Below are 43867 nucleotides of genomic sequence, written 5' to 3' on the forward strand. Positions count from 1 at the left end.
CGCCGCCACCCCGCCGCAGCGACCTCGTTCACCGCGCTCCCGCGAACGTGTCCTGCCAGTGCGGGGTGGCTGCGCCTGGTCGGCGGTGCCGGGCGCCCTCAAGGCACAGGACCCGCGGCCCGGCGTCGCACCTGCCCCTTTAGAAGGGCTCGAAGTCGTCGTACGCCTGGTCGAGTTCGTCGCGTTCGGCCTGGCGGTCGCGGCGGCGCTGAACGGCGGGGCGGGCCTCGTCCAAGCGGTGGTCCTCGCCCCGGCGGCCGAGCATCTCCGCGCCGGCCATGACGGTCGGCTCCCAGTCGAAGACGACCGCGTTGTCCTCGGGGCCGATGGCGACGCCGTCGCCGGAGCGGGCGCCCGCCTTCATCAGCTCGTCCTCGACGCCGAGCCGGTTCAGACGGTCGGCGAGGTAGCCCACCGCCTCGTCGTTGTTGAAGTCGGTCTGCCGCACCCAGCGCTCCGGCTTCTCGCCGCGCACCCGGAAGAGGCCGTCCTCCTCGCGCGTGACGGTGAAGCCCGCGTCGTCGACCGCCTTCGGGCGGATGACGATCCGGGTCGCCTCCTCCTTCGGCTTGGCGGCCCGCGCCGTGCCGACGAGGTCCGCGAGGGCGAAGGAGAGCTCCTTCAGACCGATGTGGGCGACCGCGGACACCTCGAAGACCCGGTAACCACGGGCCTCCAGGTCCGGCCGCACCATCTCGGCGAGATCCTTGCCGTCGGGCACGTCGATCTTGTTGAGGACGACGATGCGCGGCCGGTTGTCGAGGCCGCCGTACTCCTTCAGCTCCTCCTCGATGATGTCGAGGTCGGAGACGGGATCGCGGTCGGACTCCAGCGTCGCCGTGTCCAGGACATGCACGAGGACGCTGCAACGCTCCACGTGCCGGAGGAACTCCAGACCGAGGCCCTTGCCCTGGCTGGCGCCGGGGATCAGGCCCGGCACGTCGGCGATCGTGTAGACAGTCGAGCCGGCCGTCACCACGCCGAGGTTGGGGACGAGGGTCGTGAACGGATAGTCCGCGATCTTCGGCTTGGCGGCGCTCAGCACCGAGATCAGCGAGGACTTGCCCGCGCTCGGGTAACCGACCAGCGCCACATCGGCGACGGTCTTCAGCTCCAGGACGATGTCCCCCAGGTCCCCCGGCTCGCCGAGCAGCGCGAAGCCGGGCGCCTTGCGGCGGGCGGAGGCGAGGGCCGCGTTGCCGAGGCCGCCCCGGCCGCCCTGCGCGGCGACGAAGGAGGTGCCGTGGCCGACGAGGTCGGCGAGGACGTTCCCCTGCTTGTCGAGGACCACCGTGCCGTCCGGTACGGACAGGACGAGGTCCTGGCCGTCCTTGCCGGAGCGATTGCCGCCCTCGCCCGGCTTGCCGTTGGTGGCCTTGCGGTGCGGGGAGTGGTGGTACTCGAGCAGCGTGGTGACGGACTGGTCCACGGTCAGGATCACATCGCCGCCGCGACCGCCGTTGCCCCCGTCGGGGCCGCCCAGCGGCTTGAACTTCTCACGGTGGACGGAGGCACAGCCGTGGCCTCCGTTACCCGCGGCGACATGCAGCTCGACGCGGTCCACGAAGGTGGTCATGGTGGGTGCCTCCAGTTACGCGCAATGCGTGGTGTACGGAATTGTCTTAGCTGTAACACGTCAAAGGCGGACCCGCTTCCCGTACGGGAAGTGAGGTCCGCCTCGACGAAATCGCTCTACGGAAGCCCTGGTCGGAAGACTCAGGCAACCGGAACGATGTTCACGACCTTGCGGCCACGGCTGGTGCCGAACTGCACCGCACCGGCGTTCAGCGCGAACAGCGTGTCGTCGCCACCACGGCCGACGCCCGCGCCGGGGTGGAAGTGAGTGCCACGCTGGCGGACCAGGATCTCACCCGCGCTCACGACCTGACCGCCGAAGCGCTTCACGCCGAGCCGCTGGGCATTCGAGTCGCGACCGTTCCGGGTGGACGATGCGCCCTTCTTGTGTGCCATGTCTCCTCAGTCCCTTACTTCGCAGCCGCGGGGATCTCAGTGACCTTGATCGCCGTGTACTGCTGGCGGTGGCCCTGACGACGGCGGTAGCCGGTCTTGTTCTTGTAGCGCAGAATGTCGATCTTCTGCCCCTTGTGGTGGTCCACGACCTCGGCCTGGACCTTGATGCCGGCCAGCACCCACGGGTCGCTGGTCACAGCGTCGCCGTCGACAACGAGCAGGGTCGAGAGCTCGACCGTGTCGCCAACCTTGGCGGTGGAAATCTTGTCAACCTCAACGATGTCGCCGACAGCAACCTTGTGCTGGCGACCACCGCTGCGCACGATGGCGTACACGCGGATCTCACTCTCTCGCTCGGGAACGGCACCCCCGCAGTCCAGCCACCCGACATGCGTGCGGCCTCTCCCGAGGCGCCCGGCGCCCGGAAGGATGAGGTTTACGGGGATGTGACGCATCTACTTACGGACACGCCGACGGCCAAGGTTACGGGGCGACGCTCTAACGGGTCAAACCGAGCCCCGCCCCACGCCCGTGAGTCTCACCGGGTCGGCTTCTCGCCGTCCGCCGGCAGCGGCTTCACTCCCTTGCAGAGGTCCGTGGTGTCGGACTTGCCCGGGTAGGCGACCTTGATCACCTGGTTGAAGTGGGCCTTGTACATGTCGTGCACGGCGTCGTCGTCGACCTTGACGATCGACTCGTCGTTCTCACGCAGCGCGGGACCGGTGTAGTTCCCGGACCCCGTGAAGCTGATCTTGTTGCGCACCCCGTCGTACATGCCGTCCACCAGGATGTACTTGGAGTGGATGATGTAGGGCGTGGTCAGCTTCTGCCCCGGGTTCAACGGGTCCCGGTCGTCGTTGTAGCAGCGCACGGTCGGCCCGCCGGAGGTGTGCATCTTCTCCCAGGTGCCCGGCGTGCCGCCCGAGCTCTTGGCGCTGTCCGACTCCGCGTACACGATGCTCACGTCGCAGCCGGCCTTCTTCAGCGCGACCAGCTTCTCCGCGATCGCCATCCGCGTGATCTTGAAGATCGCCACCCGCACCCAGGTCTTCCGGGTGACCCCGCCGCTGTCCTTGTAGGAGCACTGCACGTTGTTGAGCACCGAGTACACGCTGTCGGTGGCCCGCGTGCTCCCCGCCCTGGGGAAGAAGTACGCCTTGTACAGGCCGTTGCTGACGGTCCGGTACTCCCAGCCCGCCCAGTCCCGGCCCACCATCGTGTCGAAGTAGTCCGCGTACGCGTCGTACATCGTCGGGTTGTTCGGCAGCAGCAGCGCGTCGTTGAAGAACTTGGTGTGCGCGGAGGGCGTCGAGTTCGAGGTCGTCTGCACGACGACGTTGGTGGCGCCCTCGACCGCCGAGAACAGCCAGAACTTGTTGTGCATGATCGACTGCCCGTACTTCGGGTCGCCGAGGCAGGACTTGTCGACGGGGCAGGTCGCTATGTACGAGCCCTTCGTACGGTCGGTGCCGAGCGCGGCGACAAGGCTGCCGTACGCGGTGTTGGCGGGGCGATCACTGACGCTCGACTCGTCCAGCAGGACCTGGACGTTGACACCCCGGTTCTCTGCGGCGACGAGCGCGTCGACGACGGGAGCCTCCCACACGTGGTAGACGGCGACCTTGATGGTGGAGCCGGGCAGTGCGGCCGCCGTCAGGTCGATCAGGCGCGTGCGTATCGCGAGTTGCTCGCTCTCCTCGCCCAACGGGTCGTTGAACACGGGCCCTTCGGTCCAGGTGGGGGCGGCCTGCGCGGTCCCGGCGGAGACCGCCGTCTGCACCCCGGCCGCCGACAGGACGGTGGCCAGCGCCAGCGCCTTCCGCGCGGCCCCGGCCGGCCCCCCAGGGCGGTGCCGCCTCGTGCTCGTCAGGCGCGTACGCGCCATGCGATCCCCTCCCCGTTCCCCGCTCACGGCCCCGGGTGCTCGCCCCCGCAGGCGGACCGTGCGTCGAGGTAGTGCTTCAACGCTCTTGCTCGTACGACTACGTGAGTTTTGCAGGCGTCTGCGGGTGATCCAAGAGGCAGGGGGTGCTTACGCGTCAAAAGTGCCGCCCAAACCGCCCCAAACGTCGTCGCGTTGTGTGAGCTTTCTCGCCCTGTCCGGGCAACGCGAAGGCCCCCGCCCGGCAGTTGATCCGCCGGACGGGGGCCTCGGTGCGGGGCGGGCCGTGGCCCGCCCCACGGGGCTCAGCTCTCGTCGGTCGAAGCGGTGACCGTGTTCGACGCCTGCTCGGCGGCGACCGTGGTCTTCTTCGAGGCCGACTTCTTCGTCGCCGCCTTCTTGGCGGTGACCTTCTTGGCGACCGTCTTCTTGGCCGCCGTCTTCTTCGTGGCGGCCTTCTTCGCCGTCGCCTTCTTGGCCGTCTTCCGCGCCGCCGCCTTCTTGGCGGGCGCCTCGGACTCCTCCGCGACCGCGGCGGCGTCCTCGGCCGGAGCCTGCGCCGTCTCCTCCGCGGCGGAGGGCACGACCACGACGGCGGTCTCCTCCGACGCGGTGGGCGCCGTCGCCTTGCGCACGGCACGCCGCCTCGGGCGGGCCGGAGCCGCGCTCTCGGCGACGACCGCCTCGGGCTGCTCCGCCGCCGCTTCCACGACCGGCTCGGCCACGGCCTCGACGACCGGCTCCGCGACGGACTCGGCCACCGTCACCACGGCGTCGTCCGCGGCCGTCCCGGCGGGGGCACCCGCGGGCGCGGACACCTTCCGGGTCGCCCTGCGACGCGTACGGCCCTTGGGCGCGGCCTCCTCGGTGCTCACCGCGGCCGGCGTCTCGACGACCGGGTCCTCCACCGCGACCGGCTCGGCCTCGGCGGCCTCACGCGACTTGGGAGCCCGCTCCTCGGTGTCCTCGGACGGGGCGTCCGCGACGGTCTCCCGGCGCTTCGGCGCACCCGAGGGCGCGGAGGCCCGACGGGTCACCCGGCGCCGCGAACGACCGCGCGTGACCGCGGCCTCCGCCTCGGCGACGCTGCTGTACAGCTCCTCGTCCGGCTCGAACTCGGGCGAGGGCAGCGCCACGGGCTCGGCGACCTCGGCGGCCACCTCCGCGACCTCGGCCGGCTCCTCCGTCTCGGCGGCCTCCGGCTCGACGGTCTCGGGCGCGGCCACGTGCTCGTGGTCGTGCTCCGCGCCGCCACGCCCGCGCTTGCGGCGCTTGCCACCGCCACCGGCGGCCGTCGGCTGGTCCATGTGCACGATCACGCCACGCCCGTTGCAGTGGACGCAGGTCTCGGAGAAGGACTCCAGCAGACCCTGCCCGACCCGCTTGCGGGTCATCTGCACCAGGCCCAGCGAGGTGACCTCGGCGACCTGGTGCTTGGTGCGGTCGCGGCCCAGGCACTCCAGCAGGCGCCGCAGCACGAGGTCCCGGTTGGACTCCAGCACCATGTCGATGAAGTCGATGACGACGATGCCGCCGAGGTCGCGCAGCCGCAGCTGACGCACGATCTCCTCGGCCGCCTCCAGGTTGTTCCTGGTGACCGTCTCCTCCAGGTTGCCGCCCTGGCCGGTGAACTTGCCGGTGTTGACGTCGACCACGATCATGGCCTCGGTCTTGTCGATCACCAGCGAACCACCGCTGGGCAGCCACACCTTGCGGTCCAGCGCCTTCATCAGCTGCTCGTCGATGCGGTACGTCGCGAAGACGTCGACCTCGGAGGTCCACTTCTGCAGCCGGTCCGCGAGGTCGGGCGCGACGTGGGAGACGTATCCGTGGATGGTCTCCCAGGCGTCCTCGCCGCTGACGATGACCTTGGAGAAGTCCTCGTTGAAGATGTCGCGCACGACGCGGACGGTCATGTCCGGCTCGCCGTACAGCAGCGTCGGGGCGTTGCCGCTCTTCGCCTTCTTCTGGATGTCCTCCCACTGCGCCTGGAGCCGCTCGACGTCGCGGCGCAGCTCGTCCTCGCTCGCGCCCTCGGCGGCGGTGCGCACGATGACGCCCGCGTCCTCGGGGACGATCTTCTTGAGGATGGTCTTCAGCCGGGCCCGCTCGGTGTCGGGCAGCTTGCGGCTGATGCCGGTCATCGACCCCTCGGGGACGTACACCAGGTAACGGCCGGGCAGCGAGACCTGGCTGGTCAGGCGGGCGCCCTTGTGTCCGATCGGGTCCTTGGTGACCTGGACGAGGACCGACTGACCGGACTTCAGCGCACTCTCGATACGGCGCGGCCCGTTGGCCATGCCGAGTGCCTCGAAGTTGACCTCACCGGCGTACAGGACGGCGTTGCGGCCCTTGCCGATGTCGATGAAGGCGGCCTCCATCGACGGCAGCACGTTCTGCACCTTGCCGAGGTACACATTGCCGACGTACGAGGTGGCCTGCTCCTTGTTGACGTAGTGCTCGACGAGCACGTTGTCCTCGAGGACGCCGATCTGGGTGCGCTCGCCGCTCTGGCGGACGACCATGACGCGCTCGACGGCCTCGCGGCGGGCGAGGAACTCGGCCTCGGTGATGATCGGGACACGACGGCGCCCCTGCTCACGGCCTTCCCGGCGGCGCTGCTTCTTCGCCTCCAGACGGGTCGAGCCCTTGATGGACTGCACCTCGTCCGACGGCTCGGTCTCCTTGGCGCGGCGCTCGCGCGGCTCGCGGACCTTGACGACGGTGCGCTCGGGGTCGTCCGTCACGGCGTCGGCCTCGCCGGAGGAGTCCCCGGCGCGACGGCGGCGGCGGCGGCGACGCCGGCTGCTGCTGGAGCCGGAGGCCTCGTCGCGCTCGTCGGAGTCGCCGTCGTCCTCGGCGTCCTCGTCGACCTGCTCGGCGGTGTCCTCGGCGTCCTGCGCGGCCTGCTCGGCGCCGAGCTCGTCGCCCTCGCCCTCGGCGGACTCGCCACGGCGACGGCGACGGCCGCCACGGCGGCGGCGACGCCGCGACCCGGTGGCCTCCTCCTCGCCGAACTCGTCGTCGGCACCGTCCTCGGACGCCCCCTCGGGCTCCTCGGACTCGTCCGGCTCCTCGGCGTCGTCGGCTTCGGCGGGCTCGGGGGTCTCGTCGGCCGTCACGGGCTCCGCCTCGGCGGGCTCGCCGCGGCGGCGGCGCCGACGACGCGACCCGCCGGTGGTCTCCTCCGCGGCCTGCCCGCCGGGCTCGGTGGTGTCGTCGCTCTCGGCGACCTCCGCCTCGGCCTCGGCGGCGGCCTGTGCGGCGGCCCGCTCCGGCGTCTGGAACATCGGCTCGGTGAACACCGGGGCCTGGAACACGGCCACGGCGGGCCGGGCGGGGCGTGCGGGCGCGTCGTCGGACGCGGACGCGGTCGGCTCGGAGAACCCGACGGCCGCCTTCCGGGCGACCCGACGCCGGGCGCGGCGCGTCCCGCCGTCCTCGCCCTCGGCGGACGCCTTCGCGGCCGGGGCGGCGGGCTCCTGGGCGGGCACGGGCTCGGCGGCGGCCTGACCGGTGGCGGCGGTCGGGGTCTCGGCAGTGGCCTCGGCCGACGGGGTGCCGGTGGAGGTCTCGCTCTCGGGGGCGCCCGTGGGGGCGGTCACCCGGCGCGTGGCACGACGGCGCGTCCGACGCGGCGCGGCCTCCTCGGCCGCCTCGACGGGCGCGGCGTCCTGAGCGGGCTCGGCGGCGGCCTGGTCCGCGACGGCGGCAGGCGTGGCCTCCACGGAGGCCGCGGTCTCCGGGGCCTGCGGGGTCTCGGCGGGTGCCGTCACGGCCTCGGCCGCCTTCGGCTCACCGGCGGGCGCGGAGGCGCGGCGCGTGGCGCGACGGCGCGTACGCCCGGCGGGCGCGGCCTCGGCGACCTCTGCGGCCTCGGCGGCGGGCTCGGCGGTCCTGCCGTCGGCTGCCCCGGCGGAGGCGTCGGCGGCGGTCCCGGGCGCGGCTGAGCCGGTGCTCTCGGCGCCGACCACGGTCTCGGCGGCCTGGGGCGCGCCGACGGGGGCCGTCGCACGGCGGGTGGCGCGGCGACGCGGACGAGCGGCGGGCGCGGCCTCCTCGGGGGCGAACACCTCGGCGGCAGCGGGCGCCTCGGTGACGGCGGCGGCGCTCTCCTCGGCGGCGGCCGGAACGACGGTCTCGGCGGCCTCGGCACCCGTGGGGGCGCCGGCGGGCGCGGAGGCGCGGCGGGTGGCACGACGGCGCGTGCGCCCGGCGGGCGCGGCCTCGGCGGCCTTGTCGGCCTCCCCGTCAATGGTGACCTCGACCTCGGTAGCCTCCTCGGCCTCCTCCGCCTCATCGGTCACAGCAGCCACATCGCTCTCGGCGGCCACGACGTTCTCTTCCGTCACAGCGGCCTCACCGGGCTCGATGCTCGCGAGGTCCGCGGCCTCCGCCACCGACACGGTCGGCTCGACGGTCTCGGCGGACGCCTCGTTCGCCGCGGACGGCGGTCCCGCCGGGCGTGACGCGGCACGGCGGCGCCGGCGCGGCGGCAGGGTGTCGCTGGGCGTGTTGCGGTCGGAGCCCTGCGCGGACTCCGTGTTCTCGATCTCTTCGGGCATGCGGGCGTTTCTCCCGTCAGGCTCCCGGGCGCCGCACCCGGGTCCGGCGTGGCCGGTGACGTCCGCGGCTCGCGTGGTACGCGTCTGCCGCCGTCCGGGGCGCGGGCGCCGCTCGGGAGCTCTCTGTGTCCTGTCTCGCCGGTTCCGTACGCCGTGTTGCGTACGGCCTGGCGAAAGTCTTGTGGTCGGTGCGCTGCCCGACCCAGGTGGCTCCCGGATACGAGGGCGGCGCTACGACGTCCGTCCCTACGCGGGGCCGACCGGCTCCGACGCCTTCGCGGCGGCAGTGGGGGCGGCCGTTGTGAGGGCCGCCGCTGCCTCGCGGTCGGGCGCGAGCGGGTCGGTCACCGTGCCGGTCTCTTCATCGAACAGCCCCTGCGCCAGCCTGGTCACCGCTGCGGGGACCGGCGGCGCCAGGTCGGCCACGGCGCGGAGACCGGACAGGACGTCGTCGGGTCGTACGGCAGGCGTCACGTGCCGAACAACCAGCCGCAGTATCGCACAGGGCTGGTCGGTCGGCCTATCAGCCTCGGGACTCGGCGTCTCGGCGCCGTCGACCCGGTCGAGTTCGACCACGGCGGCGCGGGCGTCGAACGTCCGTACGCCGTTCTTGGTCATGCGCTGGACCTCGACGGCGTCGGCCGCGTTGAAGGCCGCTACCGCGCGGGCGGCGTCCGCCGGGTCCACGCCGTCCAGCCGCAGCTCCCAGACGGAGGCCGTGAGCCGGTCGGCGAGGCCGGAAATGCGGGCCTCGACCGCGTCGACGATGTCGAGCCCGGTGGGCAGCGACTCGTCGAGGAGGATCCGGAGCTTCTCCGGGTCGCGCGCGTCGGTGAGCGCGATCTCCAGGTACTCCGCCTCGCTGCCCGTGCCGGTGGGTGCGGCATTGGCGTACGACACCTTCGGATGCGGCGTGAACCCCGCCGAGTACGCCATGGGCACCTCGGCGCGGCGCAGCGCACGCTCGAAGGCGCGCTGGAAGTCACGGTGGCTGGTGAACCGGAGGCGGCCGCGCTTGGTGTAGCGCAGTCGGATGCGCTGCACCGCGGGTGCGGGCGGCGGGCCTTCGGGCTGTCGCTTGCCCAGTGTCGTTCATTCCTTCGTGAGAGCGGTCGTACTGCTACCAAGAGTACGTGCCTCGGCGGCTCGCGGTTCCCGCCGGGCGACCGGCACCGGTTCCGCCGGCCGCCCGAGGAGCGCCTGGCGCACACCGGCGCGGGCCTGCCGGAGGGATGCGCGGGCGGTGTCCAGGGTCTGGCGGGCGGTGCGGCCGACTGCGCGGGCGGCCACGGCGGCGGGCCTCCAGATCACGTCCCGTACGACATGGCCGACGGGGGTCAGGACAGTCCGGTACACCCAGCGCGTCGGCTCGACGACGAGCCGGCGGAACAGGGTGGCCAGGGCCCGACCGACGGCGAGCGAGAGATGTCCGGCGATCCGCCAGGCATGGCCGAGCGCGTCCAGGACCTCGCGTCCGACGACGGCGAGGGCGCGCCCGACCGGGGTGAGCACCCACCGCCACAGCACGAGGACGGGCAGCACGAGCAGGACGCGCAGGGTCCAGTGGAGACCGAGCCCGAGCCCGGTGAAGATCATCCGGATGAGCCACAGGACTCCCCCGGCGGTCCACGCGAGGGCGTGGCCCACGGGCGTCAGCACCCACCGGTACAGCCACCCGGCCGGTACGACGACGAGGTACCGCACCAGCCAGGCCACGACCGCGAACACCCCGAGCCCGACGGCGGCGACCCCGCGCCAGAGCCCCCTGGCAAGCCAGGCGAGGCCCCGCCCCAGCGGCACCAGCGTCCACCCGTACAGCCACACGAGCCCGGCCCACACGCCGGTGGCGGCCCACACCACCCCGGTCCAGACACCGGCCGCCGCCCACGCGACGGCGCGGCCGATCGGGGACAGGACGTACCGATGGAGCCAGACCAGGGGGAGGACGAGCAGCCAGTACCCGAGCCGACCGAGCCCGTGGGCCACCGGCACGACCACATAGCGCCACAGCGCCACCCACGGCCACACCAGCACGGCCTTGGCGAGCCACAGCAGGGCCCGCCCCGTCGGCCGAAGCACGGTGTCGTGGAGAAACCTGCCCGCGACGACGAGCGCGTCCCACGCCATCCGCACCGGAAGGACCAGCACGAGCACCACGATCCGTACGGGAATCCGGATCGCCGCGGTGAGGCACCCCTCGGGCGCCTGTGGTGCGGGCGTCGGCCGCGTGGGCGTCCGGCGCGCCGGCTCGGCGGGCTGCGGTGCGGGCCGTTTCTCCAGGTCCATGACGACGTAGACGCGTCGGCGACCTGTCCGGATGCAGTCCCGCCCCCTCGACTTCCCCACCGGCCGGGACGGTCGGCCGCCCACGTCGGTGGGAGTTGCTCAGCGTTTCCGCCCCGAAGACCTCGCGACCTTGCCGGCCTTGGACTTCGGGCGGCGTGTCGCGATGGCGAGCCGGGGCAGCGCGACGGCGTGTTGCGCGGAGAACTGCCGGTTGAACTCGACCTGGTGGCGGATGAGTTCGGGCATGTCCCGCATCGTCGGCAGCCGGTCCCCCGCATCAGATGCTTGAAGCGGTGCTGCGTGGCGGTGTCGTAGCTCAGCATGTACGCCCCCGCCGTCAGCCGGGGCGGGGGCGTCCTGGCGCATCACGTGGTCGCCGTCGAGGGTGAACAGGTAGTCGGCTCTGCCACGAGCCTGCTGGATGGCGTACGGAGCCCAGGCACCGTTCGATCACCTGTGCCTCGCCTTGACGCTCATGCAGAGCAGAGGGTCTGTCGGCGCTCCGGTCTCGCACCCGGTGACTTCATTGTCGACAAACGGGAGCGTTCGGCCTCGCTGCGCCCACGGATCCGCCGGACTCCCATGAGGCTCTCTGCCCCCGCCAGATCCGGGCGGGGCCTCGCGCGCGACGTCGACCGGGCTCGCTCACCCGGCCGGGACGGACTTCTTCACGGTCAGCGGCAGCAGCTTCTTGCCGGTGGGGCCGATCTGGATGTGGGTGTCCATCTGCGGCCATAAACCAACAGGACCAAATCTGAGCTAGCCTGGCTGCATGGTGAAGCAGGCGGCACGCGCAGCAGGACAGCGGCAGTACGACGTGGAGACGGAGTGGACGGAGACTGACCTTGCCCTTCTAGAGGAGCTGAAGCACGCGGAGGCGCTGTTACCCGACGACGCCCCGCGCGCACTCCTCTCCGTTCGCCTGTCCGTGCTCACCGAGGACACGACGTCGCCAGTGCGGCAGGAACTCGATCTGCGCATGCTGGCCAGGGAGCGCGGGTGTCGAGTGGTCGGCGTCGCCAGCGACCTGAACGTGTCGGCGACGAAGGTCCCACCGTGGAAGCGCAAGTCCCTCGGGGAATGGCTCAACAACCGGGCACCGGAGTTCGACGAGATCCTCTTCTGGAAGCTTGACCGCTTCGTACGACGGCTCTCCGATCTCAGCGTCATGATCGACTGGTGCCTGAAGTACGGGAAGAATCTCGTCTCCAAGCACGACTCGATCGACCTGACCACGACGGCCGGAAAGATCATGGTCACGGTCATCGGCGGCATCGCCGAGATCGAGGCGACCAACACGAGCACGCGTGTCACGAGCCTCTGGGACTACACGAAGACGCAGAGCGAATGGCTTGTGGGCAAGCCGGCGTACGGCTACACGACGAGCAAGAACAAGGACGACAAGACCGTTCTCGTCATCGACCGCGACGCTTACAGGGCACTGCACTGGTGCCGCGAGGCCACGATGCGAGAGCGCCCCGCTTCCGCCCGGCGCATGGTCAAGGTCCTCGTGCGAGCAGGCCTCTGCGGGCCGGGGCTCACAGCGTCGACCTTGCTGCGCCGCCTCAGGAACGCCGCCCTCCTGGGATACCGCGTGGAGGAGAACAAGAGCGGAGGCGTACGCCGGTCCAAGGTCATCCTGGGCAACGACGGGAAGCCCATCCGCGTAGCAGACCCCGTGTTCACCGAGGCAGAGTTCGAGAGCCTGCAAAAGGCCTTGGACAGGCGCGGGAAGAACCAGCCGACGCGCAACCCCGATGGAGCGACGAAGTTCCTCGGAGTCCTGCTCTGCGAGGACTGCGGCACCAACATGACCGTGCAGAAGACCAGCAACAAGGGCAGGTCGTACGAGTATCTGCGGTGCGGCAAGTGCCGAAGCGGAGGCCAGGGCGCGCCCAACCCGGAGGAGATCTACGGTCAGCTCGTCGACGACGTGCTGAGGGTCCTCGGAGACGAGCCGGTCATGGTTCGCGAGTACCACCAGGGCGCCGAGGCCCGCAGGGAACTGAAGCAGCTCGAAGAGTCCATCAGCTATTACATGGCTGGCCTGGAGCCCGGAGGACGCTTCACGAAGACCAGGTTCACCAAGGAGAGGGCCGAGAAGACTCTCGACGACCTCATCAAGAAGTTGGAGGCCATTGACCCCGAGTCCACCACAGACCGATGGGTTGCCGTCCACAACGGCAAGTCGTTCCGGGCCCACTGGGAGGAAGGCGGCATGGAGGCCATGGCTGCCGACCTTCTTCGCGTCGGTGTGAAGTGCAGAATCAAGCGGACCAAGGTCAAGGGCGTACGCGCCCCGCGCATCCACATGAAGCTCATGATCCCGAAGGATGTGAGAGACCGCCTGGTGCTCAAGGAAGACGACTTCGCGGAAGCCTTCTGAAGCCGCCCAGCCAGTACGCATACGGAGCCGCCTCCCGAGAGTCAATGGGAGGCGGCGGCTTCTCGTCTCACGCAGACCAGGATGCGGAGTCAAACGGTTCCTCCGTACCATCGTCGTCGACGATCACGATCTCGCTCTCGATGTGGCTCGCGCCCCTGCGGACGCCCGACCGCGATAGCCGCGACCACCAAGGCTCTTGCAGTTCACGTTCAGGCGGAGCAGTTATCGAACCCACTCCCCTCTTTCAGCATCTCCGCGCCGAGCCGCCTGGACGTCGCAAGGTCGTCGGCGACCCCGGCAGCGATGAGCGCGGCGCCGGGCGTATGACCGGAGCCGATGTAGCGCCACTGGTCATCCGTGACTGTGCCGGGGACTTCGGCATTGCCGACGTGGTGGGCGCGTTCGGCGCGCAGCGCGGCGTACGTCGTCGAGTAGGCACGGGACTTGGTGAGGATGTGGCCGCGGTAGCCGACGGTGTGGGCCCAGGCGCGTAGGTGCAGGGGTGCGTACTCGGGGAGGCCGCCGAGGTGCCAGCACGTACGCATGAGGGTGCGGATGTGGCTGCTCACGGGTGCCATGTCGATGTCGTCGCAGGTGGAGAGCTTGTGGTCGGTGCCGGCGCCCGTCTCGCTCGCTCCTTTGGTGACGTACTTGGCGACATACGCGGCTACAGCATCGTCTGCGGGCGCGTCGCCATCGGCGTGCAGGGGACGTACGTCGATCTGGGTGCCCCAGCGGAGAGCGAGTTCGCCGACGGCGGGACTGTAGGGAGTGCGCACGAGGACCCTCTTCGCGGAGGCCCGTACAGCGTCGGCGATGTGGTCGGCGGTGCCCCAGCCCGGAGGTTCGTCGCTGGGTCCGGCGGGGCCGTCGAGGCGGACGACGGCGTGCACGTGGACGGCCGCCCGCCTCTGGTACTCGGCGACGCGGGCGAAGGACAGCCGGGCGTGGTCGGCAAAGCGGGACTGTACGAGGCCCGCCGAGGTGGCGAGGTGTCGCCGCACGCCGATGACGAAGCGATCCCACAATTTGCCCGCGTGCGCGTGCCACAGGACATGGGCTGCGTAGTCGTAGCAGTCGGTGCAGAGCGGTTGACCGACGGCAGGAGAGTCCGGGGCGTGGACGGCAGCACAGCCCGAGGGACGCCCGTGTTCGCAGGTGCCGCGGTCGCGGCGGGGGCGGCATCGGTCGTCTCCCGCGCGGTGGACCGGGCCGAAGGAGGGAGCGGTGAGGGTGATGAAGAGCCGGGGGCGGTGGCGGACTGTGGCCGGGACGTTCTTGCCGCCGGTAAGACCCGCGCGGACGAGGTGGAAGGTGTCGCCTGCGTGGAGTCGGGAGCACGGGGCGCAGACGGTTGCGCGTCTGTTGCGGCAGCGGACGAGGAGGCGTTCGCCGGGTTCGTTGCGAGTGTCGTAGTGGTGCAGGATCTCGCCGGTCGTGCCGTCCAGGGTGGTGGTTGAGCCAGAGAGGTGGACAGGGTGGGCGCAGCCACCGGTTGCGGTGATCTGGTCGAGCCAGCGGGCGAACTGGGGATCTTGGGCGAGGCGGATTGCGTCGCGGTCTGTTTCGGGGAGCTGACGCAGGCGCGCCGCGCGGTCGAGGACGGCGCGCCTATCAGCCGGGGTGTCTGCCGGGGTGATGGTGGGGCCCTTTCGGGGTGGGCCGCCGAAGCGGCACGGGTGAGGGATGGTCGTGCGTGGTTGGGCATGGGGATCACCTCCGTTGAGCGGGTGGGGTAGGTGGGTTCAGCGGATGGTTCCGGTCCCCCGGCAGACGCGGCAGCGGTGTCGGCGGCCGGTCCAGGTCCTACGGGCCCCGTCGCCCTTGCAGAAGGGGCACCTCACGCGCGGCATGGGCATGTCTCGCTCCGTTCTGTCAGGTGTGGGAGAAGCCGGTGATCAGCCAGGTGACGAAGCCGTGCACGGTGTAGATCACGGGCGTCTGGCCGAGGTAGAGGCCGAAGAGGCCGACGCAGACCGCTTCCCAGGCGCGGACGTCACGGGAGCGGACGAGGAGGACCGTGATGATCCCGAAGATCACCGCGAAGGTGAACGCAGTTCCTACGCTGATCACTTGTCGTCTCCTTCCAGCGCCGCCAGGGCGCGGCCGAGGGTGGGCAGTTCCGGGACCATTTCCGCGTGCTTCCGCGCGGTCGACACGGCTTGTTCGGTCGTCGTGAGGTGGGAGCGGGCGCGACTCCAGCCGCCGTCAGGGCCGGTGCAGACGGCCACGCCCTGTTCCTCCGCAGTGATCGACTGAGCGACGGCCACGGCGTCCTTGTTCAGGTCGCCCAAGGTCATCTCGGCCGTGCCGGGGTCGTTGACCCGGTGGCAGATACGGCCGCCGAGCTGCGCCCGCAGGGCAGTGACACCGGGCCCGAGGTCGGAGCCGACGCGTTGCCCGGCGACGACCAGATGCAGGCCGAGCGCGGCCCCGAGCTGAGCCAGGCGTAACAGGAGCGTGGAGCACTGTTCGGCTTCCGCCTTGCTCTCGCGGGTGCCGTCCGAGAGGTACAGCTCTGCGATCTCGTCGACGATGACCACGACCGGGACGGGCCGGAGCTTGTCGGGCAGTTCCCAGATGGAGCGGACGCCGGCCGACCGGCAGGCTGCCATGCGGTCCTGCATGTCGACGACGAGTGTGCTGAGGACGGCGACCGCTTCGCGACGGCAGGTCGCGAGGGCGCTCAACCGTCCAGCGAACAGGCCGAGTTCCATACCGCCCTTGCAGTCGATGCCGACCAGGGCGACGGGTTGCGGTGCGAGTTGAGCGATGAGCCGGGCCAGCAGGGTGGACTTGCCCGACCGGGTTGCGCCCGTGATGAGCCAGTGCGGGACGAGCCGCAGGTCCATCACCCAGGCACCACCGCTTTCCAGTGCACCGATGAGGGCCGACAGCAGGGCAGCGGGCGCGGTTGCCAAGCCGGGCCGCGCCAGCGGATCGGATGCGGTCGCTGCCAGGAGCACGAGGCCGCGTTCCGGCGAGGTGACCCGGACCGCGTGCACCCGCCAGGCGTGCACGAGCGCGTCCGCCGTCTTCAGATACGTCGCCGGGGTCTGACCCGCGTGCAGCCGTACAAGGACGGTCAGGCCCATGCGGGTGGCACGCGGGAAGGAGATCCTCGGAGCGATCGGCCGCAGTGGATCACCCTTGACCACCACGTCCCCGAGCAGCCCGCGCGGCGGACGCTTGGAGACGGTGAGGTCGTTGAGCATGGCGACCTTGCGCCAGGTGAACATCACCCGGCAGGCGGTCACCGGATAGCCGGCCAGGTACCAGTGCCAGAGGGGACGGTGCCGACGCACCAGGTCACCCACGACAAGCACCCACGCCAGTACGGCGAGCCCGAAGGCGAGCACGATGGAAGCGCTCATCACGCGCCACCGCCCTTGGCCGGTGCCGGAGCCGCGTGCACGGGCGTGACGGCGTCGGCGCGGAAACTGATCCCGTGCCGGTCGCCCATCGCCCAGGCGAACGCCGTCAGCCCGGTGACCTTGACGATCTGCCCTTCCTCGATCCCCTTCGGCTCACCGCTCACGGCGATCTCGATCACGGAGATCCGCCGCCTGTCCTGCCGCACGGTGACGGCCACGGTGTAGACGGGGTTGCCCTCTCGGTCCCTCTTGACCTCCTGCGTTTCGGAGTTACTGATCTTCGCCTCGGGCGCGATGGCGCACCGCAGTACGCCCAGTCGCGCCGTGTCCACGGGAATGGACTGCATGTTGTTCGGCCTCCTTGGCCAGTTCGGACGCCCGTCTCATCCGGACGTCACTTGTCCTTACGAGTTACGACTATGGAGTGCTGTACGGCAAGAGAGCAACTACTTATGCTGACGAGTGACGTCGAGCGTGCGACGTGCCTATGACCTCAACCCGAAGGTGTCGAGATGACAGAGATCCAGCGCCCCGGAGCCCTGTACCAACAGGTCGCCGCCGCCATCCGCGAAGCGATCCTGTCCGGAGAGTTCGCGCCCGCTTCTCTGCTGCCATCCGAGGCACAGCTCATGGCCCGCTATCAGGTCTCGCGCCCGACTGTCCGCAACGCGATCGCGGCTCTGCGCGCGGAAGGCCTGATCGACGTCCGGCACGGCAAGGGCAGTTTCGTACGCTCCGAGCCCCAACCCGTCGTCAGCCTCTTGGGGCATGTAGGACGAACGCCCGAGGCGCATTTCGTGCTGCACGGTGTGGCCACGTGGGAGCAGGCCGAAGAACCAAGCACCTACCGCACGCACGCCACCGAAGCCACAGCACACCTGCTGGAACTCGAAGCCGAGGAAGCACTCTTCGGCTGTGACCGGCTTCTGACCGACCCCGCCACCGGAACCCGAGCCATGCACCGCACCCTGATCCCATTCGCCACAGCGGATGCAGTCCCCGACCTCGCGGAAGCACCGGAGACCAAACCCGCGACCGTGTACGCGATGCTGGCGAAGGCCGGACACGAGCTGTGGTGGTCCGAGACGGTCCGCGCCCGCATGCCACTTCCCGACGAGCGCACCGCGTTGCGGCTGCCCGACGCGACCCCGGTCCTGCATCTGTCGCGAGTCACGTGCGGCACCGACGACACCCCGCTGATCCTCGAAGAACTCCGCATCGGCGCAGACCGTGCCGAACTTGCCTACCGGATTACCGCCGACAAACAGCCCGCCCGGCGCACCCGCAGCTGAGCACCGACACCGATCGGTCGAATCTGTCTTCACTTCCTCAAGGGCGCGCCTGCGGCGCGCCGGGACGCCCGGCCGCCCCGGCCGGGCGTGCGGCGTGACCGCCGGTCCCGTCCGGACGCCGGTCGCCCCCGACCTCAGCCCGCCCGAGGAGGTAGAGCGTCGACCGGCCGTCACGAGCCGGGGTCTGCGCGGCCGGGGGTCGACGGCCACCGAGACTTTAGGCAGCTCCCATGGGGCGAGCCTCGAAGAACAGGGGGCCCATCGGGCACAACCGCGGGCAGGGCAGGTGCCTGCCCGATTCGCCGGGCGAGCGTAAGGCCCCCTGTTCACTCGCCCCATGGCAGCTACCGCCCAAAGTCTCTGCGGCCGGCGACGTGCCCACGCGCACCGCTCATCAGCGAAAACGCCACTCATGGGGAACCGCCGTCGCCGTCCGCGACTGCCTCCAAGATCCCGGCGAGGCGGTCCACGGCATCGGGCCATGCCACCAGCCGCACGACTCCGCGCCCCTCCTCGTCGGTCGCTGCAATCGCCCGTGACTCCGATAACTCAAAACCGGCGGCCAACAACGCGCGGTTCACGCGGTCGGCGGACTCCCGAGCTACGCGCCAGCCCGCCAGGTAGTCGACGCCCGGAACCCACAGACCGGGCTCCACTCCCCGCACGTCGTCGAGCCCATCTCTCAGCCAGTCCTCACCCGCACCCGTCACTGCATCCACCTCAGCCCAATCTCACGTGATGGTTCGTCAACTCCCGTGATCCAAGGGCCAGTAGCGACGCAACGCGACGGCCCCGGTACCATCAGGCACCGGGGACCGTCGCGTCCCCTGCCGGGCCACCCTTCGCTTTCCACGGCTGACGGGGTGGCCCGGTCTCGGTATGTGGTTGTGAGGCACGGCCCCCTTCTCGGGTGGGGAACCCGGATATCTGAAGGGAGCCGCGCCTCTGGGCCAGGGAAGGTCAGTCCCGGCCCGACTCCGGGTCACCGTCCGCTCCCGATCGCGTAGGAGCAGACCGGCACGGCGACCCGGCGTTTGTCAGCCCCACCGTTCGGACCAGAGCCGCTCAAGGTCCAGGCGGGCCCACACGTGCTTGCCCCCGCCGCTGCGGGGCGACCACCACACCGCGTCAGCCAGGCGCTGAACGATCAGCAGCCCACGGCCCCGATCCGGGAGCAGCGCCTCGGAGAAGTCACCAGCCAACTCGGGCGAGATGAACTCACCCGCCGCCAGTTCAGGCGGAGTCGAATCCTCATCACCGACGCCGATGATCAACAGCTCCGGGTACGTCATCAGCGACACATCGATACGCCGTGCAGCACCCGGCAGCGTGAGCCGTTGATCCGGCACCGCGTGATGGACGACGTTGCCGACCAGCTCCGACACGATGAGTACCGAGTCGTCGACCGCGTGCGGCAACTTCCAGGTCTCCAGGTAGGAGCGGACCAGGTCCCGCGTGGCCTTGACGCAGTCCGGTGACTCGGCGAAGAGCGTCAGCGCCCGGAAGTGACCAGTGGACGGGTCATGTGCCGAGCGGCGGCGCGGGGGAGGCACCTCCGAGGCATTCGCCAGGCGTTTGCTCTGCTGCGTTTCCACCGCATTCCCTCCCGAGCATTGACGAGCCCTGTAGCCCGCCGAACTGTGCCGACCAGTGAACGACGCAGAGGCTGTGACCGGGAGCGTTCACCAGGGGGTTCACGTGAACACCGGCAAACGTGAAGGGGGTTCATCAATGAACCCCTAAGAAGGTGCGGCTGTGACACGATGAACACTCGCTGTCATTCTCGGGTTGGCAGGGGAGCATGAGCCGAGAGCCGAACGCGCAGTTGATCGCCCTCATGGAAGCGGCTGGAGTCTCGAACAAGGGTCTCGCCAAGCGGATGCGCGATGCCGCAGCGCAACGGGGCATCCCTCTCGGGACGACTCATGTCGCCGTGCAGCGATGGCGAGACGGCGCAGGCATCCAGCCCCAGACGGCAGCGATCGCGGCGGACGTGCTCAGCGCCAAGTTAGGGCGTCTCATCACACCCGGCGATCTGGGATTCTTCGGCCCGTCCCGCACGGCTGCTGCCCAGCCCGTCAGCTACCCGAGCGATGTCAGCGACGTTCTCTCGGTACTGGGGGAACTTGCCGACGAGCGAGTCGAGGCACCGGCCGACGATGCCCTGCCCGTCGCGGATGCTGATCTCAGTTCAGCCGTCCTGTCGTGGATGATCGGGCGTCCCGACGGCGTCCAGGCCGACAGGCCAGGTCACCAGCGGGTCGGGATGCGCGACGTGCGCGCGATCAGAGACGCAGCCGACATGTTCATGCAGCTCGACTTCAAGTACGGCGGAGGCCACGGCCACAAGGCACTGCGCCACTACTTCCGCCACGAAGTCCTGCCCCTACTGGACGCCAGCTACAGCGAGAAGGTGGGCACCGCGCTGTTCGGTGCCGCCGCCGAGGTGTCCCAGTTGCTCGCATGGACCGCGTACGACACCGGAAACCACCGACTCGCCCACCGCTATCTCACATCCACGCTGCGCCTGTCGCAGGTCATCGACGACCGCATGTTCGGCTCCCGTATACTCGGCAACCTCAGCCACCAAGCCAACTATCTCGGCAACCACGCCCAAGCCATCCAGCTTGCCCGCGCAGCCGTCGAGGGCGCCAAGGGCCGGGCAACCCCACGAGCCATGGCGCTGAACTCAGCGATGGAGGCCCGCGCACTGTCGAATGCAGGCGACCCAGTCGCGGCCGGACGCGCGATGAACGAAGCAGAGCGCTACTTCGAGCGTGCCGACGGAGCCGAGGACCCGCTATGGCTCGGGTACTTCGACTCCGCCGAACTCATGGGCGAGATCTCCCACTGCTTCCGCGATCTCAAGATGCGCCGCGAGTCGGTCCAGGCCGCACAGCGCGCGGTCGACGACACCGACCCGAAGTACGCCCGCACCCTCGGGTTCTGCCGAATGGTGCTCGCCCAGAGCCACCTACTGAACGGCGAGCTGGAGGCCGCCGTCACAACCGCCAGCCTGGCCGTCGACGGCGGAGACAGCCTCCAGTCTTCCCGCTTCCAGCGCTACGTCACCGACTTCCAGGCCGAGGTGAGCATCCACGCGGCGAACCCGGTCGTGGCCGCCTTCAACGACCAGGTGCAAGACGCACTCGCCCGCCTGGAAGACGACGAGTAGCAACTACCAGGGCCGCCAGTCCCGAGGCGCATCGTCATTACGCAGACCAGCGATGCGCCGGCGATACTCAGCCGCCGTCTTCTCGTCCTCCTGCACGTTCTGCATGAGCCACGTCGTCATCCCGAACTCTTGCAGGCCACGCAGTGTCTCGTAGCCGTGCCAGTCGTACAGGTCTCGCCCGTACGCAGCCACGAAGTCGGCGTACTGCCCGTCCGTCTGCCATCCAAGACTGTGGTGCTCAACAGCCGTGACCATCAGATCCCACTCAGGGTGATCGAAGCAGAAGGCCTCGAAGTCGATCAGGATCACGTGCCCCTGGTCGTCCACCATGAGGTTCTGCACGTGAGCGTCCCCATGCACAGGGCCCTTGGGTGTCTCGAACCGCAGCTCGGCGTACTTGTCCCGCAGCTCCCGCCAACGCTTCCGCAGAAACACCTTGTCGTCCTGCGGAATCACGGCCCGATCCAACCGCAGCTCTTGCTTGTCAAAGGGGTCGAACGACGGCAGCTCAAGCCCCTTGGGCACCGTCAAGGCGTGCAGATCCCGAAGGATGCCCCCCAGCTCCCCGTAGGTCGCCTTCCGATCACCCTCGACGATCAAATGCCAGAAGGTCACAGGGTTACCATCGATCACGAGCGGCTGCTCAAGATCCTCGACGATGCGCGCCGCGGGGAACCCTTCCTCTGCCAGCCACCGCGAAACGGCCACCTCTGTACGTGCCTTGGGCAGCCACTCCCGCCCACGAGCCACGCGCACGATCACCGGCGCCGACGCCAGCCGGAACAACGCGTTCTCCCCGAGCCTGATCAACTCCGCTTCTCTGTCGTCGAGCCCAGCCGCCCGGCACGCGGCGACCATCACCCGCGTAGCCCCACCCGACGTGAACCCCTCTTCCGATCGAGCAGCGTCAACCGTCATGCCCGTACCAGCTCCCCTAGTCGCACGCGATCAACCAGCGCACGCCCACGGGTGACCAACCCGACGCACGCCAGACACGACGTCGACGGTACCGGGGAAGGCATACGACGAGGACGGCCGCTACCCGGCTATCTACGACTCAGCCACATCTGGAGTTACCCAATAGTGTGTAACGCTAGTCAACGACACTCGGATCAGGGCGGTTATGCCGATTCCGGCAAACTGACACTTCAATATCGAAGACCTGATCGCAAGCGATGCATGTCCATTGTGTAGCCGGGAATGAGAGAGCCTCAACTAGAGGCCCCTTGGCGCTTCCTGGAATCTCCTTCAGGAGTTCCGCCGCCTCTTCTCGGACAAGTAGACCTGGATCTTTCAATAGGCGTACTGCACCCTCCGGGAATTGCTGATTAGTAAGTCTTGCAGCAGTAACTCTGGCGAAGCCTGATCGCGTGGCCGCATCGGCAGGGGGAGAAGTAGCGGGCCACTGCTTAGCAATAACAATTCCCGCCAATCGTCGAAGGCTAGCCGGTAGGCTTGGGAGCAAGGACACGAGATCGTCCCTCCATTCTTCGGAAAGAAAATCTGCATCCCATGCAAGCTGCACTGCCAAGTCCGCCAGCCAGTCGTTGCCGGTCGAGAAAGCTTCCATTATCAGGGAAGAGGAACCAGCAGGTGAAGTCATGTTAGGTATCGGCCGTCGCAGGCAAGGGACCGCGAGTATCCACCAGTCGGGACGTTCTGGATTCTCACCTTTCAGGGAAATAATTTCTGCAACAACTGCCCCTACGTCAATCTTTCGTGCCAGCGCTATGGCATGGAAGAGTCTCAGTGTAACTGAGGAAGAGTCGGTGAATGCTTGCCCGATATTCCCAATACCCGCATAGTTGAGGTTCACAGCCTGTACAAGTGCTGCCGCCTCATCCAAATGCCACGCTTGCATAGGCGTGAGGGTGATCGGATTATCACTGAGGCGCGCCATTAGGTTGAAGGGAGTATCGCGGTCGAAGTCACCCAAGGAGCTTAGGACTTTCTTCGCGCTTTCTGGCAATTTAAAGTAGCTCTCAGGCCTTGCCCTCTTTATTGAATCCTCGTGTCCAAGTCTCGTTAGTGCATCCTCGGCGTAACTCGCGGTGCTCACACGGCACTTATAGGCTGCCGCGGCGACTTTCACCGCGGTTGAGGGGCGTGCTGGGACAAGCTCCCGGATCGCGAACTTCACTAGGTCATCCAACCCCGCTGGCTTGTTTTTGGAATCTTCCTCCTCATTCACCCCGAGTAGCGCTTCTTCCATAAGATCTAGTTCAGTGGTCGTCGGTCTCAATCCGTTACGTTCTGCTCTCCATGCTAGGGACAGGGATTCGACCACAGAAGTCTGCCAGCTTCCCAATCTGCTAGTCCGAGCGATCAGCTTATGTCTGCTATTCTCCTCCAATCTAGTGCGGGCCAGACGTACTGCGAGTTTTGCGGCAGCCGAATGGCCGGGGACTTTCAGGTTGCCTATCCTCGTATGCTGAGGAGTCAATGGGAGGCTGCCAACGCGTTCTATTTGCGCGTCCTTAATCGCGTTCTCTCTATCTAGATCAACCTCGGCACCATCTTCGATCGCCGAGAGGGCAAGGTCCAGTAGATCTTCACGTTGCGCAATCGCCAAGTCGCACAATAGCTGAATCACCGGCGAAGAAAGCCCTGCTGCCAGCCTCACGCTCTCTCTTAGCTCGGAATCTGAAACCGCACCCTTTAGCCATTCAGTTGCCCTACCTTCGTCTCTAATAACCCATCGCGCTTCCCCGATCTCCGCAAACAGCCTGGTGCGCGCAGTTAGCGTTCCGTATGGATAGTCGGTTAGAAATACTCCGGCTGTGGCGTCCCAGTGATTTAGGATCCCCTTGGCGGCTGCTCTCGCTTCTCCCGGAGGTCTTCCCCAGTAGTCTCTCAGACGTGCTTCTAGCGCTTCTAGGACAGTGCTCCATGATGCGCTTCCCTGTGTGACATGGTGGGCAATGTCGTCGTAACAATCCAGAAGCACCTGAGATGTTAGCGATTCCTGAATTCCAGGAATGCCAGTGGTAGCTCGGCGGGATTCCCAGCGATACACACTTGATTCAATAATCTCTACGAGAAGTCCAGCGCGTGACGCTGGCATGGAGTTAGGTGATCGCTCTGCTAGTAGAAATACCATCAGAGTCGACAGTAGGGGTACTTCCCAGAGGGGGCGATCAGATTTCCGAGATTTTTCAATGAAGGAGCGGCGCGCGTCGAGCCATTCTGAAGCTTGGGTCCCTCTTGCTTCTGCTAGTTTTTCCAACAAAAGATTAAGCGTTGCGTCGAGATTCTCTGGCTCATCCAGTTCAAGTGCCGGTAGGCCGAGTGCGGCTGCGGCGTCCGATGATGAATGGCGAGAACTAATAACTACATCAACTGAATCAGGAAATTCCTCTAGGGAGTTGGCGATCGCCTCAATTACGGCGTCTTGCTTCCCCTGTACCTCATCCAGGCCATCCAATAGCAAGAGTGCCTCGCCGCGTTGAATGTACCGAGCCAAGGCACTTTCGAGTGTCGGATCGCTTCCGTTCGTCGCGCTCATGCAGAATGCCTGCACCGGAAGGCGGTACGGGCCGCTACTAGGAAGTTGCTGTGCTAGATCAGCAAGTCGCGCTCGGATGGGGACAGGGGCATGGGAAGCTGCGGCCCACTCTGCAGCTATCAAATTCAAGGCAACTGATTTACCCGCTCCGGGCCGGCCAACCAACAAGATGCGCCCCTCCCGGCGCATCAGCTTGAGAAGGCCTTTCTCGTCTTGCCTTCCCTTGTCCTCCTTGGTTTCACTGTTGATGTACGTCGCTTTGAGTCCTTTTGCCAACCCCGGCACTGGAAGGGAGGTCACGCCGAAATTGAAGTCGGCTAGTGGGAGCACGTCAGAATATTTAGCCAATTCTTGACGGTATGAAGCAATAGCTTCATCTTCCGCCTGTAGGCGGGCTGCCAATATTCCATCCGTATCGGATACGAGTGGAATGGTGGCGCGCTTAAGCCAGTCTCGCCATTTATTCAGGTCTGAGGAAGATTCCCTGTATGCGGATGAGTCACGTACGGCGGCGCGCAGCGCTTTGAAAGCTGCCATGCCATACCCTGCTTGGACCACGGAGGCATCAAGCCATGCCCCGCCCTGTCCTTCATACGGGCCTAGATCGCGAGCGTCAATAAAACGAATATCTGCCAACTTCATCACTAGCTCAGTGGATGATTCTGAAAGCCCGTGTTTCGATATTTCAGTTCGCAGTTTCGCCAGGCTCGTAGATGCCGCATTGGTAGGGCATGCGCCATTCTGGAAGTCCCGCAGGTGGCGGGCTAGGTCTCTCAAAACTTGAGCAGGTTCGGCAACGACGAAAAGTAGCCGATCCTTGTCCGAGCACTGACCTTCCTGGATAGCCCTACACCACTGCTCCACTGCCGATTTAAATGGTGCGTCCAGGCCGCTCGCGTTCTTTGCCTGTATGAAGGCCTTTGAGTCGTCGGCAAGATGCACAACGACGTCGTCCACGGAAGTATCAGCCTCAAGCCGAATCCGAACGGGGCATGCAGCCGATGACAACCACGGCACCCCCTCGCCTCTCAACCCATGAACGACGAGAAGGGCAGCGACACCTGCTCGATGAACCGCACCAATCTCGTTTGAGGCTCCACCTGTAGCCCCTTTGGCGGCGGATCCCTTGCGTTGCGCAGGCGTGTGATTTTTCACACGGACCAGTGTGACGTGTCGGGCGGAATTTTGGGAGTCGATCAACACTCAGCGCGAGTAACGGCATGATCACCCGACACGCCCCTCACTGAGCCGATCCGAAGCTGGCCGAAGCGTCCACGCCACCCGGTAGCCCCTCGAACCGTATGATCGCATTCGCAGCGCCACCACAGGGACCAAGTCAGGCGCGACTGAGTCCCCTCCCAGACCACGAGGGGACTCGCAGGCACAGGAAGGCAGTCCTCAGGCGGCCGACAGGTTAGACCCACTCCACCTCGCACTGGACGCTCGTAGAGCCGCCAAGCGGCGGCAGCGGCGTCCTCGGGACATCCCGTACAGGCTGCTGCCGTCGCCCCGAAACCCCGAGCGCTCCCAGCACGGCCACAGCCTCTTCCTCACTGGCCTCCGCCAGAACATCGGCGATACGGCGTAAAGCGTCACTCACGTCAGTGGCCGTGTCCGCTGGTCGCAGCATCCTTCTTGACCGTCAGCGGCAGCAGCTTCTTACCCGTCGGGCCCGTTTGTGGCCATGTGTCGAACTGCGGACACACCCCGAGACACAACTCCGAGCGCAGCCCCAGAGGAAGGCTGAAGCCTTCAAGAGCAGGACAACAGATGGTCGTTCTACTCAGGGCACCACCAACCGCTTGCAGCGTGCCAGTCCTTCACCCAGTTCGCGAAGCCGTGTTCCGGCTGCCCAGTGAGAGAACCGGTGTAAGGCGTGGCGCAGCCGTCACGGAGCCACCACACGCGCCCTCGCTGCGGCCCGGCCACCACCAACGTCCAGTAATCACCAACTCCGTCGGCCCCCAGCAGCACTGAACCGTCCTGGTACGTCCCGTGCAGCAGGGACGAGTGGAGCGCGTGATCGTAGTAGTCGTATTCCCACTGCCACTCCTCCTCCAGGGGGAAGGGCCGGCCGGGCACGCGTTCGGCGGTGCCGTCGAACGGTTCCGGGCTCATCCAGCAGTCCGCCTCCCAGGACACCCAGCTGATCGGCTTCTCTCCCAGGGGCAACAAACCACCCGCATCGCATGGGCCTTCATCCGTCCCGTTCGCGATCTCGGCCACAAAGGTGCGATACGGCTCGGGCAACACCACGCCGTGCCTGCTCTCCCAGGCCCCGAGCGCTTCCCAGCCCAGAGGACGACAGCGACACTCCGCCGGAAAGGCTTCACTCAGCAGGGCCATCACACCGGAGATCGCGTCATCCATGCGCCAACAGTTACCACCAGGCACCGACACTCCGCCCTGGCCATCCGGCGGGCAACTGGTCAGCCAACAAAAGCAGACCCCGAATGCCATCAGACCCACTCCACCCTCGGAGTAGGGCCGCAGGCAGTCTCCAAGAGGCGGCAACGGCGCGTACACCAGGCCAGCGGCGCCGACGCCGCGCTCAAGGCGTGATGTAGTCTCCCCAGCCAAACGTCGCCACGTACGCGCGTCGCACGGCGTTCCATCCACGCCAATCGCGCAGACGCGCAACCAACAACGCCATGGAGTACCAGGCACCGAAACAGCCTGCGATTGTCCATGCCCATCCGAGGCTTCCCAGGGTGGCGACGACCACCACCGCCATGGCGGTCGCCACCAAGCCGATGTGAGCACCGCGCACATCCACACTCATGGCGCGGCGCACCGACCGGCGGTCCACAGGTGCATCCCGCACAGACCGATACTCGGCAACCGCACCGTCACCGTCGAAGTCAGCGCTGCCCGTCACGGGCACCTCCGAAGCGCTCGGTCACCCGCACCATGTCAGACCCACTCCACCTCTGACAGAACCCGCGAAGAGCCTCCAGGAGGCGGCAGCGGCGTCCTAGGCGCATCCCGTGAGGTCCGCTGCCGCCCGCCGCGAGCACCGAGCCCACGAAGCACGGCGGCAGCCTCCTCCTCCGTCACGTCCGCCAGCGCATCCGCGATGCGCCGCAGCGCCTCACTCACCTCAGTGCCCGTGCCCGTGTCCGCTGGTCGCAGCGTCCTTCTTGACCGTCAGCGGAAGCAACTTCTTGCCGGTCGGGCCCGTTTGTGGCCATGTGTCGAACTGCGGACACACCCCGCAGTCGAAGCACGGCGTCCAGCGGCAGTCCTCGACCTCCGTCTCGTCGAGGGCGTCCTGCCAGTCCTCCCACAGCCAGTCCTTGTCGAGACCGGAGTCGAGGTGGTCCCAGGGCAGGACCTCCTCGTAGGTGCGCTCGCGGGTGGTGTACCAGTCGACGTCCACGCCGAAGTCGGCGAGGGCCTTGTCGGCGCAGCTCATCCAGCGGTCGTAGGAGAAGTGCTCACGCCAGCCGTCGAAGCGGCCGCCGTCCTCGTAGACGGCGCGGATGACGGCGCCGATACGGCGGTCGCCCCGCGAGAGCAGGCCCTCGACGATGCCCGGCTTGCCGTCGTGGTAGCGGAAGCCGATGGAGCGGCCGTACTTCTTGTCGCCGCGGATCTTGTCGCGGAGCTTCTCCAGGCGCGCGTCCGTCTCCTCGGCGGAGAGCTGCGGCGCCCACTGGAAGGGGGTGTGGGGCTTCGGCACGAAGCCGCCGATCGACACCGTGCAGCGGATGTCGTTCGACCGCGAGACCTCACGGCCCTTCGCGATCACGTTCATCGCCATGTCGGCGATCTGGAGGACGTCGTCGTCGGTCTCCGTCGGCAGGCCGCACATGAAGTACAGCTTCACCTGGCGCCAGCCGTTGCCGTAGGCCGTGGCGACGGTCCTGATCAGGTCCTCTTCCGAGACCATCTTGTTGATGACCTTGCGCATGCGCTCGGAGCCGCCCTCGGGCGCGAACGTCAGACCGGACCGGCGACCGTTGCGCGTCAGCTCGTTCGCCAGGTCGACGTTGAAGGCGTCCACGCGGGTCGAGGGGAGCGACAGACCGATCTTGTCCTCCTCGTACCGGTCCGCCAGGCCCTTCGCGATGTCGCCGATCTCGCTGTGGTCCGCCGACGACAGGGACAGCAGACCGACCTCTTCGAAGCCCGTCGCCTTGAGGCCCTTCTCGACCATCTCGCCGATGCCCGTGATGGACCGCTCGCGCACCGGGCGGGTGATCATGCCGGCCTGGCAGAAGCGGCAGCCGCGGGTGCAGCCGCGGAAGATCTCCACCGACATGCGCTCATGGACCGTCTCGGCCAGCGGCACGAGCGGCTGCTTCGGGTAGGGCCACTCGTCCAGGTCCATGACCGTGTGCTTGGACACCCGCCACGGCACACCCGACCGGTTCGGCACCACACGGGCGATACGGCCGTCGGGGAGGTACTCGACGTCGTAGAACGCCGGGATGTACACCGAGCCCGTCTTCGCGAGGCGGAACAGGACCTCCTCGCGGCCACCGGGGCGGCCCTCGGCCTTCCAGGCGCGGATGATCTCGGTCATGTCGAGGACGGCCTGCTCACCGTCGCCGATGATCGCGGCGTCGATGAAGTCCGCGATCGGCTCAGGGTTGAAGGCCGCGTGGCCGCCGGCCAGGACGATCGGGTCGTCCAGCGTGCGGTCCTTGGACTCCAGCGGGATGCCGGCGAGGTCCAGGGCGGTCAGCATGTTCGTGTAGCCCAGCTCCGTGGAGAAGGACAGACCGAACACGTCGAACGCCTTCACGGGGCGGTGGCTGTCCACCGTGAACTGCGGCACCTCGTGGTCACGCATCAGCTGCTCGAGGTCGGGCCACACGCTGTAGGTGCGCTCGGCCAGGACGCCCTCGCGCTCGTTGAGGACCTCGTAAAGGATCATGACGCCCTGGTTGGGCAGACCGACCTCGTACGCGTCCGGGTACATGAGCGCCCAGCGCACGTCGCAGGCGTCCCACTCCTTGACGGTGGAGTTGAGCTCACCGCCCACGTACTGGATCGGCTTCTGCACATGCGGGAGCAGGGCCTCTAGCTGTGGGAAGACCGACTCGACAGACATCGCGGGGATTACCTTCGTGAGCTGACAGGGGTGACCATCTAGCGTAACGCCCCGGGAGCCACCCCTCGCACGCCGGCGTTCACCGCACCCGGCCTCCTCAGAAGGCGCTGTCGGCCGTGATCGTGCGCCACGCCTCCGGCAACGCCGCCTCCGCCAGCTCCGCCCTGCGCTCCTCCCTGCCGTACAGCACCCCGTACGTGAAGGAGCTCTCGCCCGCCTGTCCTGCCTGGAATGCCAGGTCCCGCAGGGCCTCGCGGGCCATCACGCTGTCCTGGTGGTCGCCGAGGAGGGACTGCAGGGACTTCATGTCCCGCACGAGCTGCTTGGCGGGGGCGCCGAGGAGCCCGGTCGCCGCCTCGGCCGCGTACCGGGCGCGCTTGCCCTTCTTGCGGGCCTCGTGCATGGCGAGGTCCCGCTCGGCGCCGGACGGCTGGGCCAGGCCCTCCTCCACCAGGTCCGACACCTTGCCGAAGGCCCGCGAGACCGCCTTACCGATCACCTTCTCCGGATCACCCCCTGCCCCCTTCAACAGCGGCGGCTCGGCGATCACGGCGTCCAGGGTCCGCAGGAGCGTCAGATACCGCTCGCCGTCCAGGGCGGCGATCAGGGCGTGCCGGGACCCGCTGCTCCCCGCCTCCACCCATGTCCGCACCCGGGTGCGGACCGAGCCGACGACCAGGCTCTCGGGCATCTGGGCGAGCGCCTCGGTCACCCGCTCGGCCAGCACCTCGTGGTCCCGGCCGACGCCCAGCTCCCCCGCCAGCCACTTCAGTTCCTCGCCGATGGGGTCGGTGACCGTCCGGTCCAGCACCTTCCCGTACGACTTGAAGGTGCTCCGCAGTCGGCGGGTGGCCACCCGCATGCTGTGCACGGAGTCGAAGAGGTCCCGGCGGACGGCCGGGTCGAGCTCGACGACGGCGTCCCGCTGGACGCGGATGTACGCGAGGACGTGCTCGGCGGCACCGCCGGGCTTCCCCGACCCACCCCCGCCCTTCTTGCCCTTCTTCCCCTGCTTGCCCTTCGTTCCCTTGCCCTTGGCGACCTTGTCCTTCGCGGCCTTGTCCTTCGCGGCCTTGCCCTTCGCGGCCTTGCTCTTCTTCGCCTTGTCCTTCTTGACGGCCGCCGTCTCCCGCAGGGCCCTCGCCAGCTTCGACGGTGACGCGGACGGGCGTACGCCCGCCTTGCGCAGCTTCTTCTCGACCTTGTCGAGGAACGCCGGGTCGCCGTCGTCCGCGAGCTCCACCTCGATCTCGGACCACTGGGCGGTGCGGCCGCCGTCGGTGAGTCGCTCGGCGTGCACCGCGTCCACGCTGACCTCGGCGAGGAGGGCGCCGTCCGCGTCGAGCAGGTCCCTGACGTCACGCGTGGACCGGAGGCGGACCAGCGGCACCAGCTCCGCCTCCCGGACCCGGGAACGCACGAGCCCCGCCAGATCGCGGGGCAGGGTCTCCGACAGCGGGGCGCGGATCTCGTCCCGCACTCCCGAGGAGACGGGAAACTTCAGATGCCAGCCGGCGTCGTCTCCCCCGGTACGGCGGCGCAGGGTGATCGAGGCGGCGGCGAGGCGTTCGTCGGGGGTGTCGTAGTAGACGGCGTCCAGCTCCGCCACGCCCTTGTCGATGACCGACGCGACCCCGGCCACACCGGTGAGATCGGGCAGGCCGCTCTCGTCGGACTCGTACTTCCGCTCGATCTCGCGCTTCGTGTCCGCCATGAACCGAATCTAGTCGGAGCCGCGGCAAAAGGGCAGCCCACGCGCACCCTGAGGGGGCACGTGGGCCGTCGTCCACTTAGGGCCTTCGCGGCGTGCGCGGCTACGCCGACATGGGCCGCTCCACTCTGATCGACTGCAGCAACCCCACCGCCACCCACACCGCGAACATCGACGATCCTCCGTACGACACGAACGGCAGGGGCAGACCGGCGACCGGCATGATGCCGAGGGTCATCCCGATGTTCTCGAAGGCCTGGAAGGCGAACCAGGCGATGATGCCGCCGGCGACGATCGTGCCGTACAGCTCGGTGGTCTCGCGGGCGATCCGGCAGGCACGCCACAGGACGACACCCAGCAGCAGGATGATCAGCCCGGCTCCGACGAAGCCCAGCTCCTCCCCCGCCACCGTGAAGACGAAGTCGGTCTGCTGCTCCGGCACGAACTGCCCGGTGGTCTGCGACCCCTTGAACAGGCCGGTGCCGAGCAGCCCGCCGGAGCCGATGGCGATCCGGGCCTGGTTGGTGTTGTAGCCCACGCCCGCCGGGTCCAGCTCGGGGTTGGCGAACGCCGCGAACCGGTTGATCTGGTACTCGTCGAGCACCCCGAGCTGCCAGACGGCGATCGCGCCGAGCGCGCCGGTGCCGATGAGACCGAAGATCCACCGGTTGGAGGCGCCGGAGGTGAGCAGCACCCCCAGCACGATGACCACCATGACCATGACCGAGCCGAGGTCGGGCATGAGCAGCACGATCAGTATCGGGGCGGCGGCGAGCCCGAGGGCCTGGACGACGGTGCGATGGTCCGGGTGCGGTTTGTCGCCGGCGTCGACCCGCGCCGCCAGCAGCATCGCCATCCCCAGGATGATCGTGATCTTCACGAACTCGGAGGGCTGGAGCGAGAAGCCGCCACCGATGACGATCCACGCGTGGGCGCCGTTGATGGTCGCGCCGAGCGGGGTCAGCACCAGCAGGATCAGTACGACCGAGATGCCGTAGAGGATCGGTACGGCGGTGCGCAGGGTGCGGTGGCCGAGCCAGACCGTGCCGATCATCAGGCCGAAGCCGATGCCGGTGTTGAGCAGGTGCCGGAGGAGGAAGTAGTACGGGTCGCCCTGGTTGAGCTCGGTGCGGTTGCGGGTCGCTGAGTAGACGAGGGCCGCGCCGATCAGGGAGAGCGCGATGGCCGAGAACAGTATCGGCCAGTCGAGCCTGCGGGCGAGCGAGTCACGGGCGAACAGCCGGGTCCAGCCGGAGCGTTCGGGCCCGTACCCGGAGACGGAGAAGCTGTTGCCGGCCATCAGGACATCCTCCCCGTGAACGCTCCGCCGGGGGTGGCGAGACGTGCCGTCGTCGGTCGGTTGGGGCACCGCCGTCGCCGGCCGCGCAGTTCTCCGCGCCCGTTCGGGGCGCTGCCGCACCGGCTACGCCGTCGCGCCGCGCGATTGCCCTGGCCGCCGCGTGTGCTGACGATCGCGGCCGGGGGGTCGGCGACCGCGGTGTCGTCGCCTCGCTGGGTGACGGTGGCCCATGCGCCCGGGGCGGCGATCACGGCCCCTGCACCCGGCTCGAAGGAGACCGGGAGGGCGCCCGGCCCCGCGGCCAGCGTCTGGGCGTCCTCGGCGGCCTGTTCCTCCTTGGTCTTCTTCGGCGGGTACGTGTCCACCTTCGGGGCGTCGATCGAACCGTCGGACTCGATCTTCGGCAGCTTCTTCTGCGGGGTCGGCAGCAGTGCCTTCCGCTTGTCGATCTTGCCGTCCTCGGAGACGCCGTAGAGCGCGTTGTAGAGCTTGCGCACGGCGGGTGCCGAGGCGCCGGAGCCCGTACCACCCTGGGAGATCGTCATGACGATCGCGTAGTCCTTGGTGTACGTCGTGAACCACGAGGTCGTCTGCTTGCCGTAGACCTCGGCGGTACCGGTCTTGGCGTGCATCGGGATCTCGTCCTGCGGCCAGCCCTGGAAACGCCAGGCTGCCGTACCGCGGGTGGCGACTCCCTCGAGGGCTTGGTCCATCTCGTCGCGGGTCTGCTTCGTCATGGGGAGCTTGCCGTGCGACTTCGGCGCGATCTCCTGTACGTGCTTGCCGTCGGCGCTGATGACGGCCTTGCCGACGGTGGGGTCGTACAGGGTGCCGCCGTTGGAGATGGCGGCGTAGATGGTGGCCATCTGGATGGGGGTGACGAGGGTGTCGCCCTGGCCGATGGAGTAGTTGACCGAGTCACCGGCGCGCATGCGGTTGCCTTCGAGGCAGTTCTCGTACGCGATCTGCTCGGCGTACGATCCGCCCTTCTTGCCGTACTTGCACCAGGCGTCCTTGTTGGCCTTCCAGTAGTCCTGCTTCCACTTGCGGTCCGGGATGCGGCCGGTGACCTCGTTGGGCAGGTCGATGCCGGTCTCGGCGCCGAGGCCGAACTGGTGGGCCGTCTTGTAGAACCAGTCCTTGGCGTTCTTCTTCGGCTTGGTGCCGCCGTCGCGCTTCCACTCCTCGTGGGAGAGACGGTAGAAGACGGTGTCGCAGGAGACCTCCAGGGCGCGGCCGAGGCTGATCGCGCCGTATCCCTTGGACTCGAAGTTCTTGAAGACCTGGCCGCCGATGGAGTACGAACTGGAGCACTCGTAGGGGCCGTTGAAGGAGTAGCCCGCGTTGACCGCGGCGGCGGTCGGGACGACCTTGAAGACGGAACCGGGGGCGGACTGGCCCTGGATCGCGCGGTTCAGCAGCGGGTAGTTGGACTTCTTGCCGGTGAGCTTGGCGTAGTCCTTGGCGGAGATGCCGCCGACCCAGGCGTTCGGGTCGTAGTCCGGGTTGGAGGCCATGGCGACGACACGGCCGGTCTTGGCCTCCATGACGACGACGGCTCCGGAGTCGGCCTTGTAGTGGGTGCCGGTGTTCCGGTCCATCTGCTTGCGGGCTTCCTTCATCGCCTCGTTGAGCTCGTACTCGGCGATGCGCTGCACGCGGGCGTCGATGCTGGTGACCAGGTTGGCGCCGGGCCGCGCGGGGTCGGCCTCGGCCTCACCGATGACGCGGCCGAGGTTGTCCACCTCGTAGCGGGTGACGCCGGCCTTGCCGCGCAGCTCCTTGTCGTACTGCCGCTCCAGTCCGGAGCGGCCGACCTGGTCGGAGCGCAGATACGGCGAGTCGGTGTCCTGCGCCTTGGTGATCTCCTCGTCGGTGACCGGCGAGAGATAGCCGAGGACCTGCGCGGTGTTGGAGCCGCCGGGGCTGGCGTACCGCCGGACGGCCTGGGGTTCGGCGGTGATGCCGGGGAAGTCCTCGGAGCGCTCGCGGATCTGGAGGGCCTGCTTGGCGGTGGCCTCGTCGGTGATGGGGATCGGCTGGTAGGGCGAGCCGTTCCAGCAGGGCTGGGGGGTCTCGGAGTCGCACAGCCGGACCTTGTCCATGACTTCCTGGGGCTTCATGCCCAGGACGCCGGCGAGCTTGGTGAGGACGCCCTTGCCGTCGTCGTCCATCTTCAGCAGCTCGGTGCGGGAGGCGGAGACGACGAGCCGTGTCTCGTTGTCCGCGATGGGCACTCCGCGCGCGTCCAGGATCGAGCCGCGCACGGCGGGCTGGACGACCTGCTGGACGTGGTTGCCGGAGGCCTCCTTGGCGTAGGCGTCGCCCTCGCGGATCTGGAGGTACCAGAGGCGGCCGCCGAGGGTACCGAGGAGGGAGAAGACGAGGATCTGGATGATGACGAGCCGGATCTGGACCCGTGGCGTCCGCCCGGTCTCCGGGATGTTGGTCACTGTCTCCCCCTCTCAGTGCGTGGACCGGTGATGCCGGTACATGGAGTACACCGCTCGCCGGTGATCGGTTCCCGACGGGTGCGCGAGACGGTGGCCGACCGGCGCGGCGGCGGTTCCGCGGGTTCTCTGACGTCCCCTCACAGTCGCTTGACCCCCTTGATGCGGCCCGCGCGGGCCACCCGTGAGCGGGCCGCCTTCATGCGCAGGCCGCCGCGCTGGCCGCCGATGCGCAGGCCGGTGCCGGAGGACAGCCAGCCGGCGGAGACGTCGGCGGCCTTGGCCGCGTTGTTGGTCTCGGCGAGCGGGTCGTTCTCGGCGCGCCGGGCGAGCGCCATGATGCCGGGGACGACGAACGGCGCGAGCAGCAGGTCGTAGAGCGCGGCCGTGAACAGCAGGCTGGGCAGGCCGACGTGGCGTGCGGCGTCGTCGCCGACGAGGGCGCCGACCCCGGCGTACAGCAGGGTGGCGCCGAGCGCGGCGACGACGACCACGACCATCGGCCCGGTGGCGGACTTCAGGCGACCCGTCTCGGGCTTGGCGAGGCCCGCGAGGTAGCCGATGACGCAGAGGACGAGGGCGTACCGTCCGGCGGCGTGGTCGGCGGGTGGGGCGAGGTCGGACAGCAGTCCGGCGCCGAATCCGATGAGGGCGCCGCCGACGTGGCCGTACACCAGGGCGAGGCCGAGGACGGTGAGGAGCACCAGGTCGGGTACGGCGCCCGGCAGATGGAGCCTGGCGAGGACGCTCACCTGGATCACCAGGGCGACGATCACCAGGGTGGTGGAGAGCAGCATCCGGTTGAAGCGCATGAAAAGGTCAGCTCCTACTGTCCTACGTCTACTGCTCTTGCTGCCCGTCGGCAACGTCGCCGGGCTGGTTCGCGCCCGGGGTGACGGTGACCGTCACGGTCGGCCGCGGGGTGGGCTTCGGCTTCTCCGGGAGCACCGTGTCGCGGGGGTCCTTGCGGGGCGGCTTGACGACGACGCCGACGATGTCGAGCTGGGTGAAGGCGACGTACGGCTTGACGTAGATGGTGCGGGTGAGGTCGCCGCCGGAGGGGTCGACGCGGGAGACGACGCCGACGGGGACGCCGGGCACGAACGGCTTGTCGGCCTGGGAGCCGAAGGTGACGAGGCGGTCGCCCGCCTTCACCTTGGCCTTGCCGTTGAGGAGTTCGACACGCAGCGGACGGTCGCCCTGGCCGGAGGCGAAGCCGAGTTCGTCGGTGGCCTCCATCCGGGTGCCGACGGTGAAGTCGGGGTCGTTGGCGAGGAGGACCGTCGCGGTGTTCGGGCCGACGGTGGTGACGCGGCCGACGAGTCCGTCGCCGTTGAGGACGGTCATGTCGCGGGTGATGCCGTCGTTGGTGCCGATGTCGATGGTGACGGTCCAGGAGAAGCCCTGGGCCGCCCCTATGGCGATGACCTCGGCGCCCTTGATGCCGTACTGGCCGCCCGCGGCGCTCTTGAGCATCTTGTCGAGCTGGCGCACCCTGCTGCGGTTGCGGTCGCCGCTGCCGAGCGACGCCTTCAGCTCCGCGTTCTCCTTCTCCAGGGCGGCGAGGCGGTCGTGGCGGGATCCGGATGCGCGGACCGCGCTTATGGCGTTGCCGATCGGGTCGACGGCGGTCGACACCCCGTCCTCGATCGGGCCGAAGACGGTGGCCGCGGCACGTCGGGCACCGTCGACCGGTGAGTCCTCCCCGCCGCGGATGTCCACCGTGATCAGCGCGAACGCTACGGCGATCAGCAGCACCAGGAGCAGCCGGCTCTCTCGTGTGTCCCTCACGTGCGGCGGCCGTGCCTTCCTCATAGGAATTCGACAGGAATTGGGGAATTCGGGTAGCCCCTGGGATTCCCTGGGACGGGAACCGGAGGGGCGCTTTGTGGAGCTTATGCCTCAATATCAACGATCCGCCGTACGAGAGGAGATCGTCTCGTACGGCGGAATCGAAGCGTTACGTCATCTGCGGGGCTGGGCGTCGAGCACCTGCTGCAACGCCTCGAACTCCTCGACGCACTTGCCGGAACCGAGCGCCACACTGTCCAGCGGGTCCTCGGCGATATGGATCGGCATACCGGTCTCACGGCGCAGCCGCTCGTCCAGTCCGCGGAGCAGAGCGCCACCGCCGGTGAGGACGATGCCGCGGTCCATGATGTCGCCGGAGAGTTCCGGCGGGCATTTGTCGAGGGTCGTCTTCACGGCATCCACGATGGCGTTGACGGGTTCTTCGATCGCCTTCCGCACTTCCGCGGCGGAGATGACGACGGTCTTGGGCAGCCCGGACACCAGGTCCCGGCCGCGGATTTCGGTGTGCTCGTCAGCGTCGAGGTCGTACGCCGAACCGATCGTGATCTTGATCTGTTCGGCTGTCCGCTCACCGAGGAGGAGGCTGTACTCCTTCTTGATGTGCTGGATGATCGCGTTGTCCAACTCGTCGCCCGCGACGCGGATGGACTGGGCGGTGACGATGCCGCCGAGGGAGATGACCGCGACCTCCGTGGTGCCGCCGCCGATGTCCACCACCATGTTGCCCGTGGCCTCGTGGACCGGCAGGCCGGAGCCGATGGCCGCGGCCATGGGCTCCTCGATGATGTGCACCTGACGCGCGCCGGCCTGGGAGGACGCCTCGATGACGGCGCGCCGCTCGACACCGGTGATACCGGAGGGCACGCAGACGACGACCCGGGGCCGGGCGAGATAGCGCCGCTTGTGGATCTTCAGGATGAAGTAGCGGAGCATCCGCTCGGTGATCTCGAAGTCGGCGATCACACCGTCCTTCAGCGGCCGTACGGCAACGATGTTGCCGGGCGTCCGCCCGATCATCTTCTTCGCTTCCGCGCCGACCGCGAGGATGCCACCGGTGTTGGTGTTGATCGCGACGACGGACGGCTCGTTCAGTACGATCCCGCGACCCCTGACGTACACCAGCGTGTTGGCGGTCCCGAGGTCGACAGCCATGTCACGGCCGATGAACGACATTGAGTTCCCCATCAGGATTCGTCTGGCCTTCCCTGGTAGAGCGCTGAGGGCTTTTGAGTGCGTTTCAGGGCTTTTACGGGTCGGCGAAGTGGGTGCTGTGACGTGAAGGCTTACATCGTAGTCTCGCCCGCACGAACACTGCGCGAGGGTCTTCGCCATTGTGGGCATGCGATGCGCCGCCTCGCCTGTGGAGACGAGCCATCGGGGGTGCGCGTTCCCCCGAACGCCACGCATATGCCGTTGAACTGCCGTGCTTTCGGCGGTTCGGTGGTTCGGCAGGTCGGGCGGGGAGTAGGCCGTGTGGGTGGTGGCCGGATACCGCGGTGGGACAAGGACGGTGGGGGCGAGCGGACGTCACCGCCCCCGCCGCCGCGAAGAGTACTACGCCCGGCCGGGGAAGAAGATCTTGACCTCGCGCTCGGCCGATTCCTCGGAGTCGGAGGCGTGGATGAGGTTCTCGCGGACGATGACGCCGTAGTCACCACGGATGGAGCCGGGGGCCGCGGCGATCGGGTCGGTCGGACCGGCCAGCGCGCGCACGCCCTCGATGACGCGCTCGCCCTCGACGATCAGCGCCACGACCGGACCGGAGGACATGAACTCCACCAGCGGCTCGTAGAACGGCTTGCCCTTGTGCTCGCCGTAGTGCTGCTCCAGGGTCTCCTGGTCCAGTGTCCGCAGTTCCAGCGCGGTGATGCGCCAGCCGGCCTTACGCTCGATTCGGCTGATGATCTCGCCGGTCAGGCCACGCCGGACGGCGTCGGGCTTGAGGAGGACGAGGGTGCGCTGGCTCACGGTGGGGACTCCTTCGTTCACAGGCGTGCGGAGCTCAGAGGCTACAGGGCGGGCCCGACCGGGCGTTACGCAGCGTCAGGAGGCCTGGGCCGCGAACCGCGCCTTCGCCTCGTCGACCTTGCGGCCGAAGTGGACGGACGCCCACCACAGGGCCGCGAACACCGCGCCCATGAAGAACATGGTCGGCACGTAGAAGCCGGACAGGATCAGCGCGATCTGCAGCGCCCAGCCCAGCTGGACACCGCCGGGCCGGGTGATCAGCCCGCACAGCACGACGCACAGGAACATCGCGACACCGCTGACCGTCCAGACCGTCGACATGGCCAGGTCCGGGTCCTTCATGGCGACCAGCCCGGCGAAGCCGATCACGAAGAACTCGCCGATCAGGGTGGAAGCACACAGGGTACGCATGGGTGAGATCAGCCCTTCCCCAGCAGCAGCCGGGCCTCGCCGACGGTGATGACGGAACCGGTGACGAGGACACCGGCGCCTGCGAACTCGCCCTCCTCCTCGGCGAGCGTGATCGCCGCCTCCAGGGCGTCCGGCAGCCGCGGCTCGACCTGCACGCGCTCGTCGCCGAAGACCTCCACCGCGACCGCCGCCAGTTCGTCGGCGTCCATCGCGCGGTGGCTGGAGTTCTGGGTGATCACGACCTCGGCGAAGATCGGTTCGAAGGCCTCCAGGACACCCCGTACGTTCTTGTCGCCGCTCGCGCCCACGACCCCGATGAGCCGGCTGAAGTCGAACGCCTCACCGACCGCCTCGGCCGTGGCCAGCGCGCCCGCCGGATTGTGCGCCGCGTCCAGCACGACGGTCGGGGACCGCCGTACGACCTCCAGCCGGCCCGGCGACGACACCGACGCGAACGCCTTGCGGACCGTCTCCGCGTCCAGCGGTTCCGGCCGCTGCGACCCGACGCCGAAGAACGCCTCGACTGCGGCCAGGGCGACGGCCGCGTTGTGCGCCTGGTAGGGGCCGTGCAGCGGGAGGTACAGCTCGGGGTACTCGCCGCCGAGGCCGCGCAGGGTGAGCATCTGTCCGCCGACGGCGACCTGCCGCGAGACGACCCCGAACTCCAGGCCCTCGCGGGCCACGGTCGCGTCGACCTCCACGGCCTTCTTCAGCATCACCTGCGCCGCGTCGACCGGCTGCTGCGCGAGGATCACGGTCGCGTCCTGCTTGATGACCCCGGACTTCTCCCCGGCGATCTCGGCGGGCGTCGAGCCCAGCCGGTCGGTGTGGTCCAGGTCGATGGGGGTGATGACGGCGACGTCCCCGTCGATGACGTTGGTGGCGTCCCAGGAACCGCCCATCCCGACCTCGACGACGGCCACGTCGACCGGCGCGTCGGCGAAGGCGGCGTACGCCATGCCGGTGAGCACCTCGAAGAAGGAGAGCCGGTACTCCTGGGAGCCGTCCACCATCTCGACGTACGGCTTGATGTCCTGGTACGTCTCGACGAACCGCTCGGCGGAGATCGGGGCGCCGTCCAGGCTGATGCGCTCGGTGATCGACTGGACGTGCGGGGAGGTGTAGCGGCCGGTACGCAGGTCGAAGGCACCGAGCAGGGCTTCGATCATGCGGGCGGTGGAGGTCTTGCCGTTGGTGCCGGTGATGTGGATCGAGGGGTACGACCGCTGCGGCTCGCCGAGGACGTCCATCAGCGCGGCGATCCGCTGGACCGACGGCTCCAGCTTGGTCTCGCCCCAGCGCGTCGCGAGGTCGGCCTCGACCTCGCGCAGTGCCTTGTCGACCTCCGGGTCGGCCGGCCGCGACGGCACGTCGGACTGGGGGGCGCCGCCCTGCGCACGCAGGGTGCGGCTGCCGGCCTCGATCACCGCGAGGTCCGGGTCACGGTCCGTCTCGGCGGCGATGATCTCCTCGAAGGGGTCGATCGGGTCGGGCTGCTGCTCACTGCGTTCGCTCACGGGGCCAGTCTACGGGTGGGGCTTCGCCTGACCGGGGCGCCTCTCAGCTCGGGGATGCGGGTCGTGTGGCGGCCGCGGGCGCGTAGTGGTTGCCCGCGCGGTTGCCGGCGTCCCCTGAGTCCGGCAGCGGCAAGTCGCCCTCTCCAGATGCGGGCAGTCGTGCCGCTGGGGCGGCACAGGTGGGCGCGGGCGGCGCATCGTGAGCGCCGAGTCGCGCGGCCCGCCCCGGCAAGCGGAAACCCCCGGCGCCCAGGGGCACCGAGGGTTTTCACGGACCTGCGAGCGGCTACTCCTTCGGCAACCGCTGCAGTTGGGCGGTGATGCGGGTGATGTCCTCGTCGGCCTTGGCGAGGCGGCCGCGGATCTTGTCGACCACCTGGTCCGGGGCCTTCGCGAGGAACGCCTCGTTGCCCAGCTTGGCCGTGGCCTGGGCCTTCTCCTTCTCCGCGGCGGCGAGGTCCTTCGCGAGCCGCTTGCGCTCGGCGGCGACGTCGATCACACCGGAGAGGTCCAGCGCGACCTCGGTCCCGGCGACCGGCAGGGTCGCCGTCGCCGAGAAGCCCTCGTCCTCGGGCTGGAGGCGGAGCAGCTGGCGGATCGCCGCCTCGTGCGGGGCGAGCGCCGTGCCGTCGAGGGTGAGGCGGGCCGGGACGCGCTGGCCGGGCTGGAGACCCTGGTCGGCGCGGAAGCGGCGGACCTCGGTGACGACCTGCTGGACCAGCTCGATCTCCCGCTCGGCGGCGTCGTCGCGGAAACCGCCCGAAGTGTCGGCGCCCGGAACGGACACCGCCTTCGGCCAGTCGGCGACGACGAGGGACTCACCGCCGGTCAGCGTCGTCCACAGGGTGTCCGTGACGAACGGGACGATCGGGTGCAGCAGCTTCAGGGTGACGTCGAGGACCTCGCCCAGGACCCGCTTGCTGACCTCGGCCGGCTCGCCGCCCGCCTGGAACGTGGTCTTGGACAGCTCGACGTACCAGTCGAAGACCTCGTCCCACGCGAAGTGGAACAGCGCGTCGGACAGCTTCGCGAACTGGAAGTCCTCGTAGTACCCGTCAACTTCCGAGACGACGGAGTTGAGGCGGGACAGAATCCAGCGGTCCGTGGCCGACATCGCCGACGGCTCCGGCAGCGGTCCCTCCACCGTCGCGCCGTTCATCAGCGCGAAGCGCGTCGCGTTCCAGATCTTGTTGGCGAAGTTACGCGAGCCCTGGACCCAGTCCTCGCCGATCGGGACGTCGACACCGGGGTTCGCACCACGGGCGAGCGTGAACCTCAGCGCGTCGCTGCCGTACTTGTCCATCCAGTCCAGCGGGTTGACCGCGTTGCCGAAGGACTTCGACATCTTCTTGCCGAACTGGTCGCGGACCATGCCGTGGAGGGCGATGGTGTGGAACGGCGGGGTGCCGTCCATCGCGTACAGGCCGAACATCATCATCCGGGCGACCCAGAAGAAGAGGATGTCGTAGCCGGTGACCAGGACGGAGTTCGGGTAGAACTTCGCCAGCGATTCCGTCTGTTCGGGCCAGCCGAGGGTCGAGAAGGGCCACAGGCCCGACGAGAACCAGGTGTCGAGGACGTCGGTGTCCTGACGCCAGCCCTCGCCGCGCGGCGGCTCCTCGTCGGGGCCGACGCAGACGACCTCGCCGTTCGGGCCGTACCAGACCGGAATCCGGTGGCCCCACCACAACTGCCGCGAGATGCACCAGTCGTGGAGGTTGTCGACCCAGTCGAAGTACCGCTTCTCCATCTCCTGGGGGTGGATCTTGACGCGGCCGTCGCGGACGGCGTCACCGGCCGCCTTGGCGAGCGGGCCGACCTTGACCCACCACTGCATGGACAGGCGCGGCTCGATCGTGGTCTTGCAGCGCGAGCAGTGGCCGACGGAGTGGACGTACGGCCGCTTCTCGGCGACGATCCGGCCCTCGGCGCGCAGCGCGGCGACGATGGCCGAGCGGGCCTCCAGACGGTCCAGGCCCTGGAAGGGGCCGTGGGCGGTGATGACCGCGTGCTCGTCCATGATCGTGATGGCCGGCAGGTCGTGCCGCCGGCCGATCTCGAAGTCGTTCGGGTCGTGCGCCGGGGTGACCTTGACGGCGCCGGTGCCGAACTCGGGGTCGACGTGTGTGTCGGCGACGACCGGGATGGACCGCTCGGTCAGCGGCAGCTTGATGAGCTTGCCGACCAGGTGCTTGTACCGCTCGTCGTCGGGGTGGACGGCGACGGCCGTGTCACCGAGCATCGTCTCGGCTCGGGTCGTGGCGACGACGATCGTCTCGTCGCCCTCGCCGTACTTCATCGAGACGAGCTCACCGTCGTCGTCCTGGTACTCGACCTCGATGTCCGAGATGGCCGTCAGGCAGCGCGGGCACCAGTTGATGATGCGCTCGGCGCGGTAGATCAGTTCGTCGTCGTAGAGGCGCTTGAAGATGGTCTGGACGGCCTGGGACAGGCCCTCGTCCATGGTGAAGCGCTCACGCGACCAGGCGACGCCGTCGCCGAGGCGGCGCATCTGGCCGCTGATCTGGCCGCCGGACTCGCCCTTCCACTGCCAGACGCGCTCGACGAACGCCTCACGGCCGAGGTCGTGCCGGGACTTGCCCTCCTTGCCCAGCTCGCGCTCGACGACGTTCTGCGTGGCGATGCCGGCGTGGTCCATGCCGGGCTGCCACAGCGTCTCGTACCCCTGCATGCGCTTGCGGCGCGTGAGGGCGTCGATGAGGGTGTGTTCGAAGGCGTGGCCCAGGTGCAGGCTGCCCGTGACGTTCGGCGGCGGGATGACGATGGTGTACGGGGGCTTGTCGCTCTTCTCGTCCGCCTCGAAGTAACCCTTCTCTACCCAGCGCTCGTACAGCGTCCCCTCTACATCGGCCGGCGCGTACTGGGTCGGCAGATCGGTGGCGGGCGCTGGAGGCTGCTGCTGAGCGTTCTCGGTCACGCGCTCAGTTTAGGGGTGTCACGGGGTGGTCCCGAAACTCGATTCTTCGGTAACGGTGTGACCCCCGGTGCGGGGCGCCCATCGACTTTGCGCCAGGATGTCAGGAACACATAAGCATCTGGAGGGGAACCCAGACCATGAGTCACAACCAGCCGGGCCCGTACGGCGGGCAGCCCCAGCAGCCCGGGCCGTACGGTCAGCCGGGCCCCTACGGCCAGCAGCAGCCGCAGGCCGCCCCCCAGCCCGGCTACGGCTACCCGCAGCA

32 protein-coding genes are annotated in these 43867 nt (G+C 68.4%); 3 read left to right on the plus strand and 29 right to left on the minus strand.

The features are described 5' to 3' along the window. Positions 1 to 139: 139 nt before the first annotated feature. The 8 genes from obgE to AOK15_RS44930 all read right to left on the minus strand — a co-directional run bounded on the left by obgE (position 140) and on the right by AOK15_RS44930 (position 10950). Positions 140 to 1576: a GTPase ObgE gene (obgE, locus tag AOK15_RS10805; protein WP_055515298.1), complete on the minus strand. Its 1437-nt coding sequence runs from the start codon at positions 1574 to 1576 to the stop codon at positions 140 to 142. A gap of 140 nt (positions 1577 to 1716) precedes the next feature. Beyond that, entirely contained in the window at positions 1717 to 1971 is a 255-nt protein-coding gene (rpmA, locus tag AOK15_RS10810; protein WP_055515300.1) for a 50S ribosomal protein L27, read from the minus strand. A gap of 14 nt (positions 1972 to 1985) precedes the next feature. Beyond that, positions 1986 to 2306, minus strand: a complete 321-nt coding sequence (gene rplU, locus AOK15_RS10815; protein ID WP_004931419.1) for a 50S ribosomal protein L21 — start codon at positions 2304 to 2306, stop codon at positions 1986 to 1988. 203 nt (positions 2307 to 2509) lie between these two features. Further along, entirely contained in the window at positions 2510 to 3856 is a 1347-nt protein-coding gene (locus AOK15_RS10820; protein WP_055515301.1) for a phospholipase D-like domain-containing protein, read from the minus strand. 302 nt (positions 3857 to 4158) lie between these two features. Then, on the minus strand, positions 4159 to 8418 hold the full coding sequence (locus AOK15_RS10825; RefSeq protein ID WP_055515304.1) for an Rne/Rng family ribonuclease: 4260 nt from the start codon (positions 8416 to 8418) through the stop codon (positions 4159 to 4161). A gap of 246 nt (positions 8419 to 8664) precedes the next feature. Continuing rightward, positions 8665 to 9462, minus strand: coding sequence for a TIGR03936 family radical SAM-associated protein (locus AOK15_RS10830; protein ID WP_055515306.1), 798 nt, complete (start codon positions 9460 to 9462; stop codon positions 8665 to 8667). A gap of 48 nt (positions 9463 to 9510) precedes the next feature. Then, positions 9511 to 10704: a hypothetical protein gene (locus AOK15_RS10835; RefSeq protein ID WP_055515308.1), complete on the minus strand. Its 1194-nt coding sequence runs from the start codon at positions 10702 to 10704 to the stop codon at positions 9511 to 9513. 99 nt (positions 10705 to 10803) lie between these two features. Beyond that, complete coding sequence (locus AOK15_RS44930; RefSeq protein ID WP_157870205.1) at positions 10804 to 10950, minus strand: hypothetical protein; 147 nt, start codon at positions 10948 to 10950, stop codon at positions 10804 to 10806. 526 nt (positions 10951 to 11476) lie between these two features. Between AOK15_RS44930 and AOK15_RS10840 the strand changes: the two genes are divergently transcribed. Beyond that, positions 11477 to 13090, plus strand: a complete 1614-nt coding sequence (locus tag AOK15_RS10840) for a recombinase family protein (protein WP_107099380.1) — start codon at positions 11477 to 11479, stop codon at positions 13088 to 13090. Between the two features lie 209 nt (positions 13091 to 13299). Here AOK15_RS10840 and AOK15_RS10845 read toward each other — a convergent pair whose 3' ends face one another. From AOK15_RS10845 to AOK15_RS10860, 4 genes are all read right to left on the minus strand, one after another. Next, on the minus strand, positions 13300 to 14673 hold the full coding sequence (locus AOK15_RS10845) for a replication initiator (RefSeq protein WP_055515311.1): 1374 nt from the start codon (positions 14671 to 14673) through the stop codon (positions 13300 to 13302). A gap of 292 nt (positions 14674 to 14965) precedes the next feature. Next, entirely contained in the window at positions 14966 to 15163 is a 198-nt protein-coding gene (locus AOK15_RS10850) for a hypothetical protein (protein ID WP_009331928.1), read from the minus strand. Next, positions 15160 to 16464, minus strand: coding sequence for an FtsK/SpoIIIE domain-containing protein (locus AOK15_RS10855; protein ID WP_055515313.1), 1305 nt, complete (start codon positions 16462 to 16464; stop codon positions 15160 to 15162). The genes AOK15_RS10850 and AOK15_RS10855 overlap by 4 nt, the downstream gene beginning before the upstream one ends. Continuing rightward, positions 16464 to 16811: an SCO3933 family regulatory protein gene (locus AOK15_RS10860; RefSeq protein WP_055515316.1), complete on the minus strand. Its 348-nt coding sequence runs from the start codon at positions 16809 to 16811 to the stop codon at positions 16464 to 16466. The genes AOK15_RS10855 and AOK15_RS10860 overlap by 1 nt, the downstream gene beginning before the upstream one ends. Before the next feature lie 165 nt (positions 16812 to 16976). Here AOK15_RS10860 and AOK15_RS10865 point away from each other — a divergent pair, with 165 nt between their 5' ends. Continuing rightward, entirely contained in the window at positions 16977 to 17756 is a 780-nt protein-coding gene (locus tag AOK15_RS10865) for a GntR family transcriptional regulator (RefSeq protein WP_055515318.1), read from the plus strand. A 410-nt stretch (positions 17757 to 18166) separates the two neighbouring features. Here the strand turns inward: AOK15_RS10865 and AOK15_RS10870 are convergent, their stop codons facing one another. Both AOK15_RS10870 and AOK15_RS10875 read right to left on the minus strand, forming a co-directional pair. Next, positions 18167 to 18466, minus strand: coding sequence for a hypothetical protein (locus tag AOK15_RS10870; protein WP_055515320.1), 300 nt, complete (start codon positions 18464 to 18466; stop codon positions 18167 to 18169). Positions 18467 to 18793: 327 nt separating this feature from the next. Further along, entirely contained in the window at positions 18794 to 19351 is a 558-nt protein-coding gene (locus AOK15_RS10875) for an ATP-binding protein (protein WP_079058407.1), read from the minus strand. Positions 19352 to 19557: 206 nt separating this feature from the next. On the opposite strand from AOK15_RS10875, the gene AOK15_RS10880 reads away from it, so the two are divergent. Then, positions 19558 to 20931 carry an NsdA family TPR-like regulatory protein gene (locus tag AOK15_RS10880; protein ID WP_055515323.1) on the plus strand — a complete coding sequence of 458 codons (1374 nt, stop codon included), beginning with the start codon at positions 19558 to 19560 and terminating at the stop codon, positions 20929 to 20931. A gap of 3 nt (positions 20932 to 20934) precedes the next feature. On the opposite strand, the gene AOK15_RS10885 is transcribed toward AOK15_RS10880, so the two are convergent. The 15 genes from AOK15_RS10885 to AOK15_RS10945 form a co-directional block, all read right to left on the minus strand. Then, positions 20935 to 21849 carry a phosphotransferase enzyme family protein gene (locus tag AOK15_RS10885; RefSeq protein WP_055515326.1) on the minus strand — a complete coding sequence of 305 codons (915 nt, stop codon included), beginning with the start codon at positions 21847 to 21849 and terminating at the stop codon, positions 20935 to 20937. Positions 21850 to 22024: 175 nt separating this feature from the next. Then, the gene (locus tag AOK15_RS43795) at positions 22025 to 25591 is read right to left on the minus strand and encodes an NACHT domain-containing protein (RefSeq protein WP_167738807.1); all 3567 of its coding nucleotides are present in this window, start codon (positions 25589 to 25591) and stop codon (positions 22025 to 22027) included. A 624-nt stretch (positions 25592 to 26215) separates the two neighbouring features. Next, complete coding sequence (locus AOK15_RS10890) at positions 26216 to 26806, minus strand: SMI1/KNR4 family protein (protein ID WP_055515328.1); 591 nt, start codon at positions 26804 to 26806, stop codon at positions 26216 to 26218. 181 nt (positions 26807 to 26987) lie between these two features. Beyond that, positions 26988 to 27314 (minus strand): hypothetical protein, encoded by a 327-nt coding sequence (locus tag AOK15_RS41915; protein ID WP_240508380.1) that lies wholly within the window; start codon positions 27312 to 27314, stop codon positions 26988 to 26990. A 222-nt stretch (positions 27315 to 27536) separates the two neighbouring features. Continuing rightward, positions 27537 to 29495, minus strand: coding sequence for a TIGR03960 family B12-binding radical SAM protein (locus AOK15_RS10895; protein ID WP_055515330.1), 1959 nt, complete (start codon positions 29493 to 29495; stop codon positions 27537 to 27539). A gap of 97 nt (positions 29496 to 29592) precedes the next feature. Beyond that, positions 29593 to 31209 (minus strand): CYTH and CHAD domain-containing protein, encoded by a 1617-nt coding sequence (locus AOK15_RS10900; RefSeq protein WP_055515332.1) that lies wholly within the window; start codon positions 31207 to 31209, stop codon positions 29593 to 29595. Between the two features lie 100 nt (positions 31210 to 31309). Next, positions 31310 to 32506 (minus strand): rod shape-determining protein RodA, encoded by a 1197-nt coding sequence (gene rodA, locus AOK15_RS10905; RefSeq protein ID WP_055515334.1) that lies wholly within the window; start codon positions 32504 to 32506, stop codon positions 31310 to 31312. Then, positions 32506 to 34959 carry a penicillin-binding protein 2 gene (gene mrdA, locus AOK15_RS10910; protein ID WP_055515336.1) on the minus strand — a complete coding sequence of 818 codons (2454 nt, stop codon included), beginning with the start codon at positions 34957 to 34959 and terminating at the stop codon, positions 32506 to 32508. The genes rodA and mrdA overlap by 1 nt, the downstream gene beginning before the upstream one ends. Before the next feature lie 137 nt (positions 34960 to 35096). Then, positions 35097 to 35768 (minus strand): rod shape-determining protein MreD, encoded by a 672-nt coding sequence (gene mreD / locus AOK15_RS10915; RefSeq protein ID WP_055515338.1) that lies wholly within the window; start codon positions 35766 to 35768, stop codon positions 35097 to 35099. Between the two features lie 28 nt (positions 35769 to 35796). Next, complete coding sequence (gene mreC, locus AOK15_RS10920; RefSeq protein ID WP_055515340.1) at positions 35797 to 36747, minus strand: rod shape-determining protein MreC; 951 nt, start codon at positions 36745 to 36747, stop codon at positions 35797 to 35799. A gap of 174 nt (positions 36748 to 36921) precedes the next feature. Further along, on the minus strand, positions 36922 to 37941 hold the full coding sequence (locus AOK15_RS10925) for a rod shape-determining protein (RefSeq protein WP_004931372.1): 1020 nt from the start codon (positions 37939 to 37941) through the stop codon (positions 36922 to 36924). Positions 37942 to 38322: 381 nt separating this feature from the next. Then, entirely contained in the window at positions 38323 to 38736 is a 414-nt protein-coding gene (gene ndk / locus AOK15_RS10930; RefSeq protein ID WP_055515342.1) for a nucleoside-diphosphate kinase, read from the minus strand. A 75-nt stretch (positions 38737 to 38811) separates the two neighbouring features. Further along, positions 38812 to 39147: a DUF4233 domain-containing protein gene (locus AOK15_RS10935; protein ID WP_055515343.1), complete on the minus strand. Its 336-nt coding sequence runs from the start codon at positions 39145 to 39147 to the stop codon at positions 38812 to 38814. Between the two features lie 8 nt (positions 39148 to 39155). Continuing rightward, positions 39156 to 40664 carry a bifunctional tetrahydrofolate synthase/dihydrofolate synthase gene (gene folC, locus AOK15_RS10940; protein WP_055515345.1) on the minus strand — a complete coding sequence of 503 codons (1509 nt, stop codon included), beginning with the start codon at positions 40662 to 40664 and terminating at the stop codon, positions 39156 to 39158. Between the two features lie 286 nt (positions 40665 to 40950). Further along, positions 40951 to 43602, minus strand: a complete 2652-nt coding sequence (locus AOK15_RS10945; protein ID WP_055515347.1) for a valine--tRNA ligase — start codon at positions 43600 to 43602, stop codon at positions 40951 to 40953. Positions 43603 to 43867: the final 265 nt, after the last annotated feature.

The organism is Streptomyces ossamyceticus, assembly GCF_001418475.1.
Lineage (GTDB): Bacteria > Actinomycetota > Actinomycetes > Streptomycetales > Streptomycetaceae > Streptomyces > Streptomyces ossamyceticus.

Coding starts and splice junctions, on each gene's coding strand:
- obgE (WP_055515298.1), bottom strand. CDS start 1,576: ATGACCACCTTCGTGGACCGCGTCGAGCTGCATGTCGCCGCGGGTAAC.
- rpmA (WP_055515300.1), bottom strand. CDS start 1,971: ATGGCACACAAGAAGGGCGCATCGTCCACCCGGAACGGTCGCGACTCG.
- AOK15_RS10820 (WP_055515301.1), bottom strand. CDS start 3,856: ATGGCGCGTACGCGCCTGACGAGCACGAGGCGGCACCGCCCTGGGGGG.
- AOK15_RS10825 (WP_055515304.1), bottom strand. CDS start 8,418: ATGCCCGAAGAGATCGAGAACACGGAGTCCGCGCAGGGCTCCGACCGC.
- AOK15_RS10835 (WP_055515308.1), bottom strand. CDS start 10,704: ATGGACCTGGAGAAACGGCCCGCACCGCAGCCCGCCGAGCCGGCGCGC.
- AOK15_RS44930 (WP_157870205.1), bottom strand. CDS start 10,950: ATGCCCGAACTCATCCGCCACCAGGTCGAGTTCAACCGGCAGTTCTCC.
- AOK15_RS10840 (WP_107099380.1), top strand. CDS start 11,477: ATGGTGAAGCAGGCGGCACGCGCAGCAGGACAGCGGCAGTACGACGTG.
- AOK15_RS10855 (WP_055515313.1), bottom strand. CDS start 16,464: ATGAGCGCTTCCATCGTGCTCGCCTTCGGGCTCGCCGTACTGGCGTGG.
- AOK15_RS10860 (WP_055515316.1), bottom strand. CDS start 16,811: ATGCAGTCCATTCCCGTGGACACGGCGCGACTGGGCGTACTGCGGTGC.
- AOK15_RS10865 (WP_055515318.1), top strand. CDS start 16,977: ATGACAGAGATCCAGCGCCCCGGAGCCCTGTACCAACAGGTCGCCGCC.
- AOK15_RS10880 (WP_055515323.1), top strand. CDS start 19,558: ATGAGCCGAGAGCCGAACGCGCAGTTGATCGCCCTCATGGAAGCGGCT.
- AOK15_RS10885 (WP_055515326.1), bottom strand. CDS start 21,849: ATGACGGTTGACGCTGCTCGATCGGAAGAGGGGTTCACGTCGGGTGGG.
- AOK15_RS10890 (WP_055515328.1), bottom strand. CDS start 26,806: ATGGATGACGCGATCTCCGGTGTGATGGCCCTGCTGAGTGAAGCCTTT.
- AOK15_RS10895 (WP_055515330.1), bottom strand. CDS start 29,495: ATGTCTGTCGAGTCGGTCTTCCCACAGCTAGAGGCCCTGCTCCCGCAT.
- AOK15_RS10900 (WP_055515332.1), bottom strand. CDS start 31,209: ATGGCGGACACGAAGCGCGAGATCGAGCGGAAGTACGAGTCCGACGAG.
- rodA (WP_055515334.1), bottom strand. CDS start 32,506: ATGGCCGGCAACAGCTTCTCCGTCTCCGGGTACGGGCCCGAACGCTCC.
- mreD (WP_055515338.1), bottom strand. CDS start 35,768: ATGCGCTTCAACCGGATGCTGCTCTCCACCACCCTGGTGATCGTCGCC.
- AOK15_RS10925 (WP_004931372.1), bottom strand. CDS start 37,941: ATGTCGTTCATCGGCCGTGACATGGCTGTCGACCTCGGGACCGCCAAC.
- AOK15_RS10935 (WP_055515343.1), bottom strand. CDS start 39,147: ATGCGTACCCTGTGTGCTTCCACCCTGATCGGCGAGTTCTTCGTGATC.